57 protein-coding genes and 2 pseudogenes (2 of these 59 cut by a window edge) are annotated in these 55,744 nt (G+C 58.8%); 15 read left to right on the forward strand and 44 right to left on the reverse strand.

The features are described 5' to 3' along the window. The 9 genes from ACX3YD_RS08745 to ACX3YD_RS08785 all read right to left on the reverse strand — a co-directional run. A protein-coding gene (locus ACX3YD_RS08745; RefSeq protein WP_458959676.1) for a hypothetical protein crosses the window boundary here: on the reverse strand, positions 1-104 show its 5' portion. It extends 118 nt beyond the left edge of the window; only the first 104 of its 222 coding nucleotides appear in the window; its start codon is at positions 102-104; the stop codon falls past the left edge of the window. Next, on the reverse strand, positions 104-367 hold the full coding sequence (locus tag ACX3YD_RS08750) for a hypothetical protein (protein ID WP_458959677.1): 264 nt from the start codon (positions 365-367) through the stop codon (positions 104-106). Before ACX3YD_RS08750 ends, ACX3YD_RS08745 begins: the two co-directional genes overlap by 1 nt. A 79-nt stretch (positions 368-446) precedes the next feature. Continuing rightward, positions 447-743: a hypothetical protein gene (locus ACX3YD_RS08755; RefSeq protein ID WP_458959678.1), complete on the reverse strand. Its 297-nt coding sequence runs from the start codon at positions 741-743 to the stop codon at positions 447-449. Positions 744-804: 61 nt separating this feature from the next. Beyond that, a complete protein-coding gene (locus ACX3YD_RS08760) occupies positions 805-3,519 on the reverse strand; it encodes a toprim domain-containing protein (RefSeq protein ID WP_458959679.1) in 2,715 nt (904 codons plus the stop codon). 6 nt (positions 3,520-3,525) lie between these two features. Next, on the reverse strand, positions 3,526-3,759 hold the full coding sequence (locus tag ACX3YD_RS08765; protein WP_458959680.1) for a hypothetical protein: 234 nt from the start codon (positions 3,757-3,759) through the stop codon (positions 3,526-3,528). A 75-nt stretch (positions 3,760-3,834) separates the two neighbouring features. Then, positions 3,835-4,206 carry a hypothetical protein gene (locus ACX3YD_RS08770; RefSeq protein WP_458959681.1) on the reverse strand — a complete coding sequence of 124 codons (372 nt, stop codon included), beginning with the start codon at positions 4,204-4,206 and terminating at the stop codon, positions 3,835-3,837. Further along, the gene (locus ACX3YD_RS08775) at positions 4,203-4,493 is read right to left on the reverse strand and encodes an Ogr/Delta-like zinc finger protein (RefSeq protein WP_086793337.1); all 291 of its coding nucleotides are present in this window, start codon (positions 4,491-4,493) and stop codon (positions 4,203-4,205) included. Before ACX3YD_RS08775 ends, ACX3YD_RS08770 begins: the two co-directional genes overlap by 4 nt. After that, positions 4,490-4,963: a YmfL family putative regulatory protein gene (locus ACX3YD_RS08780; protein ID WP_458959682.1), complete on the reverse strand. Its 474-nt coding sequence runs from the start codon at positions 4,961-4,963 to the stop codon at positions 4,490-4,492. Before ACX3YD_RS08780 ends, ACX3YD_RS08775 begins: the two co-directional genes overlap by 4 nt. Before the next feature lie 29 nt (positions 4,964-4,992). Next, the gene (locus tag ACX3YD_RS08785; RefSeq protein ID WP_458960397.1) at positions 4,993-5,253 is read right to left on the reverse strand and encodes a helix-turn-helix domain-containing protein; all 261 of its coding nucleotides are present in this window, start codon (positions 5,251-5,253) and stop codon (positions 4,993-4,995) included. A gap of 101 nt (positions 5,254-5,354) precedes the next feature. On the opposite strand from ACX3YD_RS08785, the gene ACX3YD_RS08790 reads away from it, so the two are divergent. The 3 genes from ACX3YD_RS08790 to ACX3YD_RS08800 all read left to right on the forward strand — a co-directional run bounded on the left by ACX3YD_RS08790 (position 5,355) and on the right by ACX3YD_RS08800 (position 8,414). After that, a complete protein-coding gene (locus ACX3YD_RS08790; protein WP_458959683.1) occupies positions 5,355-5,771 on the forward strand; it encodes a helix-turn-helix domain-containing protein in 417 nt (138 codons plus the stop codon). 267 nt (positions 5,772-6,038) lie between these two features. Further along, positions 6,039-7,202, forward strand: a complete 1,164-nt coding sequence (locus ACX3YD_RS08795; protein WP_458959684.1) for a nucleoid-associated protein — start codon at positions 6,039-6,041, stop codon at positions 7,200-7,202. Between the two features lie 54 nt (positions 7,203-7,256). After that, positions 7,257-8,414, forward strand: a complete 1,158-nt coding sequence (locus tag ACX3YD_RS08800; protein ID WP_458959685.1) for a hypothetical protein — start codon at positions 7,257-7,259, stop codon at positions 8,412-8,414. On the opposite strand, the gene ACX3YD_RS08805 is transcribed toward ACX3YD_RS08800, so the two are convergent. The 26 genes and pseudogenes from ACX3YD_RS08805 to ACX3YD_RS08930 form a co-directional block, all read right to left on the reverse strand. After that, positions 8,411-9,676 (reverse strand): phage late control D family protein, encoded by a 1,266-nt coding sequence (locus ACX3YD_RS08805; protein WP_458959686.1) that lies wholly within the window; start codon positions 9,674-9,676, stop codon positions 8,411-8,413. The two genes, ACX3YD_RS08800 and ACX3YD_RS08805, sit on opposite strands and share 4 nt — an antisense overlap. After that, positions 9,673-10,113 (reverse strand): phage tail protein, encoded by a 441-nt coding sequence (locus ACX3YD_RS08810; protein ID WP_458959687.1) that lies wholly within the window; start codon positions 10,111-10,113, stop codon positions 9,673-9,675. The genes ACX3YD_RS08805 and ACX3YD_RS08810 overlap by 4 nt, the downstream gene beginning before the upstream one ends. A 6-nt stretch (positions 10,114-10,119) precedes the next feature. Beyond that, positions 10,120-12,843 carry a phage tail tape measure protein gene (locus ACX3YD_RS08815; RefSeq protein ID WP_458959688.1) on the reverse strand — a complete coding sequence of 908 codons (2,724 nt, stop codon included), beginning with the start codon at positions 12,841-12,843 and terminating at the stop codon, positions 10,120-10,122. Continuing rightward, on the reverse strand, positions 12,833-12,952 hold the full coding sequence (locus tag ACX3YD_RS08820; protein ID WP_041752072.1) for a GpE family phage tail protein: 120 nt from the start codon (positions 12,950-12,952) through the stop codon (positions 12,833-12,835). The genes ACX3YD_RS08815 and ACX3YD_RS08820 overlap by 11 nt, the downstream gene beginning before the upstream one ends. Positions 12,953-12,960: 8 nt before the next feature. Then, positions 12,961-13,293 (reverse strand): phage tail assembly protein, encoded by a 333-nt coding sequence (locus tag ACX3YD_RS08825; RefSeq protein WP_458959689.1) that lies wholly within the window; start codon positions 13,291-13,293, stop codon positions 12,961-12,963. A gap of 36 nt (positions 13,294-13,329) precedes the next feature. After that, complete coding sequence (locus ACX3YD_RS08830) at positions 13,330-13,845, reverse strand: phage major tail tube protein (RefSeq protein ID WP_458959690.1); 516 nt, start codon at positions 13,843-13,845, stop codon at positions 13,330-13,332. A gap of 46 nt (positions 13,846-13,891) precedes the next feature. Next, positions 13,892-15,061, reverse strand: coding sequence for a phage tail sheath protein (locus ACX3YD_RS08835; RefSeq protein ID WP_458959691.1), 1,170 nt, complete (start codon positions 15,059-15,061; stop codon positions 13,892-13,894). 109 nt (positions 15,062-15,170) lie between these two features. Further along, a complete protein-coding gene (locus tag ACX3YD_RS08840) occupies positions 15,171-15,569 on the reverse strand; it encodes a tail fiber assembly protein (RefSeq protein ID WP_458959692.1) in 399 nt (132 codons plus the stop codon). 9 nt (positions 15,570-15,578) lie between these two features. Beyond that, the gene (locus ACX3YD_RS08845) at positions 15,579-17,489 is read right to left on the reverse strand and encodes a phage tail protein (protein WP_458959693.1); all 1,911 of its coding nucleotides are present in this window, start codon (positions 17,487-17,489) and stop codon (positions 15,579-15,581) included. Further along, complete coding sequence (locus tag ACX3YD_RS08850) at positions 17,482-18,105, reverse strand: phage tail protein I (protein ID WP_458959694.1); 624 nt, start codon at positions 18,103-18,105, stop codon at positions 17,482-17,484. The genes ACX3YD_RS08845 and ACX3YD_RS08850 overlap by 8 nt, the downstream gene beginning before the upstream one ends. Beyond that, a complete protein-coding gene (locus tag ACX3YD_RS08855; RefSeq protein ID WP_458959695.1) occupies positions 18,105-19,016 on the reverse strand; it encodes a baseplate J/gp47 family protein in 912 nt (303 codons plus the stop codon). The genes ACX3YD_RS08850 and ACX3YD_RS08855 overlap by 1 nt, the downstream gene beginning before the upstream one ends. After that, on the reverse strand, positions 19,013-19,357 hold the full coding sequence (locus ACX3YD_RS08860; RefSeq protein WP_458959696.1) for a GPW/gp25 family protein: 345 nt from the start codon (positions 19,355-19,357) through the stop codon (positions 19,013-19,015). The genes ACX3YD_RS08855 and ACX3YD_RS08860 overlap by 4 nt, the downstream gene beginning before the upstream one ends. Beyond that, on the reverse strand, positions 19,354-19,926 hold the full coding sequence (locus tag ACX3YD_RS08865; protein ID WP_458959697.1) for a phage baseplate assembly protein V: 573 nt from the start codon (positions 19,924-19,926) through the stop codon (positions 19,354-19,356). The genes ACX3YD_RS08860 and ACX3YD_RS08865 overlap by 4 nt, the downstream gene beginning before the upstream one ends. An 84-nt stretch (positions 19,927-20,010) precedes the next feature. Then, positions 20,011-20,886, reverse strand: a complete 876-nt coding sequence (locus ACX3YD_RS08870) for a hypothetical protein (protein ID WP_458959698.1) — start codon at positions 20,884-20,886, stop codon at positions 20,011-20,013. A 73-nt stretch (positions 20,887-20,959) separates the two neighbouring features. After that, complete coding sequence (locus ACX3YD_RS08875) at positions 20,960-21,418, reverse strand: phage virion morphogenesis protein (RefSeq protein WP_458960398.1); 459 nt, start codon at positions 21,416-21,418, stop codon at positions 20,960-20,962. Beyond that, entirely contained in the window at positions 21,415-21,891 is a 477-nt protein-coding gene (locus tag ACX3YD_RS08880) for a phage tail protein (protein WP_458959699.1), read from the reverse strand. The genes ACX3YD_RS08875 and ACX3YD_RS08880 overlap by 4 nt, the downstream gene beginning before the upstream one ends. Continuing rightward, a pseudogene (gene lysC / locus ACX3YD_RS08885) lies at positions 21,888-22,073 on the reverse strand (Rz1-like lysis system protein LysC); the annotation flags it as partial. The gene ACX3YD_RS08880 and the pseudogene lysC, both read right to left, overlap by 4 nt. After that, positions 21,988-22,431, reverse strand: a complete 444-nt coding sequence (lysB, locus tag ACX3YD_RS08890) for an Rz-like lysis system protein LysB (RefSeq protein ID WP_458959700.1) — start codon at positions 22,429-22,431, stop codon at positions 21,988-21,990. The gene lysB and the pseudogene lysC, both read right to left, overlap by 86 nt. Then, a complete protein-coding gene (locus tag ACX3YD_RS08895) occupies positions 22,428-22,634 on the reverse strand; it encodes a hypothetical protein (RefSeq protein ID WP_458959701.1) in 207 nt (68 codons plus the stop codon). The genes lysB and ACX3YD_RS08895 overlap by 4 nt, the downstream gene beginning before the upstream one ends. After that, a complete protein-coding gene (locus ACX3YD_RS08900; RefSeq protein WP_458959702.1) occupies positions 22,631-23,473 on the reverse strand; it encodes an N-acetylmuramidase domain-containing protein in 843 nt (280 codons plus the stop codon). Before ACX3YD_RS08900 ends, ACX3YD_RS08895 begins: the two co-directional genes overlap by 4 nt. Continuing rightward, positions 23,470-23,793 carry a phage holin, lambda family gene (locus ACX3YD_RS08905; RefSeq protein WP_458959703.1) on the reverse strand — a complete coding sequence of 108 codons (324 nt, stop codon included), beginning with the start codon at positions 23,791-23,793 and terminating at the stop codon, positions 23,470-23,472. Before ACX3YD_RS08905 ends, ACX3YD_RS08900 begins: the two co-directional genes overlap by 4 nt. Positions 23,794-23,838: 45 nt before the next feature. Further along, complete coding sequence (locus tag ACX3YD_RS08910) at positions 23,839-24,051, reverse strand: tail protein X (protein WP_458959704.1); 213 nt, start codon at positions 24,049-24,051, stop codon at positions 23,839-23,841. Continuing rightward, a complete protein-coding gene (locus tag ACX3YD_RS08915; protein ID WP_458959705.1) occupies positions 24,051-24,521 on the reverse strand; it encodes a head completion/stabilization protein in 471 nt (156 codons plus the stop codon). The genes ACX3YD_RS08910 and ACX3YD_RS08915 overlap by 1 nt, the downstream gene beginning before the upstream one ends. Positions 24,522-24,625: 104 nt before the next feature. Next, positions 24,626-25,327 (reverse strand): phage terminase small subunit, encoded by a 702-nt coding sequence (locus tag ACX3YD_RS08920; protein WP_458959706.1) that lies wholly within the window; start codon positions 25,325-25,327, stop codon positions 24,626-24,628. 3 nt (positions 25,328-25,330) lie between these two features. Further along, positions 25,331-26,347 (reverse strand): phage major capsid protein, P2 family, encoded by a 1,017-nt coding sequence (locus ACX3YD_RS08925; RefSeq protein ID WP_458959707.1) that lies wholly within the window; start codon positions 26,345-26,347, stop codon positions 25,331-25,333. A 43-nt stretch (positions 26,348-26,390) separates the two neighbouring features. Next, positions 26,391-27,221, reverse strand: a complete 831-nt coding sequence (locus tag ACX3YD_RS08930) for a GPO family capsid scaffolding protein (RefSeq protein ID WP_458959708.1) — start codon at positions 27,219-27,221, stop codon at positions 26,391-26,393. Between the two features lie 169 nt (positions 27,222-27,390). Here ACX3YD_RS08930 and ACX3YD_RS08935 point away from each other — a divergent pair, with 169 nt between their 5' ends. Together ACX3YD_RS08935 and ACX3YD_RS08940 are read left to right on the forward strand one after the other, a co-directional pair. Further along, on the forward strand, positions 27,391-29,148 hold the full coding sequence (locus tag ACX3YD_RS08935) for a terminase ATPase subunit family protein (protein ID WP_458959709.1): 1,758 nt from the start codon (positions 27,391-27,393) through the stop codon (positions 29,146-29,148). Beyond that, complete coding sequence (locus ACX3YD_RS08940) at positions 29,148-30,170, forward strand: phage portal protein (protein WP_458959710.1); 1,023 nt, start codon at positions 29,148-29,150, stop codon at positions 30,168-30,170. Before ACX3YD_RS08935 ends, ACX3YD_RS08940 begins: the two co-directional genes overlap by 1 nt. Positions 30,171-30,204: 34 nt before the next feature. On the opposite strand, the gene ACX3YD_RS08945 is transcribed toward ACX3YD_RS08940, so the two are convergent. The 4 genes and pseudogenes from ACX3YD_RS08945 to ACX3YD_RS08960 all read right to left on the reverse strand — a co-directional run. Then, entirely contained in the window at positions 30,205-31,080 is an 876-nt protein-coding gene (locus ACX3YD_RS08945; protein WP_458959711.1) for a hypothetical protein, read from the reverse strand. Between the two features lie 193 nt (positions 31,081-31,273). Continuing rightward, a complete protein-coding gene (locus tag ACX3YD_RS08950; protein WP_458959712.1) occupies positions 31,274-31,723 on the reverse strand; it encodes a hypothetical protein in 450 nt (149 codons plus the stop codon). Next, positions 31,720-32,640, reverse strand: a complete 921-nt coding sequence (locus ACX3YD_RS08955; RefSeq protein ID WP_458959713.1) for an endonuclease/exonuclease/phosphatase family protein — start codon at positions 32,638-32,640, stop codon at positions 31,720-31,722. The genes ACX3YD_RS08950 and ACX3YD_RS08955 overlap by 4 nt, the downstream gene beginning before the upstream one ends. Positions 32,641-32,784: 144 nt before the next feature. Then, a pseudogene (locus tag ACX3YD_RS08960) lies at positions 32,785-33,079 on the reverse strand (SOS response-associated peptidase family protein); the annotation flags it as partial. Positions 33,080-35,006: 1,927 nt separating this feature from the next. On the opposite strand from ACX3YD_RS08960, the gene ACX3YD_RS08965 reads away from it, so the two are divergent. From ACX3YD_RS08965 to ACX3YD_RS08990, 6 genes are all read left to right on the forward strand, one after another. Then, complete coding sequence (locus tag ACX3YD_RS08965; protein WP_458959714.1) at positions 35,007-36,551, forward strand: TolC family protein; 1,545 nt, start codon at positions 35,007-35,009, stop codon at positions 36,549-36,551. Further along, positions 36,548-37,300, forward strand: coding sequence for an efflux RND transporter periplasmic adaptor subunit (locus tag ACX3YD_RS08970; protein WP_458959715.1), 753 nt, complete (start codon positions 36,548-36,550; stop codon positions 37,298-37,300). The genes ACX3YD_RS08965 and ACX3YD_RS08970 overlap by 4 nt, the downstream gene beginning before the upstream one ends. 67 nt (positions 37,301-37,367) lie before the next feature. Beyond that, a complete protein-coding gene (locus ACX3YD_RS08975; RefSeq protein WP_458959716.1) occupies positions 37,368-43,355 on the forward strand; it encodes an Ig-like domain-containing protein in 5,988 nt (1,995 codons plus the stop codon). Continuing rightward, complete coding sequence (locus ACX3YD_RS08980; RefSeq protein ID WP_458959717.1) at positions 43,352-44,728, forward strand: efflux RND transporter periplasmic adaptor subunit; 1,377 nt, start codon at positions 43,352-43,354, stop codon at positions 44,726-44,728. The genes ACX3YD_RS08975 and ACX3YD_RS08980 overlap by 4 nt, the downstream gene beginning before the upstream one ends. 12 nt (positions 44,729-44,740) lie before the next feature. Continuing rightward, complete coding sequence (locus tag ACX3YD_RS08985; protein ID WP_458959718.1) at positions 44,741-46,843, forward strand: efflux RND transporter periplasmic adaptor subunit; 2,103 nt, start codon at positions 44,741-44,743, stop codon at positions 46,841-46,843. Between the two features lie 565 nt (positions 46,844-47,408). Continuing rightward, entirely contained in the window at positions 47,409-47,630 is a 222-nt protein-coding gene (locus tag ACX3YD_RS08990; RefSeq protein WP_047531303.1) for a hypothetical protein, read from the forward strand. 83 nt (positions 47,631-47,713) lie between these two features. Here ACX3YD_RS08990 and ACX3YD_RS08995 read toward each other — a convergent pair whose 3' ends face one another. The 4 genes from ACX3YD_RS08995 to ACX3YD_RS09010 form a co-directional block, all read right to left on the reverse strand. Continuing rightward, positions 47,714-48,478 (reverse strand): transporter substrate-binding domain-containing protein, encoded by a 765-nt coding sequence (locus ACX3YD_RS08995; protein WP_458960399.1) that lies wholly within the window; start codon positions 48,476-48,478, stop codon positions 47,714-47,716. A gap of 178 nt (positions 48,479-48,656) precedes the next feature. After that, a complete protein-coding gene (locus ACX3YD_RS09000; protein WP_458959719.1) occupies positions 48,657-48,926 on the reverse strand; it encodes a heavy-metal-associated domain-containing protein in 270 nt (89 codons plus the stop codon). Between the two features lie 112 nt (positions 48,927-49,038). Next, positions 49,039-49,431 (reverse strand): hypothetical protein, encoded by a 393-nt coding sequence (locus tag ACX3YD_RS09005; protein ID WP_103402690.1) that lies wholly within the window; start codon positions 49,429-49,431, stop codon positions 49,039-49,041. A gap of 87 nt (positions 49,432-49,518) precedes the next feature. After that, a complete protein-coding gene (locus ACX3YD_RS09010) occupies positions 49,519-50,223 on the reverse strand; it encodes a murein L,D-transpeptidase catalytic domain family protein (RefSeq protein WP_103402691.1) in 705 nt (234 codons plus the stop codon). Between the two features lie 83 nt (positions 50,224-50,306). Between ACX3YD_RS09010 and ACX3YD_RS09015 the strand changes: the two genes are divergently transcribed. Continuing rightward, entirely contained in the window at positions 50,307-52,058 is a 1,752-nt protein-coding gene (locus ACX3YD_RS09015; protein ID WP_458959720.1) for a L,D-transpeptidase family protein, read from the forward strand. Positions 52,059-52,154: 96 nt separating this feature from the next. Here the strand turns inward: ACX3YD_RS09015 and ACX3YD_RS09020 are convergent, their stop codons facing one another. Next, positions 52,155-52,622, reverse strand: a complete 468-nt coding sequence (locus tag ACX3YD_RS09020; protein ID WP_458959721.1) for a hypothetical protein — start codon at positions 52,620-52,622, stop codon at positions 52,155-52,157. 190 nt (positions 52,623-52,812) lie between these two features. Between ACX3YD_RS09020 and ACX3YD_RS09025 the strand changes: the two genes are divergently transcribed. The 3 genes from ACX3YD_RS09025 to ACX3YD_RS09035 form a co-directional block, all read left to right on the forward strand. Continuing rightward, the gene (locus ACX3YD_RS09025; protein WP_256590089.1) at positions 52,813-54,384 is read left to right on the forward strand and encodes a sensor domain-containing diguanylate cyclase; all 1,572 of its coding nucleotides are present in this window, start codon (positions 52,813-52,815) and stop codon (positions 54,382-54,384) included. A 214-nt stretch (positions 54,385-54,598) separates the two neighbouring features. Continuing rightward, positions 54,599-55,393, forward strand: a complete 795-nt coding sequence (xth, locus tag ACX3YD_RS09030; RefSeq protein WP_103402695.1) for an exodeoxyribonuclease III — start codon at positions 54,599-54,601, stop codon at positions 55,391-55,393. 113 nt (positions 55,394-55,506) lie between these two features. Then, positions 55,507-55,744, forward strand: the start of a protein-coding gene (locus ACX3YD_RS09035; protein WP_458959722.1) for an arylamine N-acetyltransferase family protein. The gene runs 590 nt beyond the window's last position; only the first 238 of its 828 coding nucleotides appear in the window; it begins with the start codon at positions 55,507-55,509; its stop codon lies off the right edge, out of view.

Genomic DNA, 55,744 nt, shown 5'->3' on the forward strand with positions numbered 1-55,744 from the left:
GTGGATCGGGCTTTGCCGCAGATGTCGCAGCAACTGGGGAGGTCAAGCCGATGGCTCGCCATTGGCGGACGTGTGCGTTCCACAGAGTTGGGGGAGGGCGGCATCAGGCATCCCCCAACAACGCACGGGTGAGGGCGTTGCGTTCGCCCTGGCGGGTGAGTTTGTTCAACGGCTGCACACTGGTACGGCCATTGCGGAGCTTGACGACTGCCGTAGCGCTGTTGATCTCGGCAATTTTTCCCTCGCGCACGCTGAAACTGACGCTGTGCCCGGTGCTGCGGCCAACGACAAAAGACACGTCATCACCGACTTTGAAGGCGTTCGTGGTAGCCTCTGTGCCACTGCCACTTGGGTTTTGTGCTTGCATGGTGCTTCTCCTTTGGGGTGGTCGGTGTCGAGGGGTTGCAGCCCCTCGGCACCACTTCTTTCCAGCATGAGTTCGTTGTTCAGCCCGCGCGGCGTACCAGGTGAATCTCCAAGCCCTGAAGCTGCTCGTTCCCAGTTGCCTCCTTTTGCCACTTCAAAACCTCATCGATCTGTTTGCTCGAGCAATCGTCGACGAGCAGCGTCCGTTCGCCTCGCTCTAACCTGACTTCCATGATTTCGAGCAGGCCTTTATGCGAATACACGTCCGCATGAATGATCCCGGCCTGTTTGCCTTCGGCCAGTTGTCGAGCCTCGATTGATCTGAGCTTTGTTGTCTTGCCCGTGCCGGCGTCGCCGGTGATGACCTGTACTTGCATGGTGCTTCTCCTTTGGGGGCTCCCTGGCGTTGCAGCGCTGAGAGCCGTCAGTTACAGCGGTTTACGCGCTCTGAAAAATCCAGCAGCGCACAGTGGTGGGTTTGTTGAACATCGCATTGCCGGCAGCCTGCGAAGCGCGGACTGCGCTGTACACCGCCTTGTTGGTTTCCAGCCATTTGCGGCTGCGGCTGTTCACCAGCAGCCCGCGCAACGTCTTGAGGTCGGCCAGGTTCTGCCGATGTTCGCTGGCCTTTTCGGCGAACTCGTTGAGATTGATGGCGATGAGTTTCGGATCGGTGCTGTGGTTGACCTGCGGGCCTTCGCCCAGGCTTTCGAGGTATTCGTAAACCTCCCAAAACTCGGCAACCAATGGGTGATCGGCGCTGATTGCGGATTGCCGCTCAAGGGCCATAACGGTCAGTGCCTGTTGCGTCGTCACCACCTGGTTTTCGTCCAGAGGACACACAAGGCGCAGGCAGTCGACCAGGGCCATCAACTGGCTATGGTTCTTGATGATCCGTTCCACGCGGATTTCTTTGAGGGTGCGCAATTGCCGTTCGTGAACGAGCACGCGCTCGGCAAACTTCGCCATTACCTGGGCTTCCGCTCGCACGGCCAGCAGAAGGAAGTGGCTCAGTTGTTCAACCGGAATCAGGTTCAGGTTGTCAGCGGCTGCGCGGCTCTCGGTGGTGACTTCCGGGCGCGCAAAGTGCGATTTGATAATCCGGGTGAGGATCGCCTCGGACGCGCTGACATCGGCGTTCTGGCTGATCGCAATGGCACCACGAAACGGCGGTTCGTAAGTCTCGTTGCCGCTGGTTTTCATGCCCTTGGTGCCAAGCGTGCCACCGCCGTAGAAGTCCTTCAGCTCGTCCCAATCGAAGCCCTTGGCGTGCGCCTTGTCCGGCTCATTGCGGTCGCCCTCGATCAGCACCACGGGCATGTTGGAGACCTGACCCATGGCGCGCTGTCGGCCAGCGCGGGTCGATTTCGACGGGTCAAAACCTTCATGTTCGCGGCCCAGCAGCTTCCACAGGAACGTCAGCAGTGTGGTCTTACCGGCGCCGGCTTCACCGGTGACCTCAAGGAACGGGAAGGATTTGTACTGTGCGCGGATCTGCTCGGCGAACAGTGAGCCAAACCAGAACGCCAGAGCGACGATTCCCTTGGCGCCAAAGCACAGCCACAGCATCGGCAGCCAGTCGGTGCGGTACTGTTTGCTGTCGCGCTGAATGTGCATAGCGATCGACTTCTGCAGCGTCTTCAGGCGCAGCTTGCCGAACTCGAAAAAGTCCTCCTTGTTCACCACGCTGACGATGCCGCCGCGAACGGCGAGGTCGCCGAACACATAGCAACTGTGCAATTTGCTGTAGCCAATGAAGTCGATGGTCTCGACGGTCTTCAGGCCGAACAGTTGATCCTTCATGATCTTGTCGAGCTGCTGGCCGCTACCGGTGAACACGGCACCGGCGGCCATGCTGAGCAGGCGTTTCTTGAACTCGCTGGCGGCGGCGACCTGGCCCCCGGTGAAGGTGTTTTTCACGCTGCCGCTGTCGTGCGGAAAATCGACGCGGAAGTAGTACCAGGATTCGTCGGTGACTTCGTTGCGTTGGAAGTACAGCGCTTGCGGGTAGCAGTTGGCGATTTCCACCACGCCGCCGCATTGGCGCAGAGCCTTTTCGCGACGCTGCTTTTCGTTCAGCAGCTGGTCTTCATGGCGATCTGAAGACTCCAGCGCCTGCATGGCCTTGTTGAATTTCTCCAAGTCCATCTTGAACCAGTAGAGCCGGCTGTCGAAGCCGAAGTGAAACTCATGACGCTCACGCCACTCGTACATCAGCACGCCCTTCTCAGAGGCGCTTTCGGCGATCAGCAAGGAGCCATGATAGCGAGCCGTGGCCAGATCCTTATCGATCAGCTCGGCACGCTCGCTCTCGCCGTCAATGAATGCCCAGCGCTGATGCAGGTCGTTCCAATCGACCTTGCGGCTGTCCGGCTGTGGGATTTGCGCCGCTTCACACTCGTACCCCAAAGCGCGAGCCTGACGCACCCAGCGCTTGGTGTATTTGTGCGCGCCGGGTTCGTTGTCCAGTGCCCATACCAGCTTCGGCAGCTTGCCGCCGCGCAGCCGTGACAGCTCTTTCAACGATTCTTCAGGGTAAAAGGCGGACGACATCGCCGATACCGCCGCAATGCCGTTGTGCACCAGGGCGATGGCGTCGAAGATGCCCTCAACAATCCACAGTTCTTTGACGTCCAGCAGATCGACGCAGGGTGGACACCACCAGAAACCACGGGGACTGTCGCCGGGCTTGAAGCGCGCCTTCATCTTGCCAAACCGGTGCGGCCGGTCGATCAGGCGCTCCCAGTAGCCTCCCTTTTCCAGCGCAAAGCGCACGGTCGCGCTGCCGGCATTCAGCTCGCCGGAAAAATACGTTTCCTGAGTAAACCAGCCCTGAATCAGATCGAGGCGAAAGCCGCGGGCAAACTCCAGATACGCACGGGCCGTGGCGTTGGGATGTTGCTCGGATGCCGGTGCGCGCTTGCTCCAGTCATTGAACAGGTCTTCGTAGATTTCTTTGACGTGCCAAGTGTGACCGCACTTGCCCCGGCCGCAACGGATCATCCACGGATCATCGTGGAAGGCGTACAGCTCTTTCTTCTTGCACGACGGGCAAACCCCTTCGCGCATGTATTTGCCAGCCTTGTGCTTGAGGCCATAGTCGGCCTGAAGGCGTTGCAGGATGTCGGCGCGTAGGTCGTGCTTCATGTTCATCGGGGCTTACTTCACTTCGCCGAGACTGTGTTTGAGGGCGCCAATCAGGCGTTTTTGCGCGGCCATCACCGGGAAAGCCGACAGCAGCGAGCCATGCCGTAGACCCTCGGGGATCATGCGAAATCGATCGTCATACCAGTACTCGTTGAACTGCATCGAGTACTGGGTGCGCAGTGCCTGGAGCAGGGCTTCGGCCTGTGCGCGGGGCAGTTTTGCGGTGATGGCGATGTCGATTTCCATGATCCACCTCGGATTTCGGGCAAAGCTCACCCAAACCCACGGGAAGCGGGGCAGGGCGGGGTGTTTAAAAGGGAGTTACTGAGGGTGGTGCTTGTGCGCGGAATCGCGCTGGGCCAGCAGGGTCTGTGGCAGCAGCCTTGCCGGAACCGGGTAGCGCAGGCCTGCCCGGGCGTCGATCAAGTGCACGACGGTACAACCGGGGTTGCTGCCCCAATCGACACCGATCCATTTGCGCTGGTTGGCCACCTGCAATTCCGTCCAGGCGTTGTGCACCAGCCGTTCCGCCATGAAGACAGGCACTTCCAATGACGTGGCCAGGTGCCGAACGCAGTTGTCATAGAGCAGGTCCGAATCCACCAGGTACTGCGCTTCGTGCCGTTGCAGGTAAGCGAACGCGGCGCGTTGCATGCTGCTGCGATAGTCGTGGGTCAACTGTTCATGATTCATTGCGCGCACTCCATTTCCATTTGGTCGAGCAGGTCGGGTTGATCGTTGGCGGTCTTCATTGCGGCGCGACGCAGGGCGATGTCGGCGATGGGCAAACGCACCGACGGGTTAGCCATGCCGCTGGGACTCATTTCGTGAGTCATTTCGAACTCAGCGCGAACCGACCAACCGCAGGCTTCGTTGGTGCATTGCAGGTAGGCCACCCGCAGGAAAATGTGTGTGCCTTCGCTGGTGCGGATGCGCATGCGGCCCTGGCAGTGCGGGCAGACAAGTTTGTAAGTACTCACCCGACGACTCCCCGACCGTGCAGTTGAATGGTTGCCAGCACTTCCGCGTAGCGGGCGGACATGTAGTGCATCAGGGCGTTAATGATGGCCTGGGCTTCGCAGGACTCAATGACGCCGTCGTCCAATGCCTTGGCAATGATCTGATCAACCATGCCGCGCTTGGCTGCGGCTTTGACTGACCGGTTGTACAACTCGACGTTGTCCAGATCGGCCGACACTGTCAGTGGTACGAACAAGCCGCCATATTTGGCCGCGATGTAATCGGGCAGAAAGGTGGTACCAGCAACCTGCTCAAGTCGGTGGATGTGGTCGTCGCTCAGCGGGCGGCTGCCTGCGTTTTCGTAAGCCTGGTTATCGAACTTCTTGAGTGGCATTCCGAGGTCGGCAGCGGCGTAGATTCGGCCACCCTCGTAGGCGCCAATCACCGCGCTGACTACGTCCTTTCTGCTGGCTAGAACTGGGCGTTTCATCTTCTGGTTTCTCCTTGGCCCCACCGACCCTACAGTTGATCAACAGCTTCAGTTTCATTTGGCGCTGTATCGGGATCTACAAGGATGCCGGGCAGTACTTCCTTCCCAATCACCCTTGAAATGTCCCGTAGGATGCTGAAGGACAGGCGCCCACGTGGTAGCGAGTCATGACCGGCCCACCGTTGAACTACTTGAGTCACCGTGCGCGGTTCATAGCCGTGGCTGATCGCGAACTGGCGGAAGTTGCTTCCGTTCTCAATCAGCCGCGCCTGGATCTGGCGCTTTTCCATGGCTTGGCTCATGGTTGATGTGTTCCTAGTTGGTTAAGATGTACTCATTGTGTGTAAGCCTAATTACCCAAAATGGGTAAGTCAAGAGTGGATTATTCAAATTGGATAAAAAAAGCGCGGGAGCGGTCCTAGATCGTCTCCAGATCGCACTAGACGCCAAAAATGACTCCCAGCTTTGCGAGCTGACGGGCGTCAACCGCCCAACCATGGGTAATTGGCGCTCGCGTAACTCGGTTCCTTATTCGTTATGTGTAAATGTTGCCGAGGAAAAGGGGCTTTCACTCGACTGGCTGCTCAGAGGAGAGGGGCCAATGCATCCAGGGGATATGGAATCAAAAGTTGTGATGCCAGCCTCCAACCCGCAGGAAGAGGCCATGCTTGAGCTTTTTCGCTCCCTGGGCGACGCAGGCAAGCGGGAGATACAAAGCGCTGCTGAGGAAAAGAAACGCTTAATGGATGTCGAGCAGCGCCTCAAGGATTTGACTGAAGCCCTTGCCGATACCAAACGGCCAGCATAATCTGTACCCATTAAGAACGGATCTTCGGTGCAGGATGCAAACGCATCACATTCATAAAAGTGGAATGGTTGGTGCTCTACATCGAGGGAAAAGAACCATAAGGATATGATAGATGCTCAATTTTTTTAAGAACATCGTAGTCTTTCACTTACGAAAGCCACCGAACTTGGTGGTTTTTTTTTTTGACAAAAATAAAGTGATGAAGATCACTTAAAAATTATTTAGATGGCGATTTTTAATTAAATACCCCGTCTGTGAGGTGGGTAAATGGCATTTGAATTGAAGCATGCAGTAATACATAGTTTCGAGAAGGAAAAGCACGCAGCTGTTGTTGATACAACAAAGATCATTAAGAAACCACTTTTTGATGTAAGCAAGCCTACTGTGGTAAAGCTTGTCTCAAGTATACATGCCCTCCTTGGAAAGCCGGGCAATAACGTAGTTTGGGGGCAGTTTTCTGATGTAGGGCGACAGGGCTCTTTTCCCCCTGTAGCGTCCGGATACATTGCAGATGATTCAAGTTCGAAATTTGAAGGGCTCACGCATGCTGCCTTGGACGAGCTTGTCAAAAAGTCTTTGAGTGAGGCTCTTTCAACCGGCGGTTACATTCTTTTCGCTCATTATATTAGCGAAAGCGTACCGTTTCTCCTTGTGACCAGCATCAAACAACGCGATGGGTTGAAGTTAAATTCTGACTACATTCCCGAAGAGACTACCGACATTGACATGTCGAAGATACAACAGGCTGCGAGGATAAATTTGTCTCGGTTGTCTGAGTTTCTCAATCCCGAGCCGGAGGACTGTGAAGAAATCGACGGTTTAGAAGAGGAGGAGTTGGCTGAGTTGGAGATGGCGAAAGAGAAGACGTATCTGTGTTTTATCAGTAAGGGAAAGGGGAGCGAAGCATCTGGATATTTCGTCGAGGCGCTGGGTTGTGAGAGAGGTGTAGCATCGGCAAGGGCAACTAGAAATGCAATGGATATGGTCGAGGTTTTTTTCAAGAATCGAGAGCCGATTAAACATCTAAAAGTTCTTGCTCGAGAAAATGTTGTTCGTTATTTGCAACAAAAAATAGAAGATGGTCATCATGCTAGTTTAGCTGGCATTCACGCTGCAGCGACTTCATGTATTCCGCCAGAACAAGCTGAGCTGGTCCTGTATGTTGAGGAGCTAAAAGAGTTTCTAAATGATGACGAAAATCAAGTTCCTGAGGAGTTTGTTGTTAATAAGGTTGCTCTTAATCAGCGAATCAGAATTAAAGGGGATTCGGGGCGTCATTGGGCGTTGCAATTTGAAAAAGGATCTTTGGGGATAACTACGAATAGTAAGGTCTGCTATAATAGTGAGAGTAAACAAATTGTTCTTTCCGAACCTACGGAAAAAATGTGCCGGGCGATTGAAGCCGCTCTTGCTGCGGATGGGGTTGTTTAAAAAGTGTTTTCAACTGTCGTGCAACTTTACCGGTTGTTGGGTCGGCCGGCTCTTTTGGATGATCGCATTGTCTACAACGGCGCCTGCACGGCTGAAATTAGGGAGTGTATTGTAAAATGTAAGTCTTTAGCCGAGCGCTTCGGTAAACTGGTTGAGGCCGACGAAACCAACGGAAATATTGAAGTTGAATTCTATTTGCCAACCTCTGAATCCGGGCGTTTTCATTTAGATTTCATTAGCTTTGTAAGAGCGACGCCGACGCTAGGGAAAGGAAAGCTCCCCGAGAATTTCTACATAATCGAAGATGACTGGTCTACAACGGATGGAGTTGAAAATAGTAGTTATGATTCTGTCAAGGCTTGCTGTGATTTAATCGATGGTTTGTGTGGGCTGGTTGCGGTTGCAGATCGTAAGTCATCAACCTTTCACGAAAATATTTTTTTCGCATTACCTGCTGACGAGAATAGAAAGCCGAAGACATTTGTCTTGGAAACCAAAGTTGATGAAAGTATTTTAAGTTTGAATTTGCGACACGTTAAGTTGGTTAGGCTATTATCCTCCGCTCATAATGAGCATAAAATTCATTTGGAAGAGCGAAAGCTGATTTTCAGCTCCGCGATTGCTGATGTAATAGAGTTGGCAGGTGAAGAGGCTGTTTTTCCTTTTGTATTAAAGCACTGGGATGAGGTGTTGCAGAAATATTGGCAGAACCTACAAGCCTACGTGCATGGGTTTTCATTCGATAAAGTACGTACGGAACTGGCTAAAGCTGAACTGGAGTATGGAACGAAGCTAAGTAATGTTTTGAGTGATATGGCGGGTAAGATGTTAGCTTTGCCGGTCTCGTTTGGGGCGCTTGTTCTTCTTGATAAGGCTGTCGCACCCATTGAGGTGATGTCAATTGCTGTTGGTGTGCTGATGGTGACCTTGATTTTTTGCGGTGTTCTTTGGAACCAAAAATTAAATATTCAGCGATTGGATAATAGTCTGAACATAACATTTGATCTGTTTGATAAGCGGTTGAATACTTATCCGGGAAATTTGCAGCGGCTCCTGACGAATACTAGAAAGGAAATTAGGTCGCAACGTAAATTTCTTGTAATGACTCTTTGGTTTTTTTTGGCGTTGGCCGTCCTGCCAACGCTTATGATGATAGGGATGTTCTCGTATAAATGGATGCCGCAGTTAATTTGCTTTTTATTTGATTTCTAATCTGTTGACTTTGCTCTTTTCCATTCTCGATCCACCGCACGTTTTGCTGTGTTCTTCGACGCATACAACCACCGCAATCGTCGTGGTTTACTCTGATCTCCAACCGTCACGGTCTTTTCCTTCCCAGTCTTCTTGTCGCGGTAGTAAGCGATTATCCCGGTGAAGTCCTCCTTGTTCTCTTCAGCCAGATCCTCGACCGTATCCTCCGGTAACTTACTCTCCAGCTCTATGCTGACGGTGTATCCGCTGTCCGCGCTGAGCGTGTGTTGCACATTCCCGCCGTACCAGATGATTTCGTCGATCTCAGGTTTCACACCTTCCAGCGTATAGGTCAGCTCAGGTATCAGATCCGGCCTGCCCATGGCCAGGGTATAGCTGAGCGTCGCACTGCCACGTTGTAGGCGGTTGAACTCCGCCCGCGCCGCGCGCAGGGCAGACTGTCGGTCACTGTAGGTGTGCCGCAGATCCTTAAGGTTCTCGCCACCGCCGGCGATGGCATCTTGTTTCTTGGCGCTGTTCACATCGTAGAAGTAAGCGCGCACGCCGTCGTAGCTGTCGCGGTCAGCTTGCAGGTAGCGGTGTTGGTCGCCGTCGGCGCGGGTGAGGGTGATGTGGGGCAGTTCGGCGCCGCTGGCGGTTTTGCCGCCGCCTGCTGGCAGGCACAGCAGGCAGCCGGCTTTGACGGTCACTACGGCGTCAAACTCTTCGCCGATGCGGCTGATCAGGTTGGCGTCGGATTCATTCGCCTGGTCGAGCTGCAGGATGGGCAGCCCGTCGAGGGCGCCGGCAATGGTGGCGGTCAGGCCGTTGCCCAGGGCGATGTCGCCCAGCACGTCGCCGAGCGTGGTGTTGCTCCAACTGCGTTCGCGTTTGGTCTTCAGGCCTTTGCGCAGATCGGCAGAGCGGGCGCGGATGCTCAGCACGTCGGGGGCGCCGGAGTGTTCCGTTTCATCGACGGTGAAGGTGCCTTTGTCGACCAGCCCGGTATCACTCCAGCCCAGCCACAACCGAACCACTGCACCTTTGGGCGGGATCGCCAGCAGTCCGTCATGGTCGCTGAGGGTGAGGCTGAGCTGGTCCGCTTCGATGCCACGGTTGTCGGTGAGCTCCAGGCTCATCAGGCGCGGGCTGATGAGTTGGGCGATGTCGTTGCCATCTACCGTGATGCGGAACGCCGGTACGGGGTAGGCGGCCTCTCGTTTGTAGCGCTCAATGGTCTTGTCCAGAAAGCCGGTGACGCGGGTGAGGGCGGCATCGATCACAGCAGCGCCCTCATGATGCTGACGCCGGCACTGGTACCGGCGCCGATCAGGTCGATGCGGTCGTCATCGATGCGCTTGAGGCTGAGGGTGAATTCGATGCGCCGTGGTGTGCCGTCGCGGAAGAACAGCGTTTTGGTTTCGCTCAGGTTGTCGATGATCCACAAACCGTAGATCCGGCCGCTGCCCTCGACCATTGGCCAGGCCTTGCCGGTGTTGGCCATCAGGCGTAGAGCATCGAGGCTGAGTACGCTGCCAGCCAGTTCCGGCAGGATGATGCCTGGCAGGGTGATTGAGTCGTCGCCCCGGCCAACAAATTGCCGAGCAGGTGCGGCGCCGACGCGGTTGCTGCTGGCGTGGCGCCATTCGGTTTGGCGCTGCAACTCCTGATAGGCGGCGGTGGAAATGCTGAAGACGAACATGCCCAGGGCGAGCATCATGGCGGGTTACTCCAGATCGGACAGTCTGCTGCGTTTGCGGGCGCTTTTTTCACTGGCAATGCGGGCCAGCTCGGCACGTACGGCTCGGGCAACAGCCTGCGCGTCCATGCCTGGCGTCGTGTGGATGTTGATTTCATAGGTGTCGTGGCTGTCGTTGGCTGCTGCCTGCGTAGAACTGATCGGCGCCCGATTATCGATCGACACTGAGGACGAAGCGGCGGCACCGGTGGGCAGCTGGGGCAACCCGACAGCGCCCAATGGGCCAGCCACGGCGCCAAGTGCACGCTGACCGGCAGAGACGACCTGCTTGCCCATGTTGGCAATCGCGGCCAGAGGGCCGTCCTGACCACCTTGCAAGCCTTGGGTGAGGCCAGCCATGGTGAAGCCGCCCAGCGCAGTGAACACGCGAGACGGGCTGTGGATGTCGAGTTTTTCCTTGAACATGTTGATGGCCGAGTCCGCGACCGAACTGACGGCATTTTTGATCTGGCCTAGTCCGGCCAATAGCCCGTTGACCAATCCGTTGACGATCATGTTGCCGAACTCGGTAAAGCGGCTCGGCAGGTCCACGCCGAGGTAACTCAATACGCCGGCGAACGCTTGGTAGATCAAACCGATGGGGCTGAAGTTGGCCAGGGTATTCAGGATGCTGCCAATGCCTCCGCTGAATCCGGTTTTGATTTCGGTCCAGGCATTGGCGAAGTAGAGCTTTACGGCGTCCCAGTTGGTGTAAATCAGGTAGGCCGCACCGGCGAGGACGGCGACCACCGCGCCGATGGCCAGCGCCACTGGGTTGGTGGCGAGTCCCCACAGTGCAATGCTGACGGTGCGCAATGCGGTTACCAATGCCCCGCTGAGTGTGCTGGCGAGTAGCCGAACACCCTGACCCAGCAGCGGGAATGCATTGCGTGCCAGACCGGTGATGGTTGGGAACAGCTTCTGCATGATTCGGAGCGTGCCACCACCCTGCATACCGAACATCGCCATGCCATAACGAACCACGGCAAACGGACCCAGCAGGCTGGCCATCCCGATGGCCAGGCCACCGAACACGAACGACAGACCGGCCACCAAGGCCACGATCTTGACCAGTCCGCCGGCCAGTTTCGGATTCTCCCGCGCCCAGGCGCCCACCTTGTTCGCAACTTCGCCCAGGGTGTTGATCAGCTCTTTGAGCTCAGGCGCCACGGCGGCGCCGAACTCGGCCATGGCGTTGGTGAAGCTGCCCTCGGCGGCCTCCATGACGTTGGTCAGGGTGCTGAGTTGTTCGTTGACCCGAGTGCGCAGGTCGGCCTGGCTCTGGAGCTTTTGCTGCACCTCTTTGTAACCCGCCAGCCCCTTGTTCATCATGGTGTTGAGGGTGGTCATGGTTTCCGAGTCGTCACCAAACAAGTCCTTGATGGTCTCGGTGCGGTCTTCGTCGTTGAGGGCTTTGAGCTTTTCGACCTGGGCGAACAGGTTCTCTAGTCCGGCGAAGTTACCTTCCTTGTTGGTGAAGCTGAACTGGACTTTCTGGCCCTTCAGTTGGCGGATCTTGTTGACGTCGTCGACCTTGTCCTTGTCCAAGCCCGCCTGGAAGATTTTGCGGAAGGCGTTACCGGCGGCACCGCCGTCCATACCGGCCTGGTCCATCATGATCAGCAGCGGTGCCAGTTCATTGGCAGCCTCGATCCCTGATTTTTTGATGGTGTCCATCACCGGGGCGATCTTGCTGAAGCCCTGCAGCATGTTGGTCGAGTCGACGCCCGAGTAGAACCCGCGCTGGATGGTGTCCATCAGCGCCATCATGTCCTTCTCGGTGGTGCGCGTGGCGTCCTGCATTTTGGCCGCGAATTCTGCAGCCTCGGCCACTGGCATCCTCAACTGCACGCCCAGGTAAGCCGCCGCTTCACCGGTGCCGCCGAGGATGCTCTGCGCGCTGAGGCCCTGGCGCCGCAGCATGGTCATCATTTCTTGAAAGTCGGCCGTGGTGCCGGGCAAGCGGTCGCCCAGTTTGGTGGCGAGGTCAGTGATCTTCTGGAAGTCTTCGGAGACCTTGCCGGTGTCGTCCATCATCGACACCTTCAACTGTGTCGCCGAGTCCTCGTTCGGTGCGAACGCTTCAACCGCTTGTTTCAGCGGGCGACTGATTGCGTAGCCCGCACCCAAGCCGGCGGCGCCATTGACGGCCATGTCGCTGGCAAGACTTTGGGTTTTCTCCAACCTGCTGCGTTCGACGGCCAAACGCTTCTGCTGCGCATTCAGAGCTACGAGCCGTTTGCCCTGTTCGCTGATCGATGTGTTGGTAGCTCCGATCTGCTCGCGCAATTGGCGTTCGTGGGTGCCAAGGTCTTTGGTGCTGACCCCGGCGCCGTACAGCTTCGAGCGCAGGGCCTGCAACTGTTCCGATTGCTGTTGGTGTTGTTCCTTGAGTCGCTGAGCTTCGCGCACGGCCGTGCGGAAGTCCTTGGCCATGGCCTTGGTAGGCACACCGGTGGCGGCAAACTGTTGGCTGAGCGCTCGGACTTTATCGCGGGCGGAGGTGAGGGCGGTTTCAGCCTGTTCGGCGGCAGCGCGCTGGGTGCGCCAGGCGCTGACGTCTTTCTGCTGGGCGTTGAGTTCCTTGAGGCGGTCGCGTGCATCCTTGAGTGCGCGGGCAGCGCCGATGCTGCCCTTGTCGATGGCCTTCAGGGGACCGCTTGCGCGGTCGATGGCGTTGAGCAGTACCTGAAGTTTTAAGTCATTCGCCATCTGTGGAACTCCGCACTCTGGCGCGCTCGCGCCAGTCCATCAGTTCTTGCAGGCCCAACTGGTCCATGTCAGCCGGCGCCCAGTGAAAGACCACGGCCAGATCGGCCATGGCGTCCTCTACGCAACGAGGGAGGCGTCCGTCCTCACCGACTTCTGCAACAAAAAATGCGCGACCTTGTTGCCGCAGGCCAGCAGATCGGCCGGGTCCATGCCGGCGGCTTCGGTGGCGGTGATGCTTGGCGAGGTGATGCGTGGCAGCACCTTGAGCAAGGCAGCGACATCGAGGTTCAGCAGGTCCATCAGGTGCACGCCGCGCAGTTCGCCCGATGACGGTTTACGCAAGGTGACGCTGGTGAAATACGACTTGCCGCGCACGATGGGGGTGTCGAGGTTGACGGTGTTGTCATCAGCAACGGGCAGGGCTTCGGTCGTGTTTTTTTCGGTACTCATAGGATGCTCCGGGTGGTGGGATTGACGGTGAGCGGATTAAAGGCCGATGGCGGAACGTTGTTTCTCCAGCATGTCCACGCCATTGACCTTCTCGATGAAATTGAGCAAGTCGATCTCGATGATGTCTTCGTTATCGACGACCAGCTTGTAGTAGCTGCATGTGGTGGTGATGCTGTGTTCGGTGTCTTCACCAGGCGCCGCGTCGCCCATCTCGATGGTTTCGTGACGGCCGCGCACGATGATTTCCACGGCGCTGATTTCGCCGGTGTCGTCCTGCTGGAAGGAACCGGCGAAACGCAGTTGCACACCGGACGCGTTGACGCTGCCGAACTGCTTGAGCGCGATCAGATCCAGTCCGCCGGTCTTCCATTCGAACTGGATGCCGTCATCGGAGAACCCGAGGTCAGCCTTGACCGGGCCGTTCATGCCACCGCCGCGATAGCTTTCCATCTTGCGACCCAGTGGGGGCGGGGTGACGCTTTTGGCAACGCCCTGGTAGGTGTTGCCGTCATTGAAGAGGTTCATGTTTTTGAGTTTGCGAGGCATGGCCATGGCGTTGGTCTCCGGGGTACGGACTCCCCCGCAGGGGAGCGCCGATTCAGGCGTTCACTTTGCTGGCGAACTGGATCAGGTAGCGGTCGGTGATGCGCTGGCGAAGGGTGAGGTCTTCCAGCGGCGGCACGGGGGTGTAGTCGTAATCGAGGTACAACTTGCCGGCCTTGAGGGTGTCCTTGTCGTTGATGTCTTCCGGGTACCAGCAGTCGCCACCGATCAGGTAACCGCTGCCGACCATTTCGCGGAACTTGGCCTTGATGCTCTCGATCATGTCGCGCACCAGGGAAGGGTGCATGGGCTTATCCACAGCCCACATCTGAGCCTCTGCCATGGTGTCGGCGAGGATCTGCGCGGTGCGGGTGTAGTTCTCGAAAGCGAACAATGGATCGTCGCTACACGTGCGGCTGCCCCAGAAGCGGAAGCCGCCTTCGTTGATCAGGGTGGTGACTTCGTTGCCGTTGAGGTAGTTGGCGTCAGTGGCCGGGTTTTGCAGATCCCAGAACACGTCGGCGCTGATCCCGGTAACGCCATTGACCGCGACGTTGGACAGGGTTTTGTGCCAGCCCACCTCCTGATCGATCTTCGCGCGCAGGCCGAGGGCGCGGGCAACGGCCGAGGCTTTCACTGTGGCGTTGGTGACGGTGTCCCAGTTCTGGAAGTCCGGCCAGATCACCATCACTTCCCGGGCGCCGAAGTTCTCGCGGTAAGCGACCGCTTCTTCCTTGGTTTTACAGTCCCAGGCATTGACGTAACAGAAGGCTCGCAACTGCTGGCCGATGCTCACCAACGCGGTGGCCACCGGTTGGCTGTCGAGGCCTGGCACGCCGAGGATGCGCGGCACCATGCCGACCTTGGCCTTGGCGGCGAGCAGGGCTTTCATGCCGGTGTATTTACCCTCGGCGGTGGTCGTGCCGATCAGGGCGCTGTTGGTTTCCGCCTCGGTGGCGCCTTCTTTGACGCGAACGACGATGGTGTAGGGCTTGGTCTGGTCAGCGATGGCTTGCAGGCTGGTCGCGAGGGTGCCTTTCACTCCGGCTTTGCCGATGGCGGTCTGCACGTTGGTGAGCAGCACCGGGGTATCCAGCGGGAATACGGTAGCGTCGGCATCGTCGGCCGTGCAGACCATGCCGATGACAGCGGTGGGGATGGTGCGAATGGGGCGGGTGCCGTCGTTGAGTTCGAGCACCCGCACGCCGTGAAGATAATCGGCCATGGTTTTGCCTGCGCAGTAAATGGGATGACAGTGCACAGGCTGCCGCGCGCGCGGCGGATGGGCGAGCGATGGGACTTGTCACGAATTCGCCTACAAGCCCGATGTGGCGTTATTGCAGCAGCTCGGTTATCCATACCGGAACTAATGGCCGAGAGTCGTCGACCGGGAAGCCTACAGTCGCTGGCCATTCGCGCAAGTTACGGATGTAGGTCAGTAACTCCGAGTACTGTTCGGCGGTGACAGTTGTTTCTTCGCCCAGCTCAAGCTCGTCGCGATGACGGTCGCGCAACCAGGCAACGCGCACGATTTCGGCATCGCGCCAGGCTCGCGCGTTCGCCTCAGGAGTGTTCGCCTTCACGGCAGCGATCAGCGCCAGAAAATCCACGTAACGTGGATCGTCTACCGGGATTTCTCCCTGATGAGGGTAGAATTCACGATCTTGCTGACCTCCGAATTCGGCCACTACTTGCTCTTTGCTTGAGTCTGAGAACTGCACAAAAACCTTCATGGCTGCTCCTTAAAATTCGTACTGGGTGACGCTGACACCGAATGTCGTGGCCCCGGCGTTTGATTGTGTTTGGTAGTAAATCGAACCAGGTGTTGGGACCAGCAAATTGAAATTGCCACTGATCGAGTTGCTCGACGACGACGAAATAAACTGAAAGCCGAGGGAGTTCGCATCGGACGCCAAGCCGATCCCAATCGCGCCAGGTGCAGCGGAGTTCACCCCAGCCTGACCGATGACTCGCTTGGCGTTCAAAGGGATACCGGGCATGGCCAGCGGCACAAGGGCGGTGACCCATGTGCCGTTGAGCACGGACACTTGCGTGGTAATGCTGCGATTCTCCTGGCTGCCCGTTCGAAACAATCCTGCCGCCGTGGTGGCCCAAACACTGACCAGGGCAGACGCGGTGTAACCGGCCGGAAGCACTCCCGCGCACAGGTTCGGAGCAACTGCGCCCGTAACGTTAACGACGGTCACACCATGATTTTTGGTCGTCGGGTTATACAGCGCATATACCGCGACAGTCCCACTGGCCGGCGCAGCACCAACGTCCATTGTCCCCAAGCCTTTTATGGCCGCTGCCAAGTTTATCGGCTGACTGAAGTTTCTGAGGCGGTAGGTTTTGCCATTGGCGTCGCCGACCACCACCTCATCGGCCGCAAAGGTAGCGGTGGCCGAGGCAGCGGGTACGCTCATGCGAGCATTGCGCGTAGTGCCCACTACAGGCCCATTGACCTGAAGCTGATCCAGCGCAGCGGCTAGCGCGGCAATATCAATGTTTCCCTGATTGATCGGCGCGTTCCAGGCCTTGATGCACATCACCACCGCGACGTTACGCGGGCGCGCGGCGCCGCCATGCATGCTAAGAGGCCCGGGATTCGGCTGGCTTCCAGTCTGACTGGACGAAAACCGCACACTGCCCGACGCCGGATTTCCGGTAAACGTATCCCACCCAAGCCCTACCTTATCGGTCGAGTCATGGACGTAAACAATTTCGTCTTGTGCGTTGTTGTCGCCTGGCAGGTAACTACCGATTTGCGCACTGCCCACCGTCCGACCGACATCTACGCCTCGCCCATGATCCCAACCACGCTCGAACTCGCCGCGCGATTCCGGCAACCGGAAATTGCCGGCCCCCTCATCCCCCCGGTTGAACGCACCGCCAAGGTACGCCGCCAGATCCGGATAGAGCGCAATGGGCTTTACGCTACCGTCACGCTCCAGAAAACCGGGCGGGATATTGTTCACCGGAAATGACATTTGCGCCCCGACCGGCAACGCCGAGGCCTGCGCAATCATTGACTCGATTTCGGCCTTGGCGTAGGTGTCGGTTATGCCAAACCCTGCCAGTGTGGTGGGGTTCGACCCGCTCACCAACACACCGCGATCATTCACCGTGACCTTGGTATAGGTACCGGCGACCTTGTTGGCCGGCAGCAAGCCGTTAACGGCGTCGTCGACGTATTGGCGCGTGGCCAGGACCACCGCAGGATCAATTTTCAGCTGAATGTTCGACGTGCCGCTGGTGATGATGTGCATCCGCACCACCTGGTTGCGACCTGAACCCTGAGCGAGTAATGGCTTGTAACTTGGCGCTACGTTGGCTACCGCCGAGAACACGCCATCCTTGTCTTCAAGCGCCAATTCGCGGATCCACCAGCCGCCGACGTCCGGCGGCAACACCAACTCGGCAATGAGGATATTGTCGTCAGTGGGGGATACGCGTAACTGATTGAGCTGTGCCCGATACCGCTGATTGACCAGTTTGGTTTGAGCGGGACTGGGCACCGGATCAGTGCCGTTGGCATCACCGATCAGCATGTAGCGTGGTTCCCACGGAATGCCAAGGGCATCGCAGTTGGTTTTCTTGGCGGCGCCCAGCGTCGTCAGCATGCCGCCGAAAATAGAATTCTGATCAATCATGGGGGTACACATCCAGTTCGTCGAGGGTGTAAAGACTCACGCCGCTATAGCCCCGGATCGAAACGTCGATGTCCGGGTTGTTCCAGGGGTAAACATCGATTTCATCGCCGTCGTACACAGCGAACCCAACGTAGGCGTCGAGGTGGGTTTCAAGAATGATGTCGAGACCGGTCAGGTGCCGGGTCAGGGGCTTGGCGTCGTCGATCAGCCACACCAGTTCCTGATACATCGCTTCGGTGATGCCGGAGTCGAGGACGCCGATGCGCAAGGCAAACGTGCCGGGTGTGCCAGGTGGCACGGTCTGCCACCACTCCACGACCTCGATCAGGTAGCCCAGCGGTTCGACCACCCGGCGCAACGCGCCGATGGTGCCCTTGTGCGAATGCACGTAGTGGGCGGCGCGGCAGGCGGCGCGTTTGGCGGCCTCTGTCCATTTCCCGTCCCAGCGATCCACAGAAAACGCCCAGGCGAGGTACGGCAGCAAAGGCAGTGGGCATTGGTCTGGGTTGTACAGCGTGCGCAGGGGAATGGGCACGCGTTGGATCTGCGCCAGGGCTTGCGCAGCTTGACGTTCCAGCGGTGTCGAGTTGCCTGGCAGTAGCGGTTGGTAGGTCATCACTCAACCCCCAGCGCCAATTCGATTTTCGTGCAGTACGGCGCCTGGTACTTGGTAGCGACGATGTCTTCCCAATCTTCCAGCACGACCTTGCGCACACCCTCGATGTGAAGTGCGGCGTGCACGATCGATTCGGAGACTTCCAGTGCGAGACGGCGCCGTTGGTGCACAAACTTGAGCAACTTGGCTTCGGCAGCGGCGAGAACGAGTTCGGTTTCCGGGCCATTGGTCAGGGGGTAGATCAAGGCCTTGATCTGGTAGTTGATGATCTCGGCGCCTTGCACAGTCAGGCGATCCGCAACCGGCCGGCGGTCGTCGTCGCTGAGATAGGCTTTGACTTGGTCGAGCAGGGCCGGCGAGGCGGTGCCATCGCCCAGCACGGATTGCACCGTGACCACTGCCTCGGCCGGCGCCGGACTTTCTGCGGTGGCATCGGCGACCTGACCATCAGCGGAACGCGCGTGGAAGATGTAGCTGTTGCGCGGGCCGGCGGTACTGAGTCCTTCCCATGCCATCTGCGCACGCTCGCGCAGGCTGTCATCACTTTCCATCAGCTTGGGAATAGGCGGCACTGCTGTCGGGTTCGCGGCCTGAATGACCAGGCGCTTGACGTTGAAATTGGCCGCGAGCTGTTCGAGGTCGGTACCTTTGGCCAGGGCCAGCATGTTGGCGACGGAGGCTTCATTGACCCGTTGACGCCAGACGGTTTCGCGGTAGGCGTTTTCCTCGAGCAGTTTGGTCAGCGGCTCGGACTCCATGTTGAGGCGGGCGGCAATCTCGGCCTGTTCCTCGATCGGCCAGAGGCTGATGGCGTACGCCTTGCGCTCGGCGAGGATCTGCTCGTAGTCGATCTGTTCGACGACTTGCGGCGCGGGAAGTTGGCCGAGGTCGATGGCGACGAAGGTGTTCATGCGCTGCCTCCCAGTTGCAGCGGCACGCTCAGGCTCAGCGGCTGATTGCTGTCCACGAGGGTGCCCTCAAGATCCAGCGATGACTGACCCTGAAGGTTCGCCCCGACAAACTGAACGCGGCTGAGGCTGATGCGAGTTTCCCAGCGCATCAGGGCCATGACGGTGGCTGCGTAAACCTGCAAGCGGGTGAAGTCGTTGAACGGTTGATCCACCAGCTCGGGCAACAGACTGCCGTACTCACGGCGCATCGCGCGGGTGCCGATACGAGTGGTCAGGATGTCGGTGATGGACTGGGCGATGTGATCGACCAGGCCAAGGGCGGCGCCGGTTTCTCGGTTCATTCTGGTTTCCCCGTTTTTGCGCCGCCGGGCATCACATTCCCGTGTGAGTGGTTGACCAGGCTGATGTTGGCCGCGACCACGTCCTCGGACACAGTGACTTTGCCGGTGACGTTCTGGTTGCCGGTCTGGGTGTAGTCGCCCTCATGGGTGATCGGGCCAACGATGTGGATGCCGCCGGTGCTGGTCAGGTGGGTGGTGCCGCCTTCGGCCAGCGTGGCGTTGAGATGGTGGGCGACGCTGTCGTACTCGATGACGGTGCCATCGCGGTAGGTACAGCGGTGCAGGCCTTCGCGGTCGCCGTTGGCGGGGATGTGGTCACTGAACAGGCCGGTCAGGACTATGCCGTTGCCGAGTTGGCCGGATGGGCTGAACAGAATGACTTGCTCGTCGATGGTTGGTGGGTTCCACTCGCGGTCGGCACCGGCTCGGGCGGCAATCCATGGCAGCCAGCCGGTGGTGAGGGTTCCGGTTTTGACTTGCACGCGAGGGGGCATCATCTGCACGTCGGCGATGGTGCCGAGGCGGATGAGGTTTTCGATCAGGCGGGCGAGGGTGGCTAAGTCGTTCATGGCGCCGATGGTGGCGCCATGAACGATAGTTTGCAGCGGTAGGGATTTGTATTGATTTGGACTACAACTTTGATAGACGGTAAATCACTGGCTTGATGGCTCAATGCTCTTTTTTAATCTGGCAGATTCCAGCGTTTCGGGCACGTGCGCAGCGATGTAAATCAAAAATGAAAAAGCTTTTAGGCTGTTTAGCTCTGTCCCGTAGTCCGAAACCTCACCGTGTATAACTTGGTGGCGATTCAAGGCGTTAAACGTTTTCCCACTTGCGATACTTTCTTTGTCTCGATCGCCTTTGCTTTTCAGCAGACTCATGTTGCTGAGATTTATTATTTGATGTAGTAAATCTTTTGCGTCTTGGTTGTCGCCTATTTTTTCACTAACGTAGGTGCTGCCTCGGATTTTTCCATCGCGGCCGCTCATAGGTTGTTGCAAGCCCGTTATCTCTGAGAGTATTCCATCAGCTTGCGCCAGGAAGATTGGGATGCTTAGGTAGTATCCTTCTGGGGCGCCTCGTTTATGTGCACTTGCTGCTGCTTCAATCGCGTTTTTTCTGACGGGATACATGTCGGTGATTAACTTGACGTACCAGTCAAAGTCCGCTGTGAAATGGTTTTTGAGTATTTCATCTGCTTCTTCCGCTCCTGCTTCTCCAAGCTTCTCTATTAGCTCAACGGTATCTTTAAGCGAATTCTGCCAGTTAAAAAACCAACCCTGTTCTGAGGCTGTACTAACAGCTTCCCGAGCGCGGGCGGGTAAATTTTCTAAACGCTTCTGTACTGCGGCCCAATCAATTTGCACTGCCTTTAGGATTGGAGAGAAGTCGAATTTAATTTGTTCGAGCCAGCGACCGAATTTTTGTATGTTTGTTTGAATGGCAGGAAGGTGCGGTTCCAAATATTCGATCAGCTTCTTTGCTAAAGCCTCGTTACGTTCTTCGATTTTTTTATCTAGCTCTTCCATAAGAAATCTCCAGAAGCCATTTTGATCAGTTTGGACTCTGCTAAGGTTCTAACACTAATCAGTCGTGGAATCACTATTCAAGAAGGTGAGCAAGAAGGCCGTCGCGGATCAGATCGACATCTGCATCAGTGAAACCCAGAACTTCTCTTCGCTCGTACTGGACATTCGGAGCAGCACGTCCGGCTCGATCCTTCAAACCGTATTGATGCACTCGAGCGATGCGGGCAATCCGTCCGGTAAAGCCGACACTGATAGCATTCCCGTCGCCGTTGACCTTGAGAAAGCTAGCTGTGCGCAGCTTCTGAAACATCTTCGTCTTCCGCTTCATCCGCCCCTGCTTACCGCGCAAATTGCGCTGCTTACGCGGCGCATACTTGCTGCCGTCTGGGTTCTGTTGGGCAATGATTCGTTGCTGCTGACTGCGTCGCAACGCCTGGCCGATGCTGCGTGCCAGCTTGTTGCGCGATGCCGGCTCAAGCTGCCCGAGCAATCCCGCCGCCCAATCCTCCAGCGCTTCCAGCCGGTTGGTCATTTCGGCAGTACCCATTCGCTACCGGTGCCCTGGGCGCCAGGTATCCAGTTCGGATCGAGGAAGTCGGCAGATCGTTGCGGTTCGCCGGGATGGCGGATGGTGGTGTTTCCCTGGTCGTCCTTGCCCACCACCACCCGTTCAGTTAGCGGCAGTGTCAGGCTCATATCGACTTTGCTGTTGTCGAGAATGTCGGCCTCGAACTGGATGCCGTCTGCGGCCTTGCTCAAGTTCTCCAACAGCTCGGACTGGTGGACGCTCAGCCACCCAAGCAGTGGCAGCATGACGCTGTCGGGGTGGCCCGCGAAGTCGGTGAGGATGACCTGCAGGTCGAAGCTGTATTCAAACGAGAGTGTATGCGCGGCTGTGCAGCGGATCTTGCCGTTGTCGATGAAGATCAACAGTCGGTCGGGGTTGTGCTTGAGTTCGGCCACGGTGGCGAGCAGGTGGGCTTTCAGGCTGTCGGGCTTGTTCATGGCTGGGCCTGCTGGTGTTGGTAAATCATGTCCACCTGGCTCGCGCAGTCTGCCCAAGCGGCCTCGACGCGATCCTGGTCGGTGAGTTGATCGCCATTACTGCGCGGGCTGGTTGCTGGCAGGGTGCAAGGCACCACGGCCGGACAGCCACTGACGATAAGCGTCGGCGCCGGTGAGGGCGGGGCGCTCGCGCAGCCGGCGAGCAGCATCAGGCAAAGGCTGGGCAGCCCAATTGCGTAGGTCGGCGTTTTCACGTTTCAGAGCCTCGATGGTGAGTTCGCGCTTCGCCAGGCCTTGGCGAAGTTGATCCTGCTGGGTGCGCAGGGTGGTCTGGGCGTTGCGTTCCTGTTGCAGGGTGGCGTGCAACGCGTTGGCGTTCGCGAGGTTGCGTTCGGCTTCTTCCCGGGCGTTGCTGGCATCCAGCTCGGCCAGTTGAGTGTCCTTGTTCGCCCCACTGATTCGCAGCTCCTGGCTCCAGATCAGCAATCCCAGGGCCGCGAGCAGCGCGATTCCAAGCAGGGCTTGGCGCAGGGTGCTCACGCCCGGTACCAGCCAAGTTTGTTCATGTCCGCGACGTCTAGCTGCTGCACCGGGCCGCGAATGATGATGACTTTGCGCGCCGGCATCTGAACGTAGAGCGCGTCGCATAGCAGTTCCATGTCGTGCTGATCGCTGTCCTCTGGCACCACCAGCAGATCCCCATCCTGCACGTTCAATCGTTGCACCGCGTCGAAGTCGATCATGCCGCCACCGCCTGACCGCAACCGCAGTTGTCGTGCCGCTCGTAGGCGCGCTGGAGTTTGATGTCGTACAGGTTTCGCTGGTAATCCGGGCCGTTGTAGAGCTTGGCGAACTCGGCCCATTTGCGCGTCTTCAGCGCCTTGTGCAGCACGGGGTCGGTTTCGATGAAGCGGACGAAGGCATCGAACTGCTGCGACTCGCCCGCGCTCATGGCGGCGACGAAGTCCTGCACGCTGCTGTAGCCCAGACGTTGCCAGTGATAGCCCATGATCTGGAAAGCACCCCAGGAGGCGGATTCCAGCGCGGCGGTGTCGTCGATCAGGCGAGCGGTTGCCAGGCGCTGGTGTTCCGCGCTGCCACCGGCATAACCCCCGGATTTCGGATTGACGATGGCCGGGTTGATCGAGGCCAACTGGTCGGCGTGCTGCTTGAGCGTGGCAGCATCGTCGCCTTCGTGCCGAACCTTCGACAGTTGCCGGTACATGATGTGTCGCTCGAACAAGATGACCGGTTTTCCATTGTCGAGGAACCCGGCGCCTTTCGATTCGACTTCATTGACTGCGTAGACGCTGGCCAGCGGCACGCCAAGGCGTTCGGCTGCGTTGACCAGGTCGGTGTTTTTCAGCAGTTGCTGGCAATCATTGCCGGCAAGCGCAGCTTGCGTCTTGGTGCCAGCTACACCATCGACGACCAGGCCTACTTTGAGTTGGTAAGCGCGCACGGCCGCTTCGGTGACATCACTGTAGTCGCCATCGATCTCCAGCTTGGCGCCGTGCTGATTGAGGTTTTTTTGCAGGATGCGCACCGCTTGCGAGCGGTCGCCATGGCGAAGTGTGGTCATAGCTGTTCTACCTTGCGGTTGAAAATCTTCTTGGCCGCAGCACGGGTGCCCTCGACGCCGAGCAGCCCGATGACACCGCCGAAGAATGGCGCGGTCGAGGCCGGAATCCCCAGCAGCGACAACCCGTGGCTCGCAGACAGCGCGAGCGCGCCACAGAGTGGGGCCTCGATCATCATGCGGCGCACGGTGCCGCCACCGTAGATCACCCGCAGGCTTGCGATGACCAGGGCCAGCAGGCCGGCATAAATGGCGGGCCAGTTCTGTTCGAGCCAGGCGGCGAGCCAGGCCCAGGTGTCGGGACGTTCAGGCATGCGTTTCATTCCATGATCCGGAGTGGTTGGGTTCAAGGGCGCGGTGCAGGCGGTTCAATTCCATAGGTTCACCATCTGCCGTTGCGGTGCAGCGGCCTGGGCTTCTGGCATCTGCACCAGAAGGCCTTGCGGCAAGGTTGGGCCGTAGTCGGCCAGTCCGGGGTTGGTTTCGAGGACTGCCTCAGTCACACCGGCGGTACGGCCGTAGTGACGCCAGCAAAGCGCGTCGACGGTGTCATTCTGCTGGGTGCGAATGCTGACGGCCATCAGATCAACTCCACGGTGGTGCGGCCGAGGCCAAGGAAGTCGCGCACGGCCCAGCGTTGGTCTCGGCGCAGTTCGTCGATGCTCGGGGTCAGATCGTCGGCGTTTTGGTTGCCGCTGTTGGTGCTGTCGTAGGAGCGGTAGCGCTCGCAGATTTCTGCGCCGGTCGCGGCGTAGATCGCCCGTTGGTAGAGGTGGACAAGTTCAGATTTGTCCTCGATCTGCTCTGCCGGGACGTCCGCGAGATTGGCGTAGCCTTCCGCTTGTTTGGCGCGGCGCCATGTGGCGAACTCGCGGTTCACGCTGATGGCGGCGGCAATGGTCGCGGTTTCAAGTCGGATCGGCGTGACGCTGGAGTCGATGCGCAAGGTGCCGCGCACGTCGTCGAGGTCGATCGATGGCCAGAAGGGGTCGGTGTTGATGTGGCCGCTGGGGGCCGGAGTACTGCTGCCGCCCGCTACGAATCCGCTCATGAATCTGCGCTCTGTTGTAGGTCGCCGGTGGTCGGGGCTTCACGTTCAGGAGGAGCGGCCTGGCCGATCCGCCCCGAGCCGGCGGGGTGCGTGGGGACGCTCGGTTAGCTGCCAGCGGCAGCGAGTTTATTGAGCAGGCGTTCGGCCCGCTCCAGATCCTTTTTGCCACCGCACGCGTCGTGCAGGTCGATGGCTTTCTTCAGCAGGTCGATACCGGCTTGCACCTGACCAGGTTGGCCGGGGCGTTCGTCGGTGATGCCTTCCAGCGTTGCGCGGCCCATGGCGAGGAACAGCTTGGCGCGTGCCTGGTCGGGCATGTCCTCGGCGTCGGTCAGCTCGGCGGTGCGGTGCAGGATGGCCAGGTCGAACGGCTCGCCGACCTTCTGCGCCTTGAACGCGGCGGTCGCGATTTCTTCGGCGACCAGGCAGCCCAGCGTGCGGGCGAATCGGTCCGGCATGACCATCTTGTGCTTCAGTACGTATTGGGCGATGTCGAGGCCACCGGTGAAGTCGCCGGCATCGAAGCGCCAGACCATGACGGTGGTCAGCACTTCATCCTGCGCACCCTGGCCAGCGTCCAGCACACCTTGCACATAGGGGATGTACTCGGGCAGGAGCTGACGTTTGAGTTCGGCCTTGCCCTGGTTCGATTGCACCTGTTTCAAGCGAAGGCGGTCTTGCAGCAGTTGGTTGAGCTGGTGCTCGTAGGCGGTGGCGCCAGCCATGGTCTGGGTCGGTTCGGTGGCTGCCGCCTCAATGGCGGCAGTGACCCGTTGAAAGTGCTGTTTGGCGAGGCTGCTGGCCATGGTTTAGGCCTCAAGTTCGATGTTTTCGATCAGGCAACCGAGGCCGTAGTCCTCGACCACGTAGGCGTCGTTGCTGGATTCGTAGTTCTCGATGCGGTTCTTCTCCGGCGCTTCCTTCACGTAGCGACGGCGTCCACCGATCTGCCAGTAGATGGCCAGGTTCGCCAGCGTAGTGATCAGCGCCGCGCCGTCCGGCACGTAAGGGACTTCGACCGGTTGCTTCCCGCCCATGCGCTTTTGCGAAAGGATCATGTCGGTGGCCAGTTTCTCGGACGCGGGTTGTTCCTTGTTGATCAGCGGGAAGTATTTGTCGTGCACCAGGTTGCTGCCGAGGATGACGACGATGCCCGGATCCTTGCGGTGCCATGGGTCGATCAGGTTGGCGACGGCGTCGAACACCAGCGCGTCGAGGTTGTTGTAATCGGCTTCTGCACCGGTACCGATGACGATCTTTCCGGCAGCCTTGCCGTCCTTGAGGACGCGTGCGGGCGCGTTGGCACGGTACTGCTGAAGCCAGCCAATGTTGACGTCTTGCAGCAGCGGGTTGGCCTGACGGTCGGTGGTGGCGGCAGCGCTGACGCCGTTGAAACCGACCATGATGCGGTCGAGGGCCTGGCGCTTGAGGATCGCGTCGCGCAGGCGTGCCTGGAAGTCCGGGAACTTCGCCCAGGCGTCGAGCTGTGCGTAGCGGATTGCGGTGTCGAAGTCGGTCTTTTCTGCCTTGTAGCCTTTATTGTCCAGCGACGACACGTCGCGGGGCTGGCGCACGCCGTTGCCGGTGGTGTCGGTGCGGCCGGCGATGGTGCTACTGACGCCCACGCCGATTTTTTCGCCTTGCAGTTCATCGACGCCGATGACGCCGATCAGGCCCAGGAACTCGCTGGATTCCTGCATGCGGGTTTCCAGTGTCTGTTGAACCGTCGGATCGACGGCGAAGGTGGCGGCGGTCGAGGACACGCCGTTGAGGCGTGCCACTTGGCTCAGGTAGGCGTTGAAGTGTTCGCGGGTATCGTTACGCATGAATGTCGTCCTTCGTGGTTCGGGGCTGTGGGTGGGCCGGCTGTCAGCAGTCGGTCATGACCTTGTTGTCGCCACCGGTTACCGGAGGGCGCGTCTTCTGGTTGTGGTCTTGGGTGGTGGAGAGCTTGTCCTTCAACTCGGTGAAGTCCTTGCTCAGTTGATCCAGCCGGGTGTTTAGGCCGGCGGAGAACTTCTTCTCGGCAGCCAACTGGTCGGGCAGATCCTTGACGTGTTCAGCGACGGCCTCGACGGCTTGGCTGATTTGGGAGAACTCGGCGTCGTCCTTGGCCTGTTTGCCGCCCAGCAGGGCTTGCACCTTGCTGAACAGCTGGGCGCCAAGGCTCGGTTTTTCTTCGATTTCCTCGAACGTCAATTCGGTCTCGACCGCCTCGGTAAACATTGAGGTCGCGGAGTAGTGGCGATCTTTGAAGGGGCTGACGTCAGGTTTCTGGGCTGAGAACGCCAGAACGTCGGTGCCCAGACTCGCCGGCGAGTCGGTGACCGCGAGACCGACGATGTAGGCCTCACCGGTGTCGGCGAAGCTGTCGTCGATTTCGATGGACGTATAGATCTTCTGTTTGGCCTTGTTCATCGCGATCAGGTCGGCAGTCGGCTCAACCTGGGCGAACAGCGCCAGTTTCTTCTGGCCGTTCACGTCCACTTCTTCGGTCTTCACCGCCAGCACGTCGCCGTAGGCCTTGAACGGGCTGTCAGGTAGCAGGCTGCGGAAGTGTTCCAGCCAGATGCGGGCACCGTAGGTGGACGGGTTGAAGTTCTTCGCGGCCTGTTCCAGCCAGCTGCGTTTGATGGTGCGCTTGTCCGAGGTAGCGCCCTCGACGGCGACGCGGAACCAGTTGCTGCGAAATTTCTTCATGCCGGGAATCCTCATTGCTTGGGGCGCCTGCTGTTGGGTAAGCAGTGCGTTGCGATGAAGGGCATGGTCGTGACGCGCGCGAGTTGCGGCAACGAGGCGGGACTGTAGGGAAGGGGGCTACAAGGGGCGGTGCTATTGAGTCGCGGACGCGGGCGGCAGCATCGCGGCCATGACTACGACCGCACTGTTGCCCATCGATCCCCGCCGCCAATCCAAGTTCCTCTACTGGATGGGTTGGCGCATCTGCGAGATTGCCGAGGCTACGGGCGAAAAGGAAAAAACGCTACACAGCTGGAAGGCTCGCGACGAGTGGGATCGGGCTGACAATGTCGAGCGTATCGGCGGGGCGCTGGAAGCGCGGCTGGTGCAGCTGATCCTCAAGGACAACAAGAGCGGCGGCGACTTCAAGGAGATCGACCTGCTGCATCGGCAGCTGGAGCGCCAGGCGCGAATCCAGCGTTTTCGGGGTGGCGGTACCGAAACTGACCTCAACCCGAATCTGGCCAAGCGCAACGAAGGCCCGAAGAAGAAAACCCCGAAAAACGAAATCAGCGAAGACCAGGTCGAGCTGCTGCGCGAGGCCTTTATCGATGGCTGTTTTGACTACCAGAAAGACTGGTGCCGGGCCGGTAATCAGCGTACCCGCGTCATTCTCAAGAGCCGGCAGATCGGGGCGACTTACTACTTCGCCCGCGAGGCGTTCATCGACGCCCTGGACACCGGGCGCAACCAGATTTTCCTGTCGGCCTCGAAGAACCAGGCCTACCTGTTTCGGGGCTACATTCAGGCATTCGCCAGGGAAGTGATCGGCGTTGAGTTGACCGGTGATCCCATCGTGCTGCCCAACGGCGCCGAGTTGTTTTTCCTCGGTACCAACGCCCGCACCGCCCAGGGTTACCACGGCAATTTCTACTTCGACGAGTTCTTCTGGACGTTCAAGTTTGAGGAACTGAACAAGGTCGCCTCGGGCATGGCGATGCACAAGAAGTGGCGCAAGACTTACTTCTCGACGCCGTCGAGCATGGCCCACGAGGCGTATACCTTCTGGACGGGTGAGCGCTTCAACAAGGGCAAGCCTGCCGCGCAGCATACGAAGGTGGATGTCTCCCACGGCGCACTTCAGCAGGGCCGATTCTGCGAGGACCGGTTGTGGCGGCAGATCGTCACGATCCTGGACGCGGAGCGGGGCGGTTGCGACCTGTTCGACATCGAGGAGCTGCGCCGCGAGTACAGCCCCGAGGCGTTCGCCAACCTGTTGATGTGCGAGTTCGTCGACGACGGCGCAAGCATCTTCCCGTTGACCCTGTTGCAGTCGTGCATGGTGGACAGCTGGGTCGAGTGGGCTGAGGACTACAAACCCTTTGCCATGCGTCCGTTCGGCGACCGTCAGGTCTGGATCGGTTACGACCCGGCCGAGACGGGCGACTGTTCCGGCATGGTGGTGGTCGCGCCGCCGCTGGTGCCCGGTGGCAAGTTCCGCATCCTCGAACGTCACCAGTTCCGGGGCATGGACTTCGCCGCACAGGCCGCGTTCATCAAAAGCGTCTGCGACCGCTACTGGGTGACCTACATCGGCATCGATGTCACCGGTCTGGGTAGCGGCGTGGCGCAGCTGGTGCGCCAATTCTTCCCGGCCGTGACCACCTTCAGCTACTCGCCCGAAGTCAAAACCCGCCTGGTACTCAAGGCCTACGACGTGATCCACAAGGGCCGGCTCGAATTCGACGCCGGCTGGACCGACATGGCCCAGTCGCTGATGGCGATCCGCAAGACCGTCACTGCCGGCGGACGCCAGTACACCTACACCGCCGGCCGCAACGACAATACCGGCCACGCCGACCTGGCCTGGGCGCTCTTTCACGCATTGCACCACGAACCGCTTGAGGGGCAGACCACTGCCAACACCGGGCGCATGGAGATTTACTGATGACAGAACAACTGGCCAACCAGACGTTGCCCGCGACCACCCCCGCTACTGGCGCCGGGACTCAGGTGTTTTCCTTCGGCGAGCCGACGCCGGTACTGGGTGGCCGGGAGGTTTTCGACTACTTGGAGTGCTGGTTTAACGGGCGGTGGTATGAGCCGCCGTTGTCGCTGGATGGGCTGGCCCGGTCGGTGGGGGCGAGTGTGCATCTGCATTCGGGGTTGATGTTCAAGCGCAACTTATTGAGCAAGACGTTTATCCCGCATCCGCTGCTGTCGCGGGCTTCATTTGAGCAGTTTGCTTTGGACTTTCTTTGCCTGGGCAATGGCTATCTTGAGGGGCGCCGCTCGCGGTTGGGCGGGGTGCGCAAGCTGGAGGCGCCATTGGCCAAGCACATGCGCGCCGGGCCGGATGGACAGTTCTACCAGGTGCGCGGGTGGAAGGACGAACACGCCTTTGAGCCGGACAGCATTTTTCATCTGCGTGAGGCGGATCTGCATCAAGAGATTTATGGACTGCCGGAGTGGATCAGTGCGTTGCAGTCGGCGCTGTTGAACGAGTCAGCGACGCTGTTTCGGCGGAAGTATTACGAGAATGGGAGCCATGCGGGGTTCATTCTGTACATGACGGATGCGGCGCAGACAGAGGCTGATATTGATGCGTTGCGGAAGGCGTTGAAGGAATCGAAGGGGCCGGGGAATTTTCGGAATTTGTTCGTCTACTCGCCGACCGGCAAGAAGGATGGGATTCAGTTGATTCCGGTGAGTGAGGTGGCGGCGAAGGATGAGTTCAACTCGATCAAGAATCAGACGCGGGATGATGTGTTGGCGAGTTTGAGGATTCCGCCGCAGTTGATGGGGATTGTTCCGCAGAATGCAGGTGGGTTTGGTTCGATCAGGGAAGCGGCGCAAATATATGCATCTAATGAATTAGAGCCGATTCAGGCGCGAATGACTCAGTTAAACGAATGGCTAGGTGAAGAGGTTGTTCGATTCAACCTCTACGAGTTAAAAGAAGCTAAGTAATGATGCTAAGGGGGGCTGAATGCCCCTTGCCACTTTAAAAGTTGTGTTCTCTGTTAAATTCGAAATACTCTAGAAGCCATTCATATCGCTGAGTGAGTTTTTCATTATTGTTTATTTTGTGTAATGCTAGTTGCGAAGTGGCATAGCTGATCGCTTCTTTGAACATGTCCGGTGCTTCATTTTGCGTAATTTGCCGCCTAAAGTCCTCACCCAGATAATTAAGTATGTATCTTCCATCTTTGTCGCTTGCTATCAGATCTAGGCATAGTGTCGCCATGTTTCGGTTGTATATGTCGATTTTGTCATCCGGTGCAACAGAGAGATGACCTTTCAAATATCGTACCGTGTACTCACCTATTACAATTCTTGGGTATTTGGCTACTTCGCTTTCTAATATGTAGCTATTCGCAACGATGGCGCCATATAGTTCATTGTCATGCAGTTCAACTCCCCAAGAGATCTCGATAGCACCTCTAATTGGATAGCCTGTGGACAGGCTAAATAAGCAAAGAGCGCCAGCTAGGGCAAATATTTCATACACTGCACTGATCGGACAGTCATCCTGTCCGCCTTGTAAAGAATGATAATATACTAATCCGTCGGACCAGCGTTGTTGTTTTGGCACTGCCGAGGACATTTTTTTGTATAGTTCAAGTTGTTCGGGGTCAAGTTTGCTGAGATCGAACGTACTAATGTTGGGTTTTTTTCTGAACGTTTCTGCGAATCCTTGCAGTCTTGAAATTGCACCAATAGATTCCCTTGCAACCTTTAAGAAGTCTAATTGTGCTTGCTTGTCTTCATCAGTTGGAAGGAGGTTTTGCCCTGCCAACGAATTTTTTTGACCAAGTAGATCTATAAAGCAAGCGCAATAATTTGAAAAAATAAAGTCGCTTTTAATTGGGTGTTCCATGTTTTCCTCTGTGAGTTTTTAAAGTTTAAAGCTGCTCAGTATAGCGCTAAGGCTTTCACTGTAAAATAATGCGTGTATTGGAGTTGTAATGGGCGGTTTAATGCTGTAACTTGGTGACCGATTTTTGGTTTGTGTGCCAAAAAGTACCTTTGTCAATTATCTGGTATAGGTCTGAGTGAATATTTTCAGTTGCTTAGAAAGGGTCGATATTCAGATTTAACAACCGCTGTAGCGCTCTTCCGACGTCGGGATCTGTCAGAATTGTGGACAATGTTTGTTCTAGTGCGCGTTTATCTTCGCAGTAGAAGCTATCATTGCCAAATTTTATTTGACAAGGATATCCATGCTTGTCTATCTCCCAAACTCCAATGTCCTCCTTGTTTTTTCCCTTTGCGAGAGGATTAGTGGCTACGATATATGTAGTTCTTGGTGCAGAAGGCTCCGCCGATTTTCCAAGTACTCCCATAGTGAAGAGGTCTAACGCCGATGCTCTGGCCTCTCGAGTTATTTGAATTTTTCCATCGCTAGCTTCGGAGAGTTGTTTGTTCATTTCCAAGAACACAGATTCGATCTCAGCGAGTTTTGCTTCAACGTCGCCGGCTGCTTTTAGTCCTTTGCCGAAAGATTCCTTAAAGTTTGTCATGTCAATTTTACCCGTTCAATTGTTCCGTATACTGGTATGTGGTCAAAATGTGAATCCGGACTAGTAATGAGGTCGAATAGTCCTGGAACTTCACTAAGATGACAGTTGTTGTCTGCAAGACGCCATGTTTGGGCTTTGATAAAGGCGTGGGAGTAGATTATTTGGTCGAAGGTGTGCCATCTGTTGGTAATTCCGCTTCGGTAATAATAACTACCTGTCGCTGTGGCAATGTCGGTGTTACGTCTGCCGATATAGCCCCAATATGGGTTGTAAAATAAGTGTTTTCTTTGGTGGACAAGCTCTATATCTCTCGTCGCCATAACATGGTGGCTCAGTGACTTTGCAAACGGTTCGTCATTATAGTCTCCAAGTAATATTATATAGGGTGGTGTAGCGCTGGCATCAATTATCTCGTCCACGGCATCGCGTAACCTAAGACCCAATACATGTCTGTCGGCATGTTGTTCCTCACACCAAAGCAGACTTGGCCAGTGAGAGGAAAACATATGAAAAAATGTGCCGCTCGACTTATGTAATAAATCCAGTCTTTGGGCGATTTTTAATGTGCTATTGCCTCTCTTGGAAATGATATTTTCTGAGCGTAAAACTGATATTTTTTCTGGGTTATAAATATAGCAAATATCGAATTTGGAACGGCCTGCTGCTGAAACTCCGGATAAAAAAGCTAAGTGCGAAAAAATCGGCTCTGCCTGTAGGTAGAAGAAATCTGTTTCTGATATTTCTCCAAGAGCAATAAAATCTGCTTTTAATATAAAAATGAGATGAGCAATAACTGCCACGGCACTTTTCTTCAGTTCGTTGCAATCCCTGCTATTCCCTGATGGCGCTAAGCTGGTGTTCCACCATGCCACTGTAATTTGCTCAGGATGGTCTTTGCTTTCTTCGGTGCCGACCATTTCTATACCATGAGTAAGGTCATTTGGAGTCGCATTCTACTATTGCGCGCAGCTCAATTTCCGGCAGATTTTTGCTTGAGGAAGGCTCAATTTCTTTGGGCCACTGTCCTTCCCGTTAATCCTATACTGCCTTGAGGTGGTTACTTATGGTCGTTCAATAGGTGTTTTCAGATATTCTCCCTGATTCCGCACGTTGCCCCCCGAGATCTACTTTGAGCCTCTCGAATGGCTCAGTCGGTTCCCCCTGCATGAACGCCATTTGTTCCGCGCGCTCCTGAGGGTGTCTTGGGGTCAGCCATTCACGAGCCAGGTCCGACGATAACGCAACCGGTCGGCGGTTGTGGATGTCCACCATACCACCGGCGCTGTCGGCAGTAATGATAACGAATCCTTCGTACTCACAAGGCACATGCTCAGTGGTAGGCAACTGACCGATCGAGGGTCCAGATCCTCTTGTTGTGCCATCAGGGTCGACCAAGGGGTAATGTCTTCATGACAAACCCTAGGCCATTGCACGTCCCGCAATCTTCACGCCGATCAAAACGATCAAGGCAATAGGAATAGATGCGGAATCTGGCTAGGCCGATTAGAGGCCGCATTTTTTCGAGGGCATGCAGATCGTGACATTCCTGGGCCACCTGGGCAGCGTCGACCTTTGTCCGGTAGATGTCCGGGTTCTCTATCGGTAGCTGACTCCCTCAACGGTTCGGCCGGTTTCCACTAGGTCGTATTGATGTCCATCGGGCAGCGTCAAGATAAGCCTGTGATCTTCGCAACAGCCCCGGATGGGTTAAACATTCATGAAGGGGGTCAGACTTATAAGAACTGGTTATGCATACAGTTATTAAATATTGAGCACGGTGCGATATGCGCGCGACGAACTGTTGGTACGTTTTGGGGCACTGGCGTGCAACACGGGGTGGGCATGAGGCAATACTGACCTGGCGCGCGCCGTCGTCCCCCCACCTCGCCCGCGCTCTAAATGGGTCTTTTTTTCCGCAGTCCTGCAGGAGGCTGAACGCAGCCAAGGCTGGGCGTTGTCATGGTGATCGTGTGGGGTAAAAAGCCTGCGAATCCCTGCGAAGGGTAGGGCAAATGATTTATCTCCCCAGGCACGGTTGTACGCCAGGCATAAGTCACCACTCGGTGCGTTTTTTCAGGAACGCTATCGGAAAAAAGTAATGTGGTAATTCGGATATCGGTACGCCGCTGTAAGCCCCGTATTCATTGGCTTTGCTGGCTTACTTTAGAAAGTAATTTTGAGTAATGAAAAAGGTAATGTGGATGTAAGTGACTGATTTATAAGGGGTGCATAAAATCAAAAATTACTTCCTTAAAAGGTAATTACCTTACCTCTACATTACTCAAAAATTACCTTGTGCTGATCCTTTGCAGGCCAGTGAAATCAAGGCTCTCAGCCAGATCAAACGTTCGGATTACCAAAATTACCTTTTTCCGATGCCTTTCCCGAAAAAAGGACATCACCTGTGAGGCAGTACAGCCGATCGCCTCGTCACTTACTCATGCAGATGATGAAGAGACACTCTCGCGCAGGTCTTTATTGCCCGCACAAAACGCTTGTAGGAAGTGCTGGGGATTGGAGCGACAGACGTGTGTGCCGACGATGCGAGAGGAACGTCGCTTGTCCCGCCTGGGGGAAAAAAGAAGATGGGTGGTACGAAAGTGGTACGTGCGTTTCTTGATGGCGCTCAAGGCTAGGAGTTTAGAGGCCTACAGAATTAGCTGATCCAATCCATCATCGGCGCGACGGAAAAACGACGGGAGAGCGGGGCAGGCTTGGCGTTGGTTACGGACATTGGGGATCTGGAATCGGTGAGGCTGGGAGCTGGGGAGTTTAACAGGATTGGGCTACTCGCTGAGATTCACGTTTGGGGTGATGCAACCGCGCCTCGTGAACTTTCAGGTTGTTGATGCCATATAGCAAATCGCCGAGCTTGGTCATCGACCAGGCTGGGCTTGAGTATGGTGGCGGTACTGCCCGGGGCTGCACGCTGCGCGGATCTGTGGCTCCCAGCGCTGCACGTGGTTGGTCAGGTGATCGTAGTCGTCGAGCGGGGTAGGGCTCGACGTTAGGAAGTTGCGCGGTTGTGGACTGGCACAATAAAGGCGGGGCAGTGCACACAAAGGCGGGACGCTGGAGCAGGCGGTGGGCCGGTCGAAGCCATTCCCGCGTAATCACGACGGCTAAAGTTTTCCGGCAGGTTGTCGACAACTTGGAAATCGCACGCCATTGGCGTGCCAATAAGCGGTGTTTATACTCGGGATCCGCAGTGCGCCAGTAAGAGTGTTCTCAGTCAGGTCGCGGTTGTGAGTTTTCAGGGATATTCAATTTCAGGGATTTTTCAATGCGCCTGTCTCGTTCAGCTCGAAAATTGCCGTTCGCCAGTAATGTTCTCGCTTTCAGTGGCTTGTTGATGCTGAGCGGTTGCTCCACGTTGAAGTACGACGAAGCGGCGCTGAAGGAGTCGGATGTGCGCCCCATCGTGGCGGCGGACAAGGCCGCACTGGTACGTGATGTCGAACCCCTGAACGGCCCGTTGACGCTCGAAGGCGCCGTGGCCCGTGCCATCAAGTACAACGCCGAGCAGCGCTACCGGGCGATGGAAGAGGCAGTCGCCGCCGGGACCTTCGAGGTCGGGCAGTTCGACATGCTGCCCAAGCTCATTGCGTCCGCCGGCTATCGCGGGCGTAACAACGAGCTTATTACCAACAGCAAGGACTCGGTCACCGGTGCGCAATCGTTGGCCAACCCATACATTTCCTCCAGTCGCGAAGCCGTCACCAGCGAGATCGGTATCTCCTGGAGTTTGCTCGACTTCGGTCAAAGTTATTACGCGGCGCGGCAGAATGCCGATCGCGTAATGATAGCCTCCGAGCGCCGCCGAAAGGCCCTGCACAATCTGATGCAGGATGTACGCAGCGCCTATTGGCGCGTGGTGGCCGCGCAAAAACTGATGCCGCTGGTGCGCACCACCATCACCGACTCCGAAGCGGCCTTGCAGGATGCGCAAAGTGCCGAAGAAGTAAAAGTCCGCTCGCCCCTGGAGCCGCTGCGCTATCAGCGACAGTTGCTGGAAAACCTGCGGCTGATGGAGTTGGTCGAGCAGGAATTGTCCACCGCGCGGGTCGAGTTGGCGGCATTGACCAACTTGCCGCTGGGTGCTGATTTCGTCGTCGTCGAGCCTGCCACCGACAATAACGGTAGTTGGTTGAATCAGCCGGTGGAGCAACTTGAAGAATATGCCCTGGTGCGCAACCCGGACCTGCGCGAAGGTATCTACAACGCACGTATCGCCCAAGAGGAAACCCGGCGCACGCTGCTGAAGCTGTTTCCAGGGATATCGTTCAACTACGGTTACAAGACCAGTAACGATCAATACCTGATCAACCGCAATTGGACCGACGCAGGCGTGCAGATCTCCTACAACTTGCTCGGGCTGTTGTCGGCGCCCGCGCAAATGCGCCTGGCCAATGCCGGGGTGGCCTTGGCGGATCAGCGGCGCATGGCCACGCAGATGGTGGTGCTGACCCAGTTGCACATTGCACGCCTGCAATATGCCAACGCTACTCACCAGTTGGCGCGTGCTAATGCCATTGCCTCGGTGGATGAGCGCCTGGCACAGCAAGTGGCCAACCAGGCCGAGGCGGCGCAGGTCACGCCACTGGATCGGGTTTCGCAACAAAGCGCCTCGGTGCTGTCGCAATTGCGCCGTTATCAAGCGTTGTCCAGTAGCCAGGCGGCGGCTTCGCGGCTACAGGCGACGCTGGGGCTGGAGCCGAGCATAGAAGGAGCCTCGAGCATGCCATTGGCGCAGTTGACCAGCGCCGTGGGCAGCGCGCTACAAACCTGGAATCAGGGCCAGTTGCCTGCCATCAAGGCGGCGCCATGAAAGCGGTGCGCCTCCCGCTCGCAGTCGCCGCGTTGCTCTGTTGGGGCGTGGCGCACGCGGCTGTGTCCGATGCCGATTCAGGGCTCGATAACCGTGAAATTCGCGCGCAGCTGACGCCGTTGCGCTACACCACCTTGTCCGCCGAGATCGGTGCGAAAATTACCCGTCTGCCGCTGGCCGAAGGCGGGTCCTTCAAGCAGGGGCAGGTGCTGGTGCAGTTCGATTGCCTGCTGCAGCAAGCGCAACTGGCTCAGGCTCAAGCCTCTCTGATGGCCGCCGATGCCAGCCTGAAGGGCAATCAAAAACTGGCGCAGCTCAACTCGGTCGGTGAGGTGGAGCTGAATGTATCCAAAGCGCAAGCGCTCAAGGCCCAGGCCGAGGTGTCGGGCAGCCGCACGGTGCTGAGCAAGTGCCAGATTGCCGCGCCGTTCGCCGGGCGCATCGCCGAGCAGAAAGTGCGCGAGCAGCAATTCGTGCAGCCCGGCCAGCCGCTGTTGGAAATCCTCGATGACAGCACCCTGGAGCTCGAATTCATCGTGCCCTCGCGCTGGTTGGCGTGGCTGCACCCCGGTAGCGTTTTTCAAGTCAGCATCGACGAAACGGGCAAGACCTATCCCGCCAAGGTCCAGCGTATCGGCGCCCGGGTGGATGCGGTGACCCAGTCGATCAAGCTCGGCGCGGTCATCGACGGTCGTTTCCCCGAGTTGATGGCGGGCATGAGTGGTCGGGTGGCAATGACGCCGCCTTAGGTGATACCTGGCCTGCTTGATCAAACCTTCATTTCACTGCGTGCACGGTAGCGCCCAGGAGTTAGCCATGACCCAGTCCCTCGAGTCTCTGCTGCGTTCTTCGTTGAAGGCCCCCAGTGGCCCGCGCTTGCGTCGCACCTCGCAGTTGCTGTCGTTGGAGCAGCGCTTCATGTTCGACGGCGCGGCAGTGGTCGATGCGGCCCACGCGGCACAGGCGCCGGACGCAGCAGTGGCGGCGGTACCGCCGGCGGTCACGGTGCGCGAGGCCGAGCCGGCCAAGGACAGCGGCAAGAAGGAAGTGGCTCTGGTCGATACCTCGGTGGCCAACTACAAGGCCCTCGAAGCCGGCGTGCGCGATGGCGTTGGCATCGTCGAGTTCGACGGCAGCAAGGATGGCCTGGCGCAAATTGCCGCCTGGGCCAGCACCCAGAGTGGGCTGGATGCGATTCATATTCTGTCCCATGGCTCCGAAGGTGTGCTCAACCTGGGGGCGTCGCAGTTGACGCAGCGTTCGCTGTCCGACAGCACCACTCAAGCCGAACTGGCGCAATTGGGTCAGGCGCTCACCGCCGACGGCGACCTGTTGCTGTACGGTTGCGATGTGGGCGCAGGTGACGGCGCAGCATTGCTCAGCGGCCTGGCACAGGCGACCGGCGCTGACGTGGCCGCATCGACCGACCTCACCGGCGCCGCCCGCCTGGGCGGCAACTGGACGCTGGAGGCGCACAGCGGCGTCATCGACACTCGGGAGTTGGCGCTGGTCCAGTACGACGGCGTGCTCGATGTCGTCAACTTCAACGGCACCGAATCGAACTATGACTTCACCAATATCACGATCGACAGGCTAGTCAGCAATGTCAGTGGTAGTGGCAACAGCACGGTCCACATCTATTTCCAGGCCGACAATATGGGCTTCGATGCCGACGGCTTGTATCCCTACAACGCCTCCACTGGGTTCGGCAACGGCACCCGCCTGGTCATCACCGCCGAGAATGGTTATACCTTCGACCTCTCCGGCCTGACCGCACAAGCCCAGACTAGCATGCTGCATTTCACGCTGACCTACGCCAACGGCAGCACCAGCAACTTCGGCCAGGGCGGCGTAGACCCGTTCATGATGGTCCCGATATCGTCCTTCAACCAGAGCATCAACGACGTCGTCCGCGTCACCATCGACTCGAATGACTACTCGATCTTCCAGAATTTCATCATCACCGACGTCAAGCTGGCCTCACCCGTTGCCACCGTCAGTTCCGCCTCGTTGTCCGCCGACACCGGCACCAGCGCCAGCGATTTCGTCACCAATACCGCCAGCCAGACCATCAGCGGTTCGCTGTCGGCTGCCCTGGGCACGGGTGAGCGGGTGCAAGTCTCCTACGACAACGGCAGTACCTGGAACAACGCCAGTAGCTATGCCGTAGGCTCCACCAGCTGGAGCACCACCACCACGCTGGCCGGCAGCAACACCTTCATGGCCCGCGTCATCAATACCAACGCCACCAGCAGCACCGCCTACAGCCACACTTACATGCTGGACACCACGGCACCGACCACCACACTCAGTAACCTGGCGTTATCGGCGGACACAGGCACCAGCACTACCGACTTCATCACCAAGACCGCCAGTCAGACCATCAGCGCTACCCTCAGCAATACCTTGGCAGCAGGCGATGTCCTCTATGGCTCGCTGGACAACGGCGTCACCTTTACCGATATCACCAGTAAAGTCAGCGGCACTACCCTGACCTGGAACGGTGCCACGCTTTCGAGCAGCAACACCCTGATGCTGCGAGTGACCGACAGCGCCGGCAATAACGGCGTGGTCACCAGCAGGGCGTACACCCTGGACACCACTGCGCCTGCCAACAGCATTGCCAGCGCCAGCTTCTCCAACGACAGCGGTACGTCCAGCACTGATTTCATCACCAATACCGCCGCCCAAACGGTCAGCGGCACCTTGTCGGCCAACCTGGCGGCGGGGGACACGGTCTATGTCTCGCTCAACAACGGAGCGACCTGGACGACCGCCAGTGCCAGCGTGGGCAGCAACGTCTGGTCGCTGGCCGGTGTGACCCTGACCTCCAGCAGCACCCTGCGCGTCAAGGTCAGCGATACTGCGGGCAACGACGGCGCGGTCTTGTCGCAGGCCTACGTGTATGACACCAGCGCGCCGACCACCACGTTCAGCGGCTTGAGTTTTTCCAACGACACGGGTACCGCGGGCGACTTCATCACCAACAGTGCGTCACAGACCCTCCAGGCCACGCTCAGCGGCGCGCTGGCCGCGGGTGACATCCTCTATGGTTCGCTGGACAACGGCAGCACTTTTACCGACATCACCAGCAAGGTCAGCGGCACTACCTTGAACTGGAACGGCATAACGCTTACCGCCAGCAACACCCTGCAGCTCAAGTTGGTGGATGCGGCCGGCAACCAGGGCGCCGTGCGCAGCCAGGCTTACGTACTGGACAGCAGCGCACCGGCTGCACCGACCATCACGCTCGCCACTGCAAGTGACAGCGGGATGGCCAATTCCGATGGGGTCACCAATGACTCTACGCCCATGCTGACCGGTACAGCCGAAAGCGGCAGCACTGTCAGCATCTACGATGGCGCCACACTGCTGGGCAGCGTCGTCGCCACGGGTGGCGCCTGGAGCTACACCACTGGCGTGCTCAGCGACGGTGGGCATGTCTTCACGGCCACGGCCACCGATTCGGCAGGCAATGTCTCGGCGGCGTCGTCCGCGGCGCAGGTCACGGTCGACACCATTGGGCCAGCGGTGGGTTCAGTCGCCGTGCCGGCCAACGGCACGTATTACAGCGCCAGCGCGTTGAATTTCACGGTCAACTTCAACGAAGCGGTGTACGTCGACACCACGGGCGGTACGCCCCGTATCGCTATCGTGGTCGGCGCCACGACTCGGTATGCCAGCTATGTTTCCGGCTCCGGTGTCAGCGCGCTGGTGTTCAGCTATACCGTGGCCAATGGAGATATCGATAGCAATGGCATCACCGTCGGCGCGCTGGCCCTCAACGGCGGTAGCCTGCGAGACCACGCCGGCAACGACGCGAGCACCACCCTTAACAGCGTCGGCAGCACCGCCGGTGTTGGCGTAGACGGCAGCAGCCCGAGCATCTCCAGTATCAGCGCCAGTACCGCCGACGGTGCCTATGGCAGCGGCCAGACCATCACCCTCACGGTCGACTTTTCTACAGCGGTAACCGTCGATACCACCGGCGGCACCCCGACGCTGGCCCTGGATGGCGGCGGCACTGCCACTTACACCGGTGGGTCGGGCACCAATACCTTGACCTTCAGCTACACCGTCGGCGCCGGCCAGAACAGCGCCGATCTCGACTACAGCTCGACCAGCGCCCTGGCGCTCAACGGCGCCACCATCTTCGATGCCAGCGGTGCCCACCAGCCCGCCGTGCTCACCCTGGCCACCCCCGGCACGGCCGGGGCGTTGGGCGCCAACAAGGACATCGTCATCGATACCGCGGCGCCGACCAACACCGCGGCCAGCGCGGTCTTTTCCGCCGATACCGGCACCTCGGCCGTCGACCTCGTTACGCGCACCGCAGCCCAGACCATCAGTGGCACGCTGGCGGCCAATCTGGCGTCTGGCGAGCACGTCTACGTGTCACTCGACAACGGCGCGACCTGGTCCCTGGCCACCACCAGCGTCGGTAGCAGCACCTGGACGCTGGCCGGCCATACGCTGACCGGCAGCGGGACGCTCAAGGTGCGTGTCAGCGACGACGCCGGCAACAATGGCGCGAGCTATTCGCAGGCTTACGTGCTCGATACCACCGCGCCGACCATCACCTTCAGCAGTCTGTCGCTGTCTGCGGACACGGGCATCAGCCAAAGCGATTTCATCACGAATACGGCTGCGCAGACCATCAGCGCCACCCTCAGCGCAGCACTGGCCGCGGGCGACGTTGTCTATGGGTCGCTGGATAACGGCGCCACCTGGACCGACATCACCAGCAAGGTCAGCGGCACGACCTTGACCTGGAACGGCGTGACCCTGGCCGCCAGTGACACCTTGAAGCTGCGCGTCACCGACCTGGCCGGCAACAATGGGGTTGCCACCAGCCGCGCCTATGTGCTCGACACCACCGGCCCGAGCACCACTGTCGCCACTGTGGGCCTGTCGAACGACAGCGGTAGCTCGACCAGCGATTTCATCACCAACGTCGCCGCGCAGAGCATCAGCGGTACCCTGTCGGCGAACCTGGTCTCGGGAGAGGTGGTGTACGTTTCGCTCGATAATGGCGCCACCTGGACCGCCGCCAGCACAACCGTCGGCAGCAATGCCTTTCAACTGAACGGCCAGACGCTGACCGCCAGCAACACCCTGCTGGTCAAGGTCAGCGATGCCGCAGGCAACGACGGCGCGGCGCTGTCGCAAGCCTATGTGTATGACACCGCCGCCACTGTCCCCAGCATCGACCCGCAATCGACCGCCAGCCTGACCCCGGTATTGACCGGCAGTGCCACCCTGGCGGCCGGCGAAACCCTGACCGTCAGCGTCGGCGGGGCGACTTACGATGTTACGCCGGTGGCCGGTGCCTGGCGCCTTGATCTGGCCACCGCAGTGCCGGCGAGCGGCGCCCTGGCGCTAGCGCTGAACCAGCAATACGACGTGGTGGCCCGCGTTACCGACCTGGCCGGCAATACCGCCAGCGATATTACCGCGGGCGAACTGATCGTGGGGACGCTCACACCCGGGACCTTGGTCAGCAGCATCAATTTCTCTCAAGACAGCGGTGCTTCGTCCTCGGACTTCATCACCAACGTGGCGGCGCAAACCATCAGCGGCACCTTGTCGGCCAATTTGGGTAACAACGAGAGAGTGTTGGTATCGCTCGACAACGGCGCAACCTGGACGACTGCCAGTGCCAGCGTAGGTGCTGACACTTGGTCGCTGAGTGGCCAGACGATGACCGCCAGCAACACGCTGCAGGTCAAGGTCAGCAACCTTGTCGGCAACGACGGCGCCGTGAGGTCGCAAGTCTATGTGTATCACACGACGGCCAGCGTCCCGAGCGTCGATGCGCAGACCACCACCAGCACCACGCCGACACTGACCGGCAGCGTGACGCTGGCACCGGATGAACACCTGACGGTCAGCGTCGGCGGGGCAACTTATGACGTCACGCCGGTGGCGGGCGCCTGGCGACTGGATTTGGCCACCGCAGTGCCGGCCAGTGGCCGGTTGAACCTGGCTCCCGGCCAACAGTACAACGTGGTCGCCACCGTCACCGATCTGGCCGGCAATGTTGCCACCGATAGCAGCAACGGCGAGCTCGTGGTCAGCAATGCCGTTACCGCCCCCGCACTATTCCAGACACCGCCCGTGGTCCCCGTGCCTATGCCGTCCGTGGTGTATCCCGCCTCGTTGCTGCCCCCGAGCCTTAGCGATCAGAGTGCACTGCCCCCGCCGGCTCTGAGTGTTGCCAGCCAAAGCCCTTGGCAGTCGCCCGGCCTGTTCGGCCAGACGTTGCAGGCGGACGCGCCGATCCGTGGCGGGCTTGCCGAACTGCTTGGCCCCGACGTCAGTGCGCCGCTGTCGGTGGGCCGTGAGGTGCTGGTGGTGAGCCGGCCTATCGATAATCTGGTGATGCGCAGCGGTGAGCGCATCAGCGTGCAACTCGATACCCATGCGTTCAGCCACAGCATCGCGGGAGAGCGCCTGCAGTTGAGCGCTGAACTCGTAGATGGCCGGCCGCTACCGCCCTGGCTCAAGTTCAACCCGCGCAATGGGCGATTCGAAGGCATCGCGCCCGAAGGTTTTGCCGGCAAGTTGACGGTGCGGGTCATGGCCCGGGACAGCCTCGGGCATGAAGCGGTACAAGCGTTCGATATCGTCATCCAGCGTGACCATCGTGCCCAGGCGCCGGTTGGCCGAAACCCTGCGGCGACCGTGGCCGAGCCCACCGGGCGTAGCAGCCTGAGTCAGCAACTGCGTGACGCACGCACGACGAGCGGGCAGCGCCTGGCGGGTCTGGCGCAGAGTGCGGGTGTGCCCGGCAGGCCGCTATGAGCGACGGGGCACCCATCGACGTCGCGGGTTCCACGGCGGTGCATGCGTCGGTCAATCCGCTGCTGACACTGATAGAGCTCGGGCAGCGCGCCCGGGCCGCAACCAGCACTGCCGAGCTGGGCTTTTTATTGGTCAACGACACCCGTTTATTGCTCGCCTATCGCCAAGCGGCTTTATGGATGGCCGACGGCGGTGTACGCGCGCTGTCCGGCGTGGTTTCGGTCGACGGCAACGTCCCCTATGCGCAGTGGTTGCGGCGCCTGGGTGAGCACCTTTCGGCCACTCACCCGGCGGATAGCCCGTTGCCGGTGGACATCGCCTCGCTGCCAGCGGACATTCGCACAGAGTGGGGCGAATGGTTGCCTGGCGCTGCCACCTGGGTGCCCTTGAATGCCGTCGGCGGCGGGCTGCTGCTGGCCAGTGACTGGCCCTTGGCGGTGGAGCTGGAACCTGTACTGTGCGAATGGCGAGACATCTGGCAACACGCCTGGTGCGCATTGCAGCGCCCCGCGCGCTGGTCACCGCTGGGCTGGCGTGCCTGGTGGCGGGGTGGTTCGACGACGGTACGCTGGCGGCGTTACCTGGTGGCGGCACTGATACTGGCAGGGGTGATGTGTTTCCCTGTGCGCTTGACGGTGCTGGCTCAGGGTGAGCTGGTGCCGGCCAACCCGGACACCATTCGTGCGCCACTGGATGGCGTGATCGCCGATTTCAGTGTGCGCCCCAACGAGTCCGTCAGCCCTGGGCAATTGTTGTTCTCCTTCGACCAGGCACCTTTGGACAGCCGCCTTGCCGTGGCGCGGGAGGCGGTATCAACTGCCCGAGCGCAGTATCGGCAAGCGACGCAGATGATGCTCAACGACCCGCAGGCGCGTGGGCAGATTTCCACATTGCTGGGCACGATCGCCGAAAAAGAAGCCGAGGCCACGTTTTTGCAGGGCCAGTCCGAGCGCTCCCGGGTGCTGGCACCTGGCGCCGGTATCGTCTTGCTCGACGACCCCAGCGAGTGGATTGGTCGGCCAGTTCAGATCGGCGAAAAAATCATGCAGGTCGCGGCGGCCAATGATGTCGAGATCGAGGCGTGGGTACCTATCGGGGATGCCATTCCACTGGCCGAACAGGCGCAGGTGCAGTTGTATCTGGCGGCTTCGCCACTGACGTCGCTGTCTGGCACCTTGCGCTATATGAGCCATCGGGCAACCGCGCGTCCCGACGGGAGTTATGCCTACCGGGTGCGTGCCACGCTGGCCACTGCGGCTGACCAACGTATCGGCCTGAAGGGAACCGTCAAGCTCTATGGCGATCAAGTGTCGCTGGCTTATTGGGTGTTGCGTCGGCCGTTGGCCGTCGTACGCCAGTTTCTAGCCCTCTAGGCGGGGATGCAAATGCCCTCGTTGCTGCCGGCCCTGCGCGAAGACTTATCCATTGTCCCGGGCCCTCGGCTGCGTGACGGACAACCCAGCTGGTCGCTGCACGACCCGGCGCGCAACCTGTTCTTTCAGATCGATTGGCCCAGCTTTGAAATGCTCGGTCGCTGGGCGTTGCGCCAACCCGAGGAAATCATCGCGCAGATCAACCGCGATACCACTCTGGGCCTCGACCTTGAAGCCTTTGACGAGTTGCTGGCGTTCCTGCGTAACCAGCAATTGCTGCAGCCGGCAGCCGGAGCGGCGCCGGCCATGGCGGCCCAGATGGCCAGGCAAAGCGGCAGCTGGATGCAATGGCTGCTGCATAACTACCTGTTCTTGCGCATCCCCCTGGTCAGACCGGATCGCATGCTGCGCCGCGTTTTGCCTTACGTTTCGCTACTGTTTACTCGCGGGTTCTGGGTGCTCACGCTGCTGGCCGCAGTGCTGGGTGGCGTGGCGGCCTATCGCGAAAGTACACGCTTCGTGGCGACCTTGATGGATACCCTGACCTGGCAGGGCATGCTGGCGTATGGGGCGGCCATCCTGTTCGCCAAGGTCTGCCATGAACTTGGGCACGCCTTGACCGCCAAGCATTTCGGCTGCCGCGTACCCACCATGGGGGTCGCATTACTGGTGCTGTGGCCGGTGGCCTATACCGATACCAACGAAGTCTGGAAGCTGCCTCGGCGTGGCCAGCGCCTGGCGGTGGCAGGCGCCGGCATTCTCACTGAACTGGCGATCGCCGCGTGGGCCACGCTGGCCTGGGCCTGGTTGCCCGACGGCGGCCCGAAACAGGTGGCCTTCCTGTTGTCCACCACCACCTGGGTGTCGACCTTGATCATCAACGGGAGCCCGTTCATGCGCTTTGACGGCTACTTTCTGCTGTCCGACTGTCTCGGTCTTCCTAACTTGCACAACCGCGCGTTTGCCTTGGCCCGCTGGGATCTGCGCGAGCGCTTGTTCAAGCTTCAGGAACCGGCCCCGGAACACTTCAGCCCGCGCCTGCACAAGGGCCTGGTGATCTTTGCCTGGGCGGTGTGGATCTATCGGCTGGTCCTGTTTCTGGGCATTGCGGCACTGGTCTATCACTTCTTCATCAAGGCGCTGGGCATCTTTCTGTTCGCGGTAGAAATCAGCTGGTTCATTGCCTTGCCGCTTTGGCGTGAGTTCACTGAATGGCGTACTCGTTGGCCGGCGATTCGTCAGGGCGGGCGAGTGCGCGTTTCGGGCTTGCTGATGCTGGCGCTGGTCGTGCTGCTCTTTTTACCCTGGCCAAACCGCGTGTTGACCAGTGGCCTGCTGCAACCGCAACAACGCATGGAGCTTTATGCGCCCGCGCACGCCAGGCTGACGGCGCTGCCCGTGGCCAATGGCCAAGCGGTGATCGCCAACCAGCCGTTGCTCAGCCTCGACTCGGCTGATCTGCAACTGCGTGGAGCCCAAACCACTGCGAGGCAGTCCGCCCTCAGCTGGCAATCCGGCGCCGCTGCCTTTGACAAAAATACCCGTAAGGACTGGCAGTTACTGCACGACCAACTCGCCCATGCCAATGCCGAGCAGGCCACGGTAGGCGCTGACCTGCTGCGCTTTCGACCGATGGCGCAGTACCCGGGTCGGCTGGTGGATATCGATCCGGATCTGCGTCCGGGCGAATGGCTGAAAAACCAGGAACCCTTGGGCGAACTGATCGCAGACGGCCCCTGGCAAGTGGTGACCTACGTCGACGAGGACGAAATCCGCCGCCTGGCCATTGGCGACCGCGCGCTGTTCATCGCCGACGGCCTGGGCGGCCCGGACCTGACTGCACGGATCAGCAGCATTGACCGAAACGCCAGTCGAACCCTTGGCGAGGGTGCCTTGGCAACCTTGTCCGGTGGCCACGTGCTGGTGCGGGAAAACAACGGCATTCTGTACCCTGAACAAGCGGTGTACCGCGTCATCCTCGACATCGAGGCCGACCTTCCCGCGACCAGCCCGCTCCTGCGAGGCCGCGTGGCTATCGCCGGGCGCTGGGAATCGCCGGCGGCGAGGTTTATACGGGCGGCTGGGGCGGTGGCGTGGCGGGAGGCGGGATTTTAGGGGGGGCGTGGTACGTACGGCACGTCCCAGCGCAATCATCCGGATGGGTTAAGGATACGCAGGGCGATGAGCGACTTTGGCGGGCAAGGACAATGTAATGAATCTCCCTCAACTCGCGTCGACATTGCCCATATTGTTATTCCCCTAGCCACTACAATCCCCATCTACAGTCGCTGCAAAATCAGCGACAAGGGTGTGGAAGCCCTTCACAAGATCTAGACGCACAAGGCGCCACCTGAATTTAAGCAGGCGCTTTTTTCATGTCTGCTGTTAAATTATGGCGGCTGTGCGCGGGGCACTTTCGGGTGCGCCGGGTTCCTAGATCCCCGGTCTTCCACACCTACGCACAGCTGCCACCCATCATGTGGAAGTGATGCTGGCAGTTCCTTTATCAATTCTAGGAACGATACTGATGAAGAAGATCACTTTTTTTTTCATTCAGAAACCGCACTACCTGAACCAACGCTGTAACCAACAAAAGTTTCATAATCCCCGACACACCTGCGGCCTAGGATGAACGGACAAGACCCAGCCTCCGCTTACCCACCCCACAGGAACCCGAAAAATGATCTCAAACCTCTTCAAAGTCTCGCTCATCGCCGGTGCTTTGCTGTTGAGCGCCTGTTCGGGTGTAACGTCTCATGAAACGTATTCGGCCGAATCCGTGCCGTCCGCTGGCTTTGGTCCGGGGCCTACCAACAGCAACCCCAACAAGATGAATTTCCATGGCAATGCGTTGAGCAACAGCTTTGGCGAGTACAGTTCGGGGTTGCTGCACGACGACTGACGGTGTTCGGTTTGACCTCTGTAGGTGCCGGCAAGCTGGCTCCTACAGGGCTGTGTTCTTTCACCGTAGTGAGGCGTGACGCGTTACTTCGCGTCAGGCACCGCCAGCCACTGCCGCAGAATCTTCTGGTAATTGCCTGTCGCCTTGGCCAGGTGCAGCCACTGATCGACGTACAGCTTCCAGGTCATGTCGTCGCGGGGTAGCAGGTAGGCTTTTTCGCCGTATTGCATGTATTGCGTCGGGTTGACCGCGCACAGTCCCGGTTTGAGTTTCTGCTGGTACAGCGCTTCCGAGGCGTCGGTGATCATCACGTCAGCCTTCTTGTCCAGCAGCTCCTGGAAAATGCTCACGTTGTCGTGCAGTTGCAACTGCGCCTTGGGCAGTAGGGCGTGAACGAAGGCTTCGTTGGTGCCGCCGGCCGGTTCGACCAGGCGAACCGAGGGTTGGTTGATCTGCTCGAGGGTCTGGTACTGCGCCTGGTCTTCGCAGCGTACCAGCGGGATTTTGCCGTCGACGTCCAGCGTGGTGCTGAAGAAGGCCTTTTTCTGCCGATCGAGCGTGACCGAGATACCGCCCATGCCGATGTCGCATTTGCCGGCGAGCATGTCCGGCATCAGGGTTTTCCAGGTGGTGGGCACCCACTCGACCTTGACACCGAGGCTGTCGGCCAGGGAGCGGGCCATGGCGATGTCGATCCCGGCGTATTCGCCGTCTTCGCCTTTGGAGGTGTAGGGTTTGTAGTCGCCCGTCGTGCAGACGCGCACTTGGCCTTGCTGGATGACGCTATCCAGGTGGGAGGTGCCTTCCGCCGACGCACCAAGGGAGAGAGCGAGCAGGCCGCTGAGCATTATCGCGCTTTGTGGGATTTTCATTTTTTCGGGCTTTTGTGAGGGTCGAAGAGGACTGAGTGTAGTGAACCCGTCTCTTTGCTGTCATTGGCAACAAAAAGGGCGTTCCACTTCTGTGGAACGCCCTTGTTCAAGTGCGGTTGCCGTCTGGATGATCGGATTGACAGGCGACGCGGTTTTAGTGACAGCAGCAACCTGAACCGCCGCAGCCAGGCTTTTTCTTCGAGCCTTCGCAATGATCTTCTGTCTTCACGCTGGCCGGGTAGCCGGCGTCCTTCAGTGCCGACAGAAGAACATCGCTTTCGACATTCCCGGTGACCTTGACTCGACCGGACGCTAAATCGACGTTGACCTCACCCACTCCAGCGAGCGGTTGCAGTGCAGCGGTGATGTGTTTGACGCAGCTACCGCAGCTCATGCCTTCAACTTGCAGTTCAGTGCCGTTCATTGCGTAAACCTCTTTGAGCGTGAGTAGCGGGCAGTGCCTGCCAGCGCTGTGATGATGTGAGGTGATGTTTGGCCTTGCCACGATGGCAAGGTCAAGCGCGGTTCTCGGGAGGCTATTGCCCCATCGGCATCTTCATCATGCTCGATTGCTGATCCATCATTTTCATCATCATGTCCATCATCTGGTTCGAGCGGTCCTGGCCACCGGCCATGCCTTTGCCCATCCCCATGCCTTGGCAATGGCCGTGCATCATGCCCATGCCGCCGCGCATCGCGTCCATGCCTTCCTGCATGGCGATCTGACGTTCAGCCGGGGTTTTGGCAGCGGCCATTTTATCGTGGGCGGCCTGCATTTTTTGCATCTGCTCGCTCAACGCCTTGTCTTGCGGGGTGGCGGTGGCCGATGCGGTTGGCGAGGTGTTGGCGGGCGGTTCATCCGCCGCCAAAGCGATCAACGGGCTGCTGATGAGCAGTGCGGCGACGAGTGATGTGAAGTGCTTGTGCATGGCCGTGTACCCTGACGGAGGAAGTGTTCTGAGCTTATTCCCCGGCGAGTGGCTGCCATTGATTCATATCAAACGATGCCATTTTGATTACTGGCGTTTAGTGGCCTGTTCTGACGACGCCACGGTGCCGCTCCCACAATTAATGTAGGAAGAAGACTTCAGCCAACGCTGATCCGGGTAGTAGGAAAACAGCAGTTGCCCATCTTTCATCGAGTCGATCAGCCGATGGGCAATCGCCGGCCTGACCGCCGGGCAACCCAGGCTTCTGCCGATGCGGCCGTTGGCGCGTGCCAGGACCGGGCTGACGTACGGTGCGCCATGAATGACGATTGCTCGCTCGAACGCGTTATCGTTGAAGCCTGGCTCCAGGCCTTCCATGCGTAATGAGTAACCGTTCGAGCCGAGGTAGCTTTCTTGCGTACGGAACAGGCCCAAGCTAGTGGCGTAACTTTCATTCTGGTTAGAGAATTGGGTGGCCATGTTTTCGCCGCTGTTGCGGCCGTGGGCGACGAGTTCGTGAAAGAGCAGTTTGCGTTTTTTCAGATCGAACACCCACAGGCGTTGTTCGGTCGAAGGCAGTGAGTAATCAATCACTGCCAGTCTCTGCGCCGGGGCTGCGCCTTGGGCGCGGGTGCATTGAGTGGCGCGTACCGCCAGGGCGATGACTTTGGCATTGGCATTTGGCGCGGCTTTGGCCAGAGCGATTTCAAGTGAATCAGCGTAGGCTGCTGGCAGGAAAGCCGACGTCAACAGCAGGGCTGTGAGCGGGAGGCCAAAGCGATGTAGCGCCATAAGTCAGTCTCATCAGGAATAGTTCGAGTCTAGCAGCGAATAGGACGCTAGCCTTTTGATTTGCAGGAGATTAAGGATTATCCATGGGGCAATTAACAAGGTTATTCGTCATAAGCCGCGTATTTTTTATGGTCTTTCTGATCAGCGGCACGGCACTCGGTGAAACTTCGGCAATCATGCCGGAAACTCCGCCAATCGTGGTTCAGGGCGCCGGGCCCAATGATGTCGTTGGCCAAGCCATACAAGCGGTGCTCGAACCCCTGCAATCGGCCTTTCCTCCGTTGCTCACTGCGCGCAGGCATCAGCGGCTGGATATCAATCGGGTCGTCCTGGATTTCTATTCCCATCGCAACTATCGCGCGGCGTGGACGGATGGGCGCGATGTCGCCCAGTTGCTGAAGAGCCTCAACGACACGCAAATCGACGGTCTGGTCCCGCAGGATTTCCGGATTGCCGAACTGGAGCAGGCACGACTGGCGTTGCAGGCTACCGCGCCGACCCCCGCGCAATCGGCGGCGTTCGACCTGGCGGCAACCCGTACTTACATTACGGCGCTACTGCAGTTGCGCCGCGGTAAAGTCGACCCGTCACGGCTGGACTTCCACTGGAACTTCGACCCCGTCGGTGTCGATCCTCGCGAGGACATGAACAGCTTCTTCGCCGCACTCGATGCCCACGATGTCGCCCGGGCCTTCGCCCAGGCGCCGCCGCAGGAAACGGTTTATCGCAACATGCGTGAAAGCCTGGCGCAGCTGCGCAAGGTTCGGGACGCTGGCGGTTGGCCGAAAGTGGCCGAAGGGCAGTCGCTCAAACCCGGCATGGACGGTGTGGCGGTCGCACAGTTGCGTGCCCGTTTGGTGGCCGCGGGCTACCTGGCCCCGGCCAAGGGCAAGCGAAGCGACTACGACGACAGTGTCATTGCCGCTGTGAAGAAGTATCAGACTGAACAGTACCTGGGCGCCGATGGCGTGGCGGGGAAGACGACGCTGGAGGCATTGAATGTGCCTGTTGAAGCGCGGATCGATCAGGTCCGGGTGAACATGGAGCGGGCGCGTTGGTTGCTCTACAAGCTGCAGGGCACCTTTGTGGTCGTCGACATCGCCGGGTACAAGGTCGCGCTGTACCGCGATGGCCAGCCGATCTGGCGCTCACGGGTACAAGTCGGAAAGCCGTTTCGCAGTACGCCGGTGTTTCAGTCCGAGATTACCTACGTGACGTTCAACCCGACCTGGACCGTGCCGCCGACGATTCTGGTCCAGGATATGTTGCCCAAGATTCAACAGAATCCCGGCTACCTGGCCGCCAACCGGATCCGCGTGCTCGATCGCCAGGGCAATGTGCTCGAACCGTCAACCGTCGACTGGTCCAGCGCAAAGGGCCTGACCTTGCGCCAGGATGCCGGCCCCGAGAACTCGCTCGGGCAGGTGGTGATTCGTTTCCCCAACGACTACGCCATTTACCTGCACGACACGCCGCACCGAGAGCTGTTTGCCAGGTCCGTGCGAGCCACCAGTTCCGGATGCATTCGGGTGGAAAACCCGCTGCAACTGGTCGAGTTGCTGTTCAACGACCCGGTGCGCTGGAATAGCGAAGGCATTCAAAAGCAGTTGGCCAATGGACGAACCGAAAACATCATGCTGCCGGTCAAGGTGCCGGTGCTGTTGGCTTACTGGACCGTCGACCTGAGCAAGGATGGCCGGGTGACCTTCAAACCTGACGTCTATGGCTATGACTCCCCGGTACTGCGAGAGTTGAACCTGCCCACGAAGCTGCCAGCCCTGGAGTTGCCCCGAACGGAAACGGCGTTGGTGGTGACTGAACAAAGCAAGCAGTGAGCGGATGTTGGGCCGGTAGGGGCCGGCGTGCCGGCGAAGGCGCTCTCAATGACGCTTTCGCCGGCACGCCGGACGCCGATGAAAAGCGATGACCCGCTACAGTTCCAGCCCTTGTTGCACCACCGACAGCAGTCCGTTTTCAGTCAAGGCCACCGCATCCGCTTGTTGTGCGGCTTGCTCGACGACTTGAAGCCACCAGTGGGTTTCACCGTGTTCGTCAAGGGTGCGCAACAGTGCCATTTCGTTGCTATCACAGTGGATCTCGACACGCCCGTCGCCATCTTCCGTGAAACGGGCGACGGGGTCGAAGGTCATGCTGTGGTCATTGCCGGTGATCACCAACTGGTCGATGGCATAGTCGTACGTCTCGCCATCGGGGTGGCGCTCGAACACGTGCGTGGGATTGCGTCGCAGGGTCAAACCGGCCTCTATCAAGGGCTGCAGCCAGGTCTCGATGCGGTGATACAGCTCGTAGACCTGGCCCGGCCAGCTGTCGATGACCTGATCAGCGCTGGTATGCCAAGTGTGTTTGAGCTTTGCGGCGAGTTCGTCTGCCTTGGTCATTTCGATTCCCTGTCTTGATGTATGACTAATCGTAGCTCCTCCCGGGGGATGCAGCTTTTGTCTTGGGTCATGTCCGCGTCACCACCGGGCAAGTGGTTGCCATTTATCCCCGATAAACCCGTAGACTGCGCGCACAAAAATGAGGGGGTTTTGGGCCGGTGTCCATGCATTGCCCCTATAGGATGATTTTTTGCTCTTACGCCCAGATGATCCGCATCACGCCCCCAGCGTTGCATCGAAACGCCTGCCGTTGCGCAAGGCTGCGGTGCTTTTCATCGCCGCCGTGTGTCTGTGCCTGTGTGGTTTGCTTTACCTGCAACTGGAGCAGTCCCGCAGCCATGACCTGCGCCAGGCCCAGATCGCTTCGTCGAACCTGACGCGAGCCATGGCGCAGCAGGCTGAAGATACGTTCATGAAGGCCGATCTGGTGCTCACCAGTCTGGTGGACTGGATTCAAATCGACGGGTTTGGCCCGCCCCAGCGACCTGGCCTGCAGAAAACCTTTGCCCGACGCGTGCAGGCGCTGAATCAATTGCACGGCATCTTTCTGTTCGATCAGAAAGGGCAGTGGGTGGTGACTTCGTTCGACAATATGCCTCGCGGTTCTGGTGTCGCGGATCGCGAGTACTTCAAGTTCCATCAGCAAAATGTGTCGACCGTGGCGCACATCGGCCCGGCGATTCGCAGCCGGGAAAACGGGGAGTGGATCATTCCGATTTCCAGGCGGGTGAACGACAAGAACGGTCAGTTCCAGGGCGTGTTGATGGCCGGGATCAAAATGTCGTACTTCGACCAGTTCTTCAAAAGCTTCAGCATCGACGACAACGGCTCGATGTTCCTCGGGTTGACCGATGGAACGTTGTTGGCACGCCGGCCCTTCATCGAGTCGAAGATCGGCACGTCGTTGGCCAGGAGCGAGGTCTTCGAGAAATTCCTGCCCCGGGCGCCCTCCGGCAGTGCCATGTCGACTTCGTTGGTGGACGGCGTTGTCCGCTTGTTTGGCTACCGACAATTGGAGGCTTATCCACTGGTGGTCTCGGCGGCTTCGTCGAAGGATACGATTCTTGCGGGGTGGTACGAAACCGCGTTTCGTTCCTGCCTCATCGTTGCTCTGGTCATGCTCGGTGTGGGGGTGTTCGGTTGGGTGTTCATTCGCCAGGTGCGCGTCGGCGAGCGTGTCGAGGCGGATCTGCGCAAGGCCCAGGAAGCGCTGGAGCTGATTGCCACCCATGACAGCCTGACCGGCCTGGGCAATCGCCGCTTGTTCGAGCGTGCGCTGGACATCGAGTTCGGGCGTGGCGCCAGGCAGCAGAGTGCGCTGAGCCTGATCATGATCGATATCGATTTTTTCAAGCGCTACAACGACACCTATGGTCATGTGGTCGGTGATCACTGCCTGGCCCAGGTGGCGCGATCGGTGAAAAATTGCTGCCATCGCAAGGCCGATCTGGCGGTGCGGTATGGTGGTGAAGAGTTTGCCGTGCTGCTGCCCGACACGGACATCCACGGCGCCATGACCATTGCCGAACATATTCGCCGCAGCGTCATGGACAAAAACATCAAGCACAGCGGATCGCCTACCGGTTACGTGACGGTCAGCCTCGGTTGTTACTCATTTGTGCCGACGGGGCACGACAGCATGGAAGTGTTCATCCAGCGGGCCGATGCGGCGCTCTATCAGGCCAAGCATTCGGGGCGCAATCGCTCGGCGGTGCTGTCGATGGAGGGCGGTGTCGAGGTGTTGGCACGTTCGGATCGTTGAAGTCCGCCCGTGGCTGTTTCTACCCTGCAGCACATTGAGCAACCGATTGTCTGCCTGTCAGATCTCGTTCATTTGATCGTCTAGAGTTCGGTTAGCTTCGCCGAGCCCGGAATAGGGCTACGCATCTGTTACGCCGTATGCGCGCCAGCCAGCGCAACCACTGCGAGCCATCAGGGTCACAATCAGGACACCCTTGGTAACAGGACTGATGGCCATGAAAAAGTTGCGAATCGCGACGTTCAACGTCAACGGCATGCGCGCCCGGTTGCCGAACCTGCTGGCCTGGCTCGAACGTGAGCAACCGGACATCGCCTGTTTGCAGGAACTCAAGTCGGTGGACAGTATGTTCCCCGCCGCTGAGCTGGAGGCCATCGGTTACGGTGCCGTCTGGCAGGGGCAGACCGCGTGGAACGGCGTGGCGATTCTGGCGCGGGATGCGCAGCCCCTGGAGAGCCGGCGAGGCTTGCCGGGCGATGACGGCGATAGCCAGAGCCGGTACCTGGAAGCCGCCGTTCACGGCGTGCTGGTGGGCTGCCTGTACTTGCCTAACGGCAACCCGCAGCCGGGGCCGAAGTTCGACTACAAGCTGGCGTGGTTCGAGCGCCTGATTACCTATGCCAGGGACCTTCAGCGCAGCGAGCATCCGGTGGTGCTCGCCGGTGACTACAACGTGGTGCCGACTGACCTGGACATCTACAACCCGCGTTCGTGGCTCAAGGATGCGCTGCTGCAACCCGAGAGCCGCGAGTGTTATCAGCGCCTTCTGGATCAGGGCTGGACCGACGCCTTGCGATACCTGTATCCGCAGGATCGGCTCTACACCTTTTGGGATTATTTTCGCCAACACTGGCAGAAGAATTCAGGTCTGCGCATCGACCACTTGCTGCTCAATCCGGCCTTGAGCCCTTATCTGCAGGCGGCTGGCGTCGATGCCTGGGTGCGCAACGAAGCCCACGCCAGCGACCACGCACCGACCTGGATTCAACTGGATTCGCGCAAACGTCGTTGACATTAGGAGTGGGGGCGATTGGTTAATTCAATTGTCGGCCACGGCGGTTCTTCCCTTATACATAGCGCCCATCGGCGGAACGATCCGCAACCTGCGTGCATAAGGACTGAACAATGAGCGAGCCACGCCTGACCGATCTCGCGTTATACCTGCGACGCCTGGGTTTCGGCGCGCCCCCGGCGCCGACCCTGGAAACCCTGCGACAACTGCAATTGCGCCATACCGGCGTGTTCCCGTTTGAAAACCTGACCACGTTATCCGGCGAACCCGTGCTGATCGAGTTGCCTTCGGTAGAGAAGAAAGTCCTGCACGGGGGGCGAGGCGGGTACTGCTATGAGCTCAACAATCTGT

It is taken from the genome of Pseudomonas fluorescens group sp. PF-1, from assembly GCF_054481335.1.

Bases quoted from the DNA above. Each gene is read 5' to 3' on its own strand.
- ACX3YD_RS08875 (WP_458960398.1), bottom strand. From the start codon at position 21,418: ATGACCAACCGGCTGGAAGCGCTGGAGGATTGGGCGGCGGGATTGCTC.
- ACX3YD_RS09005 (WP_103402690.1), bottom strand. From the start codon at position 49,431: ATGCACAAGCACTTCACATCACTCGTCGCCGCACTGCTCATCAGCAGC.
- ACX3YD_RS08795 (WP_458959684.1), top strand. From the start codon at position 6,039: ATGGCATTTGAATTGAAGCATGCAGTAATACATAGTTTCGAGAAGGAA.
- ACX3YD_RS08910 (WP_458959704.1), bottom strand. From the start codon at position 24,051: ATGGCCGTCAGCATTCGCACCCAGCAGAATGACACCGTCGACGCGCTT.
- ACX3YD_RS08835 (WP_458959691.1), bottom strand. From the start codon at position 15,061: ATGGCCGATTATCTTCACGGCGTGCGGGTGCTCGAACTCAACGACGGC.
- ACX3YD_RS08930 (WP_458959708.1), bottom strand. From the start codon at position 27,221: ATGAAGAAATTTCGCAGCAACTGGTTCCGCGTCGCCGTCGAGGGCGCT.
- ACX3YD_RS08915 (WP_458959705.1), bottom strand. From the start codon at position 24,521: ATGAGCGGATTCGTAGCGGGCGGCAGCAGTACTCCGGCCCCCAGCGGC.
- ACX3YD_RS08840 (WP_458959692.1), bottom strand. From the start codon at position 15,569: ATGAAGGTTTTTGTGCAGTTCTCAGACTCAAGCAAAGAGCAAGTAGTG.
- ACX3YD_RS08995 (WP_458960399.1), bottom strand. From the start codon at position 48,478: ATGCTCAGCGGCCTGCTCGCTCTCTCCCTTGGTGCGTCGGCGGAAGGC.
- ACX3YD_RS08970 (WP_458959715.1), top strand. From the start codon at position 36,548: ATGAAAGCGGTGCGCCTCCCGCTCGCAGTCGCCGCGTTGCTCTGTTGG.
- ACX3YD_RS08860 (WP_458959696.1), bottom strand. From the start codon at position 19,357: ATGAACCGAGAAACCGGCGCCGCCCTTGGCCTGGTCGATCACATCGCC.
- ACX3YD_RS08755 (WP_458959678.1), bottom strand. From the start codon at position 743: ATGCAAGTACAGGTCATCACCGGCGACGCCGGCACGGGCAAGACAACA.
- xth (WP_103402695.1), top strand. From the start codon at position 54,599: ATGAAAAAGTTGCGAATCGCGACGTTCAACGTCAACGGCATGCGCGCC.
- ACX3YD_RS08880 (WP_458959699.1), bottom strand. From the start codon at position 21,891: ATGAACAAGCCCGACAGCCTGAAAGCCCACCTGCTCGCCACCGTGGCC.
- ACX3YD_RS08945 (WP_458959711.1), bottom strand. From the start codon at position 31,080: ATGGAACACCCAATTAAAAGCGACTTTATTTTTTCAAATTATTGCGCT.
- ACX3YD_RS08765 (WP_458959680.1), bottom strand. From the start codon at position 3,759: ATGGAAATCGACATCGCCATCACCGCAAAACTGCCCCGCGCACAGGCC.
- ACX3YD_RS08935 (WP_458959709.1), top strand. From the start codon at position 27,391: ATGACTACGACCGCACTGTTGCCCATCGATCCCCGCCGCCAATCCAAG.
- ACX3YD_RS08990 (WP_047531303.1), top strand. From the start codon at position 47,409: ATGATCTCAAACCTCTTCAAAGTCTCGCTCATCGCCGGTGCTTTGCTG.
- ACX3YD_RS08845 (WP_458959693.1), bottom strand. From the start codon at position 17,489: ATGATTGATCAGAATTCTATTTTCGGCGGCATGCTGACGACGCTGGGC.
- ACX3YD_RS08785 (WP_458960397.1), bottom strand. From the start codon at position 5,253: ATGGAAAAGCGCCAGATCCAGGCGCGGCTGATTGAGAACGGAAGCAAC.
- ACX3YD_RS08895 (WP_458959701.1), bottom strand. From the start codon at position 22,634: ATGATCGACTTCGACGCGGTGCAACGATTGAACGTGCAGGATGGGGAT.
- ACX3YD_RS08940 (WP_458959710.1), top strand. From the start codon at position 29,148: ATGACAGAACAACTGGCCAACCAGACGTTGCCCGCGACCACCCCCGCT.
- ACX3YD_RS08830 (WP_458959690.1), bottom strand. From the start codon at position 13,845: ATGGCCATGCCTCGCAAACTCAAAAACATGAACCTCTTCAATGACGGC.
- ACX3YD_RS09015 (WP_458959720.1), top strand. From the start codon at position 50,307: ATGGGGCAATTAACAAGGTTATTCGTCATAAGCCGCGTATTTTTTATG.
- ACX3YD_RS08855 (WP_458959695.1), bottom strand. From the start codon at position 19,016: ATGAACACCTTCGTCGCCATCGACCTCGGCCAACTTCCCGCGCCGCAA.
- ACX3YD_RS08920 (WP_458959706.1), bottom strand. From the start codon at position 25,327: ATGGCCAGCAGCCTCGCCAAACAGCACTTTCAACGGGTCACTGCCGCC.
- ACX3YD_RS08770 (WP_458959681.1), bottom strand. From the start codon at position 4,206: ATGAATCATGAACAGTTGACCCACGACTATCGCAGCAGCATGCAACGC.
- ACX3YD_RS08760 (WP_458959679.1), bottom strand. From the start codon at position 3,519: ATGAACATGAAGCACGACCTACGCGCCGACATCCTGCAACGCCTTCAG.
- ACX3YD_RS08850 (WP_458959694.1), bottom strand. From the start codon at position 18,105: ATGACCTACCAACCGCTACTGCCAGGCAACTCGACACCGCTGGAACGT.
- ACX3YD_RS08865 (WP_458959697.1), bottom strand. From the start codon at position 19,926: ATGAACGACTTAGCCACCCTCGCCCGCCTGATCGAAAACCTCATCCGC.
- ACX3YD_RS09000 (WP_458959719.1), bottom strand. From the start codon at position 48,926: ATGAACGGCACTGAACTGCAAGTTGAAGGCATGAGCTGCGGTAGCTGC.
- ACX3YD_RS08815 (WP_458959688.1), bottom strand. From the start codon at position 12,843: ATGGCGAATGACTTAAAACTTCAGGTACTGCTCAACGCCATCGACCGC.
- ACX3YD_RS08980 (WP_458959717.1), top strand. From the start codon at position 43,352: ATGAGCGACGGGGCACCCATCGACGTCGCGGGTTCCACGGCGGTGCAT.
- ACX3YD_RS08820 (WP_041752072.1), bottom strand. From the start codon at position 12,952: ATGGCCGATCTGGCCGTGGTCTTTCACTGGGCGCCGGCTGACATGGAC.
- ACX3YD_RS08750 (WP_458959677.1), bottom strand. From the start codon at position 367: ATGCAAGCACAAAACCCAAGTGGCAGTGGCACAGAGGCTACCACGAAC.
- ACX3YD_RS08900 (WP_458959702.1), bottom strand. From the start codon at position 23,473: ATGACCACACTTCGCCATGGCGACCGCTCGCAAGCGGTGCGCATCCTG.
- ACX3YD_RS08825 (WP_458959689.1), bottom strand. From the start codon at position 13,293: ATGAGTACCGAAAAAAACACGACCGAAGCCCTGCCCGTTGCTGATGAC.
- ACX3YD_RS08975 (WP_458959716.1), top strand. From the start codon at position 37,368: ATGACCCAGTCCCTCGAGTCTCTGCTGCGTTCTTCGTTGAAGGCCCCC.
- ACX3YD_RS08810 (WP_458959687.1), bottom strand. From the start codon at position 10,113: ATGATGCTCGCCCTGGGCATGTTCGTCTTCAGCATTTCCACCGCCGCC.
- ACX3YD_RS08950 (WP_458959712.1), bottom strand. From the start codon at position 31,723: ATGACAAACTTTAAGGAATCTTTCGGCAAAGGACTAAAAGCAGCCGGC.
- ACX3YD_RS08955 (WP_458959713.1), bottom strand. From the start codon at position 32,640: ATGGTCGGCACCGAAGAAAGCAAAGACCATCCTGAGCAAATTACAGTG.
- ACX3YD_RS08965 (WP_458959714.1), top strand. From the start codon at position 35,007: ATGCGCCTGTCTCGTTCAGCTCGAAAATTGCCGTTCGCCAGTAATGTT.
- ACX3YD_RS08985 (WP_458959718.1), top strand. From the start codon at position 44,741: ATGCCCTCGTTGCTGCCGGCCCTGCGCGAAGACTTATCCATTGTCCCG.
- ACX3YD_RS09010 (WP_103402691.1), bottom strand. From the start codon at position 50,223: ATGGCGCTACATCGCTTTGGCCTCCCGCTCACAGCCCTGCTGTTGACG.
- ACX3YD_RS08780 (WP_458959682.1), bottom strand. From the start codon at position 4,963: ATGAAACGCCCAGTTCTAGCCAGCAGAAAGGACGTAGTCAGCGCGGTG.
- ACX3YD_RS08870 (WP_458959698.1), bottom strand. From the start codon at position 20,886: ATGGAAGAGCTAGATAAAAAAATCGAAGAACGTAACGAGGCTTTAGCA.
- ACX3YD_RS09020 (WP_458959721.1), bottom strand. From the start codon at position 52,622: ATGACCAAGGCAGACGAACTCGCCGCAAAGCTCAAACACACTTGGCAT.
- ACX3YD_RS08905 (WP_458959703.1), bottom strand. From the start codon at position 23,793: ATGAAACGCATGCCTGAACGTCCCGACACCTGGGCCTGGCTCGCCGCC.
- ACX3YD_RS08925 (WP_458959707.1), bottom strand. From the start codon at position 26,347: ATGCGTAACGATACCCGCGAACACTTCAACGCCTACCTGAGCCAAGTG.